Source organism: Limnohabitans sp. WS1, from assembly GCF_003063265.1.
GTDB lineage: Bacteria > Pseudomonadota > Gammaproteobacteria > Burkholderiales > Burkholderiaceae_C > Limnohabitans_A.
This window is the reverse complement of the sequence record NZ_NERU01000005.1, coordinates 1-55,846: the sequence shown is the minus strand read 5'-3', so window position 1 is coordinate 55,846 and position 55,846 is coordinate 1. Positions and strand designations below refer to the sequence as shown.

Genomic DNA, 55,846 nt, shown 5'->3' with positions numbered 1-55,846 from the left:
TGTTCAGATGGTGCACTCGAGGCCTGATCGAAGGCCTTGGCTTGCAGGACCAGGCCTTCAGGATCGCGGCTGATCCAGGCATTCAGAGAGGTCAGCCGTTCGGTTTGCGCAAGCAAGGCCTGGACGTACTCCAGGTGCCCGAGTTTTCGCGTGCGCAGCGCTGCGGCCGCTTCCAGCAGCGTGAGTTCGAGAGGGTCCATAAGGCGTCAAGCATCAAAAACGGCTGACTCTAGGGTGCCTTTGAAAACTTGAACACCCCCATCAATGACGGTGTGCAAAAAATCCATCGTGTGCAGGCCCATACCGTGCTCGTCGGTGCGGGTGGCCATGTGACACCTTGGCCACCTGTCTCTTTCTCACCGACCCTGGCACCCACATCGGTACTCCTGCAGATCCGGCCCATTGAAGCCTTGTGCTGCAGGCAAAGGATGTGTTTTTGTAGGAGCCCACCCTGTGGGCGATGGGCGTGGCACACGCCCTGCAAACCATCGCCCACAGGGGCGGGCTCCCACAAAACAAAAGCCATCGCCCACAGGGGTGGGCTCCCACAGCAACAAAAATAACCGCATGGCGCGCAAAATGAGGGGCTTTTAAAACTTCAAGGGGCCGGACAAAAACGTCGGCATTCCGAGTCTGTCGATCCCGGTAGCTGCTTTGCGGGTGCGAGCAAACGGCGCACCGCGCAGTGCCATACTTCAGCGATGCCCGTTTTGCTGCAGAACCCTGCACCTAGCGGTGAGGTGTGCGAGGACAAAAAATCCTCGTGCCTGGTGCAAGGCTTCTGTGAGAAAAAACCCATGTTGAAAAAATGGCTGCGCGATGTGTCGCTGTCCACGGTCGTTGCTGGCTTTGTGGCTGTGCTGGTGGGGTTCACCAGTTCAGCGGCCATTGTTTTTGCGGCGGCACAGGCCCTGGGTGCCAACGAGGCGCAAATGGCCTCCTGGATGTGGGCCCTGGGTTTGGGCATGGGCGGCACCAGTTTGGTCTTGAGCCTTTGGTATCGGCAACCGGTGTTGACGGCTTGGTCAACGCCCGGTGCGGCGGTGCTGGCGGTGACGCAGGGCGTGACCCTGCCGGAAGCCACAGGGGCCTTCATCGTGAGTGCGTTGCTCATCATGGGCGTGGGCTACAGCGGCCTGTTTGAGCGGTGGATGGCGCGGATTCCCTTGGCTTTGGCCAGTGCCTTGTTGGCCGGGGTTTTGGCCCGCTTTGCTTTGGATGCGGTGGGTGCTGTTGGCCAAGCGCCGGTCTTGGTGCTCAGCATGGCGGCTGCGTACCTGATGGGCCGTCGCTTTTTCCCCCGTTGGGCGGTGCCTTGTGTGCTGGCGGTCGGCATGGTGGTGGCGGCTTTGCAGGGTCAATTGAATGTGGCTCAGATCGCCTGGGCGTGGGCCACGCCGGTGTGGGTGTCACCCGAGTGGCGTCTGGGCGCCATGGTCAGTGTGGCCTTGCCGCTGTTCATCGTGACCATGGCATCACAAAATTTGCCCGGTGTGGCCGCGCAGCGCAGTGCGGGTTACAACACACCGATTTCGCCCGTGATCGGCGTCACTGGCGGGGTCACCTTGCTGTTGGCCCCCTTTGGCGGGTATGCGCTCAATTTGGCGGCCATCACGGCGGCCATTTGCATGGGCCGTGAGGCGCATGCCGATCCCGCACGACGGTACACGGCCTCGGCAGCAGCGGGCATTTTTTACATTCTCTTGGGCTTGGCGGGTGCCACCATTGTCAGCTTGCTGGCCGCATTTCCCAAGGCGATGGTGCTGGCCGTTGCCGGCTTGGCCTTGGTCTCGACCATCGCGTCGAGCCTGTCCACAGCCATGAAAGACGAGGGCCACCGCGATGCGGCTTTGCTGACTTTTCTGGTGACCCTTTCGGGTCTGAGCATCGCGGGGGGGGGCGCGGCTTTTTGGGGCCTGCTGGTGGGCATCGTGGCGCTGTGGGCCTTGTCTGCGCGCAAAGCCTGAAGCGGCTTTGCTTGCGCAAACCCCCTGGCCATCACATCGAGAAAATTTTTCCCGGATTCATGATGTTGTGCGGGTCCAGCGCCCGCTTGATGGTGCGCATCATGTCGACGGCACCTTCGCCGGTTTCGGTCCGCAAAAAGTCCATCTTGTGCAGGCCAATGCCGTGCTCGCCGGTGCAGGTGCCCCCTAAGCGCAGGGCGCGGTTGACCAGTTGCTGATTTAAAGCTTCGGCCGTGGCGCATTCCTCGGGGTTGTTGGGGTCGATCAAATAGCCGAAGTGGAAATTGCCGTCGCCCACATGGCCGACCAAAAAGTAGGGGATGCCGCTGGCATCGGTTTCGGTGATGGAGTCGAGCAGGCAATCGGCCAGGCGGCTGATGGGCACGCAGGTGTCGGTGCTGATGGCGCGGCAGCCAGGCCGGCTTTGCACTGCGGCAAAGTAGGCGTTGTGCCGAGCCGTCCACAGGCGCGTGCGCTCTTCGGGGGTGGTGGCCCATTCAAAGGCGTTGCCACCGAACTCGCTGGCGATTTCCTGCACCGTCTCGGCTTGTTCCTTCACGCCAGCGGGTGAGCCGTGAAACTCCATCAGCAACATGGGCTCTTCGCGCAGGCCCAGTTTGGCGTAGGCATTGACCATGCGTATGCTGTTGTGGTCCAGCAACTCCACCCGTGCAATCGGCACACCCAGCTGAATCGTTTGGATGACCGTGTGCACAGCGGCTTCGATGCTGGGGAAAGAGCAAATGGCCGCCGAGATGGCTTCGGGCAGGGGGTACAGGCGCACGGTGACTTCGGTGAGCACACCCAGCGTGCCTTCGCTGCCCACCATCAGGCGTGTGAGGTCGTAGCCGGCGCTCGACTTTTTGGCGCGGGTGCCGGTGCGGATGACTTCGCCAGACGAGGTGACCACTTCCAGGGCCAGCACGTTCTCGCGCATGGTGCCGTAGCGCACGGCGTTGGTGCCGCTGGCGCGGGTGGCGCTCATGCCGCCAATGGTCGCGTCGGCACCCGGGTCGATCGGGAAAAACAGCCCGGTGGATTTGATTTCTTCATTCAGCTGCTTGCGCGTCACGCCAGGCTGCACCGTCACCGTCAGGTCTTCGGCATTGACGGCCAGTACCTTGTTCATGCGCATCAGGTCGATGCTGATGCCGCCTTGCACCGCCAGCAAATGGCCTTCAAGTGACGAACCCACGCCAAAGGGAATGACGGGCACTTTGTGCTCGGCGCACAGCTTGACGGCATCGGCCACGTCTTGTGTGCACTCGGCAAACACCACCGCTGCCGGTGGTGGCACATGGGTGAAGGCCGACTCGTCGCGGCCGTGTTGCTCGCGCACCACCAAGGCGGTGGAGCAGTTGTCACCAAATCGGGCCTTCAGGGCGGCCAAAAACGCTTCGGGTACGGCGCGTTGCGAGATTTCGGGGGCCAGGTGGGCGGCGGGGGTGGGGGCGTTCATAGGGTGTCTCCGGTGGTGGCGGGGCAAGGCCGCCAGACATGCTGAACGGCAGTTTACGCCGCAAATACAGGCCTTGCTGTCCGCTGTCAGACAAGTTGCAGCCACTTGGTCGACAATCAACCCTCTTTGTAGGAGCCCACCCCTGTGGGCAATTTTTTGACCCTGCACGCTTGAGCGAACACAAAAAGAGAGCAATTCCATGGGCAACCGACTCACACAAATCGCCACCCGCACCGGCGACAACGGCACCACTGGCCTGGGCAACAACCAGCGCGTGTCCAAAAACAGCCTGCGCGTGCACGCCATGGGCGAGGTGGACGAGCTGAACTCTCACATCGGTGTGCTGCTGTGCGAAGACATGCCTGCCGACGTGCGCGAGGTATTGGTCGAGGTGCAGCACCAGCTCTTCAACCTGGGCGGCGAGCTGTCCATTCCCGGCTTTGAATTGCTCAAGGAAGAAGCGGTGGCGGCCCTGGACGAGGCCCTTGAAAAGTACAACGCGCAATTGCCCAAGCTCGAAGAATTCATCTTGCCCGCAGGCACCCGTGGCGCATCTCAAGCGCATGTGTGCCGCACTGTGGCCCGCCGCGCTGAGCGCGCTTGTGTGGCCTTGGGCAACGAAGAGGCCTTGAACGACACGCCGCGCCAATACCTCAACCGCCTGTCGGACCTGATGTTTGTGCTGGCCCGTGTGCTCAACCGCATGAACGGCGGCGACGACGTGTACTGGAAAAGCCAGCGCATGCAAAAAGAACCGGCGGCTTGATGCGCATGCTTGGCCACACCCTGAGTTTGGGGCTGTTGAGCTGGGCTGCGCTCAGCTCGGCCTTGGCGGCCCCCTCGTCGGTGGTCCTGACTTGCGCGGTGGCCTACATGCCGCAGCGCAGCACCTGGGTGCGTGAGGTGCGCATCGACTGGGACGCCAAAGCCGTGCGCCGTTTGCGCATCGACGGCGTGGAGCCTTATGGCTTTTCTCTCTTGCCCAGCGGTGTGATGACTGCGATCGACAACGAGCGCATCCAGATCGATCTGGCCGCGCTGCAATGGCAAAGTGATTTTCGGGGCCAAGCCACGGGTCAGGGCCGTTGCGAAAAGTCGCCGGCTTGAGTGGTGTGCGCACTGTCACTTAGGTGCATGTTTCGGTCTTGTGGCGCGTGACAGCGGTGCATGGCCGCTGATACGCTGGAGCCCATGAACACCGCGACACGACCCACCGCTACTGCCCCCTATCTGCCCCAGATCAGGCTCTACCAAAACTGGCTGCGCGATGAGCGCGGCCTGAGCTTTGCCACCTACAACGACCTCTGGCGTTGGTCGGTCACCGAGCTCGATGCGTTTTGGCAAAGCATCTGGGATTATTTCGATTTCCAGTCGCCGACGCCGCACACGGCGGTGCTGGCGGGCAACGTCATGCCGAGGGCCAAGTGGTTCCCGGGGGCCCAGACCAATTACGCGCAACAGGTGTTTCGGCATGTGCAGCCCGCCCACGAGGCGGGGTTTTTGGCCGTCATCAGCCACAACGAAAAAGGCCTGCGCCGCGAAATGACCTGGCCCGAACTGCGCCGCCAGGTGGCGGCCATGGCGCTGCACCTGCAGGCCCAGGGCGTGCAGCCGGGGGACAGGGTGGCAGCTTATTTGCCCAACATCCCCGAAGCCATGGTGGCGTTTTTGGCCACCGCCAGCGTGGGCGGTGTCTGGAGCATTTGTGCGCCCGACATGGGCACCCACGCCGTGCTCGACCGCTTCAAGCAGATCGAGCCGAAAGTATTGATTGCGGTGGACGGCGTGAGCTACGGCGGGCGCGACTTTGACCGCATGGGTGTGGTGCAGGAGCTGCGCGACGCGCTGCCCAGCGTGCAACACGTCATCGTGCACGACAACCTGGGCACGCTCGACCTGGCCCATTGCGCCGTGGGTGCCAGCGTGCAGATGTCCACCATCACGGCGCGTGACGATGCTGCCGTGCAGGCCTTTGAGCCGATGTGGTTGCCCTTTGACCACCCGCTGTGGATCGTCTATTCCAGCGGCACCACCGGACTGCCCAAGCCCATCGTGCATGGCCACGGCGGCACCGTGATCGTGGCGTTGGCCAACAAAATTTTGCACAACGACATCGGCTGCAGTTACCACCCCAACAGCTGGGGCGAGCGCTTTCATTGGTACAGCTCCACCGGTTGGGTCATGTGGAATGCGCAAGTCGCGGGCCTGCTCAACGGCGTGACCTGCGTGATTTACGACGGCAACCCCGGCGGCAGCAAAGACAACCCCGACTGGGGCATTTTGTGGCGCTTGGCCGCGCATGAGAAGGTGAGTTTCTTCGGCGCGGGTGCGGCCTTTTTTGCCAACTGCCAAAAGGCGGGCGTGGACATCTCGCGCTGCGGCGACTTGTCGGGGGTCCGCGCCTTGGGCACGACCGGATCGCCTTTGTCGCCCGAGACCCAAAGCTGGGGCACAACGCAATTCAAGAACATCGGCACCGACATTTGGTGGTGCAACATCTCGGGCGGCACCGACTTTGCCGGGGCTTTTTTGGGCGGCCACCGCGAGCTGCCGCAAGAACCAGGCGTCATGCAATGCCGCGAACTTGGCTGCGCGGTCGAGGCCTGGAACGAAGCGGGCGAGCCGGTCAAAGGCGAAGTGGGCGAGCTGGTCTGCACCCAGCCCATCCCGTCCATGCCGCTGTACTTTTGGGGTGACCAGAACAACGCCCGCTACTTGGCCAGCTACTTCGAGATGTACCCCGCAGGCCACGGTCGCATGCCCGGTGGCGGTGACGGCCCGGCCAGCATGGGCGGCGTCTGGCGGCACGGCGACTGGCTGCGCATTGGCAGCGGTGACCCAGAAACCAAGGGCCAAGGCGAAGGCTGCGTGATCTTTGGCCGCAGCGACGCCACCATCAACCGCTACGGCCTGCGCATGGGCACCAGCGAGCTGTACAGCGCCGTCGAGGCGCTGCCTGAAGTCATGGACTCGATGGTGGTGGACCTGGAATACCTGGGCAAAGAAAGCTACATGCCCCTGTTTGTGGTGCTGCGCCCCGGCACCACACTCGACGACGCGCTCCAAGCCAAGCTCAACAACGCCATCAAAGTGGCGCTCAGCCCGCGCTTCATCCCGAACGAGATCTTCCAGGTCGCCGAAATCCCACGCACCTTGTCCGGCAAAAAGCAGGAGCTGCCGATCAAGAAACTCATGCTCGGTCAGCCACTCGAAAAGGTGGTCAACAGGGACGCCATGGCCAACCCGGGGTGTCTGGATTGGTATGTGGCTTTGGCCAAAGCGCATTTGGCCAAGGCTTGATCCGCAGGCGCTTTTGATCTGGCCATTGAGCCGGTCCGATGGTGATTGCAATAACGCTTTTTTGTGGGAGCGGCGCCCTCGCCGCGATGGCGTTTTGCACATCACCCCACATCGCCCCGAATTCACAGGAGACCGCCTCATGCGTACATTTCTCGGAGCCCTCGTGGCTTTGTCTTTGGCAGGATGCGCCGCCGTCCCCGCTTCAAAAACCGTCGAAGTGCCTTCGGTCGTCTCGCCACAGATCGCCGCTGAACTGCTCAAAATCGGCCCGGTTGTCGCGCCGCCGCCCACCGAAAAACTCTATGCCCCGCTGGCCGAGCGCGAGCCTTATGCGGGCGTGCAGGTGCGTCGCGACGTGCGTTATGGCACCGACGCCCGAAACCTGCTGGACGTGTTCACCCCCGACAAACCGCAAGCGGGCCAGCCCGTGCTGGTGTTCGTGCATGGCGGTGCCTTCATGCGTGGCGAACGCCGCACCGGTGACAGCCCGTTTTACGACAACATCATGCTGTGGGCCGTGCGCCAGGGCATGGTCGGCGTCAACATGACCTACCGCCTGGCCCCAGCCCACCCCTGGCCAGCGGCGCAGCAAGACATCCAGTCCGCCCTGAAGTGGGTGCGCGAGAACATTGCGGCCAGCGGTGGCAACCCCCAGCGCATCATCCTCATGGGCCATTCGGCCGGTGCTGCCCATGTGGCGCAATACGTGGCGCACCCGCAGTTCCATGTCGTGCCCGGCTCGGGCCTGGCCGGTGCCGTTCTGCTCTCGGGCCTCTTTGACCCGTCAACGGCAGAGTCCAACCCGCCCCTGCAAGCCTACTTTGGCAAAGACGCCGCGCAATACCCTGCCCAATCGGCCGTGCCCGGCCTGGTGGCGGCCAAGGTGCCCTTGCTGTTGGCCTATGCCGAGCTGGACCCGCCCGATTTCCATCGCCAAAGCGAACAACTCAACACCGCCTTGTGCAAGGCTGGCAAATGCCCGGGCCTCTACAAACTCATAGGCCACAGCCACATGTCCGAGGTCTATTCGATCAACAGTGCGGACAAAACGGTGACCAACTTGATGAAGCAGTTGGTGGACCGGGTGCGCTGAGGGGGTGGCGCCGCTGAGGGGGGCTGGGCCTGTTTTGGCCCTGGTGCGACATGGGTACTGCCGCACCAGATTTACGACTTTTATGCAGTACTTTGAATAAAAGTCGCGACTATTTGTCAAAGTCCTGTAAAAAAGTCGAAAAATGGCGGCGTGAAACGCTACCTTGATGACCGTGTGCAGGCCGATCTGGCCCACAAAATGGTGTTCCTTACCGGTCCGCGCCAGGTCGGCAAAACCACGCCATTGAAATTCATGGTTGTTATCAAATTCTGAAAATATTCCTTTAAATACAAGAACTTGAATGCGTTGTATCATTGAAATATCTATTCATATATCCATTCAATGAACCCCGCAGACACCCTGATCGCGATCCTGCGACGCCACAACGGCCATGCCAGCAGCCCCGAGCTGCAGGTGCAGCTGGGCGTGAGCCAGCCCTCGGTTTCGCGCCTGTTGGCCCCATTGTTGGCATCGGGCCAAGTAGTCAAGGTCGGCGCTGCCAGGGCGCAGCGATATCTGTTGCCACGCGATGTGCCGGGTGTGGGGCGACAGGTGCTCATTCACCAAGTGCTGCCCAGTGGTGAGCTGCAAAACTTTGGCACCTTGTACCCGCTGCCCGGAGGCGGCTTCTGGATGGACGAAGCCGACAAGGCCCATGGCCGCAGTGAGTTTCACCCCAGCTTGCCTTGGTTTTTGATGGACACCCGTCCCCAGGGCTTTATGGGTCGGGCTTTTGCCCAAGCGCACCCCGAGTTGGTCTTGCCCCCGCATTTGGCGCACTGGAGCGATGACCACATCCTGCTGGCGCTGGTGCGTGCCGGTGAAGACTTGCCCGGCAACCTGCTGATCGGCAGCGCCTCGCTCGACCGTTACCTGGCCCTGCCACCCAGCCGCAGCGCCGCCCCGGTGGTGAGTGAACCTGTTCAAGACTACCCGCGTCTGGCCCTGCTAGCCCTGGGCAGCGCAGCACCGGGCTCCAGCGCAGGTGGTGAGCAACCCAAGTTTTGCGCCGTGACCCATGGCGTGCCTGTGCTGGTCAAGTTCTCGCCCGCAGGCAATGGCCCGGCCGACCAGCGCTGGCGCGACTTGCTGGTGTGCGAGGCACTGGCCTTGCAAACACTGCAAGCCGCAGGCATTGCCGCCGCACAGACCGACATCGTGCAGGCCGGTGGCCGCGTCTTTTTGCAAAGTCGACGCTTTGACCGCACCCGCCAGGGCCGCGTTGGCATGGTGTCTTTGGAGATGTACGACGCCCACTACATCGGCATCGGATCGCAATGGTCAGCAACCGCCATGCAGACTGGGCGGGCAGGCACCGAAAGCCTGAGTGCTGCCGACATTCAGACCCTGTGCCTGCTAGACGCCTTTGGCGCCCTGATCGCCAACACCGACCGCCACCACGGCAATGTGTCGCTGTTGCTGCACCAACACCGCTGGCAACTGGCCCCGGCTTACGACATGTTGCCCATGTATTACGCTCCGGTGGCAGGCGAAGTGGTGGCGCGAGACTGGTCCAGCCAGCTGCCGCGCCCCAATGCACACACCTTGAATGTCTGGCCAAAAGCGCGTGAGTTGGCCTTGCAGTTTTGGCAAAGCGCGGCTGTGCATGCAAGGATCGGTGACGAGTTTCGCGCGGTTGCGCGGGTCAATGCTGGGGTGGTGCAGGGGCTTTGAGTGAAGCGTGGTGCTCACCCTATTGATCCGGCCCGATGAAGTTTGCATGAACGCTTTCTTTGTGGGAGCGGCGCCCTCGCCGCGATAGAGCCACGTAGACCACCACCCATCGCCCCGAGGGCGGGGCTCCCACAAAGCCCCCATCGTTGATCACTGTCCCCAAGGCAAGCCTTCCACTTCAAACTTCTCAGGGCCGGATCAATAGTCATTGACTGTTAAATTATTGTCCGTACGATAAATTAAATGAGTATCCAGTTTGACCAAGCGAAGGACGCCAAAAACACCCAAAAGCATGGTGTGTCTCTGGCTGCGGCTTTTGAATGGATGGATGCAGTGACATGGCCTGATCAACGTCAAGACTATGGCGAGGAACGCTATGCCGAAACTTAAACCGACTCATATTTCTGTCACGGACACAGAAGATGCAGCGATCACCGCTGCTGCGATGACCGACCCCGACGCCTTGCCTTTCACGGATGAACAGTGGGCCTCGGTTAAGCCTCGCCTGCGCATGGGGCGTCCTAAAGCCGAGTTGACCAAAGAGCGCATCACCATCCGACTCTCCCGTGATGTGGTCACACAGTTTCGCGCCACAGGGCAGGGGTGGCAAACCCGAATGGATTCGGCGCTGCGCCAATACATTGCGGAGCACCCGATCACGCCTTGACCGCCGTAGGTCGTGATGGCGTCATAGAACTTGCCGTATTCGCCACATCAAAACGGCGTGCCCACTTTCGTGGGCACGCCGTTCGTTTTAAAAAAACCGGAAAAATCAGTTCTTGTGCAACTCAGCGTTCAACTCGCCCCAGCTCTTGTTGCGCGGAATGGCGTGCAGCGCGCCCGACTGTGAATCGCGGCGGAACAGGATGCCGTTTTTGCCGGACAGCTCTTTAGCCTTGACCACGCTGCCGTCGGGCAGCTGAACGCGGCTGCCGCCGGTGATGTAGCAACCGGCTTCCACGATGCAGTCGTCGCCCAGCGAGATGCCGATGCCGGCGTTGGCACCCAGCAGGCAGCGCTTGCCCACTTTGATGACTTCTTTGCCGCCACCCGACAGCGTGCCCATGATGGACGAGCCGCCGCCGATGTCGCTGGCGTCATCCACCACCACGCCCGCGCTGATGCGGCCTTCGACCATGCTGGAGCCCAGCGTGCCGGCGTTGAAGTTGCAAAAACCTTCGTGCATGACGGTGGTGCCGCTGGCCAGGTGCGCGCCCAGGCGCACGCGGTCGGCGTTGGCGATGCGCACGCCCGACGGGATCACGTAGTCGGTCATCTGCGGGAACTTGTCCAGGCCCTTGATCTCGAGCACGCGGCCGGTGCCACGGGCTTTCAGGCGGGCGGCGGGCACATCGGCCAGGGCGCAGGGGCCAAAGTTGGTCCAGGCCACGTTGGGCAGCAGGCCAAAAATGCCGGTCACGTTGGCACCGTGTGGCAACACCAGGCGGTGGCTCAGCAGGTGCAGGCGCAGGTAAGCGTCGTGGGTGTCGGCGGGCGCGTCGGCCAAGGACTTGATTTCGGTGCGCACGGCGACCACGGTGGCGTTGCGCACAGCGCAAGGGGCCAAGGCCTGGGCCACATCAGCGCCCAGGGCCGCCACGGCTTCTGCTTCGGTCAGGCGCGTGCTGCCGCTGGCGGCCACATCGGCGGCCAGTTCGGGGGCGGGGAACCAGGTGTCCAGCACGGTGCCGTCAGCGGCGATGGTGGCCAGGCCGGTGGCGCGTGCGCCGGTGGTTTGGAAAGTGCTCATGGTGTTGCTCCGAAAAAATGGCCCGCAGTGCGTGCGGGCCGGGGGAAATCTGAAGGCGTGATTATCGGGGATGGCGACTTAGGGTCTCGAATGGCTGGCCACATATTGGCGCAGCACGCTGTCCATGCGCGACTGCCAGCCTTCGCCTGTTGACTTGAAATAGGCCAGCACTTCGGGGCTGTAGCGCACCGAAACCAGCTGTTTTTTGTTCTCGGACTTGGGGCGACCGCGCAAACTTTTGAGCGGGACCATGGCCTGCAATTGCGTGGGCGTGAGCGGCTGAGCATGCGGATCGCTGCGGGCGGCGGCGGTGATGGCCTTGTCCTCTTGCACGCTGGGCATGCGGACAGTCGGGCGCTTAGAAATTTTCGACATAGTGCTTTACCTCCCGTCGATTGGCACGGCGAAGGCTGATGATTCTTCGCGTTGGTACCCGTCAACAAATGCCACGTAGTAAAGGGTTTCGGTCTAGGGCGCGAGAGCGATCATGCGCATCTCGTTGGACTCAAACCGATCATCAACCCATACCAGCGCGGATTCCCAGTCGAGTTCTTCGGCCATGCCCAAAGACAGACCATGTTTGATCTGATTCGAGGCGTCTTTGATCGGATCGAACTCAATACGCATTGTATTAATGTAGCTACTAAAAATCAATGTGTCAATGCTGTGAGTAAAGCTCATGGGGTAGAGCTTGTTGGGCCCCCAAAGGATGTTTGAGCTTGACGCCCTGTCACTTTCTGCCAACTCCTTTGAGCCTTGCAGCGATTGCGGCCGCCCCGCCTGCGCGGTGCAATCACCCCATGGCGACGGCCGAAATCAGGCCGTGCCGATGGAGACACAAGCATGTACCTCACCGCTGGTTTGCACCGCTCGATGCAAAGGCACCCCGACAAGATCGCCACCGTCACAGGTACGCGCCGCCAGACCTACCGGCAACTGGTGGACCGCGTGGCCCGCACCGCTTCGGCCCTGCGTGCGCTGGGCTTGCAACCGGGCGAGCGCTTGTCGGTGCTGGCGCTGAACAGCGACCGCATGATCGAATTGCTGCTGGCAGGTGCCTGGGCCGGGCTGGTGATCAACCCGATCAACACCCGCTGGACAGCGGCCGAAGTGGCCTACGCCCTGAACGACTGCGGGGCCAACGCGCTGGCGGTGGACGATGCCCTGATGGCCTCCGCGCAAGCCATGACCGACGCCCTGCCGACCCTGCGGCAGCGTTTTTACATCGGCGAAGCCCAAGCCCCGGCAGGCTATCTGCCGCTGGAGGCGCAACGGGCTGCAGCCGTGCCCATGGAAGATGTGCGCAGCGCCCCAGACACGCTGGCCGCCATCGTTTACACGGGGGGCACCACCGGCTTCCCCAAGGGCGTGATGCTCTCGCACGGCAACCTTTGGGCCTCGCTGGTGGGGCGCATGGCCGAGGTGCCCAACCCGCCGCATTACGTCACCTTGCTCACCTCGCCCATGTTCCATGTGGCGGGGCTGGGCCGCATGCTGGGACAGACCGTGGTGGGCGGCACCTGCGTGACGGTTCCAGCATTTCAGCCCCAGCCCGTGGTCGAGATCATGGCCCGCGAAGGCGTGAACGACCTGGTCATCGTGCCCAGCATGCTGCAAATGCTGCTCGACACCCCCGGCTTTGACCCGCAGGGCCTGCCCAAGCTGGAGCGCATTTTGTGGGGCGCGGCACCCATCACGTTGCCGCTGCTGCGGCGTGCGCTGCAGGCTTTCCCTGATGTGGACTTCATCCATGTGTACGGCATGACCGAAACCTCGGCCGCCGTCTCGACCTTGCCGATTTCCCGTGACCCGGCCTTTCTGGACAGCGAGCGCATCCGCTCGGCGGGGCAGGCCGGGGTGTCGGCAGAGATCCGCATCGCCGACGCCGAGGGCCAAGAGCTGCCCGCAGGCACGCACGGCGAGATCCTGGTGCGCGGCCCGGCGGTGATGCAAGGCTACTGGGGCCGAGAAGAAGACACCCGCAAGGCCTTGGCAGGCGGCTGGCTGCACACCGGTGACGGCGGCGTGATGGACGCCCACGGCTACCTGTACGTCATCGATCGCATCAAAGACATGGTCATCACCGGCGGCGAAAACGTCTACCCGGCCGAAGTGGAAAGCACCCTCACCAGCCACCCGGCGGTGTCGATGTGCGCCGTCATTGGTGTGCCCCACGAGAAATGGGGCGAGGCCGTGCACGCCGTTGTGGTGCTCAAACCCGGCGCGCAAGCCAGCGGCGAAGAACTCTCGGCGCACTGCCACGCGCTGATCAGTGGCTTCAAGTGCCCCAAGAGCTACGAATTTCGCGACAAGCTGCCGCTCACGGCTGCAGGCAAAGTCCAAAAAACCGAACTGCGCAAGACCGCAGCACGCGCATGAGCAGCACCGCCACCCATTCGCCCAACCGCCCGCCGCTGCAAGGCGTGCGCGTGCTCGACCTCACCCGCCTGCTGCCAGGCCCCATGTGCACCCTGCACCTGGCCGACTTGGGCGCCGACGTCATCAAGATCGAAGACCTGGGCGCGGGCGACTACGCCTCACCACCGGTGCGCGAAATGCTCAACCGCAACAAACGCGGCATGCGCCTGGACCTGAAGCACCCCGAAGGCATGCAGCTTTTGCTCAAGCTGTGCGAGACCGCCGACGTGCTGGTCGAAGGCTTTCGCCCGGGTGTGATGGCCCGGCTGGGCTTGGGTTACGACGTGGTGCACAGCCGCAACCCGCGCCTCGTGTACTGCAGCATCAGCGGCTACGGCCAGACCGGACCGCTGAGCCAAAAGGCCGGTCACGACCTGAACTACTGCGGCTATGCCGGCGTGGCCGACCAAGTGGGCACGCCGTCGGGCGAGCTGGCCCTGTCCAACTTGCCCATGGGCGACTTGCTGGGCGGCACCATGCCCGCCGTCATGGGCATCTTGGCCGCGCTGTTTGACGCGCAGCGTACCGGCCAAGGCCGCCATGTGGACGTGGCCATTGCCGATGGCGTGCTGGCCCACGCGGTGATCCCGCTCGCTGGCCTGCACAGCCGGGGCCGCGTGCCCGCGCCCGGTGGCGACAAGCTGACCGGCGCGCTGCCCTGCTACGGCCTGTACTCCACACAAGACGGCCGCTACCTGGCCGTGGGCGCTTTTGAGCACAAGTTCTGGGACACCTTTTGCACCTTGCTGGGCCGCCCTGATTTGGCCGAGCACCACATCCCCAAAACGCAGGCCTTGAACGACTGGGTGCGGCGCGAAGTCGCCCAAGCGGTGCAAGCCCACCCCCTGGCCCACTGGGCGCAGCTGCTCGATGGTGCCGACTGCTGCGTGACCCCTGTGCTCAAGCTCGACGAGGCGCAAAAGCTGCCCCACTTCCAAGACCGGGGCATGTGGGTGCAGGTGCAAACCGCGCAGGGCGAGACCATGACACAACTGGCCATGCCAGTGCAGATGAGCGGCTACCGCTTTGAAGTGCAACGCCCCGCGCCCCTGCAGGGCCAGCACACTCGCGAGCTGCTGACCGCTGCGGGACTCGATGACGCCGCGATTGATGTTTTGTGCCAACGCAAAGTCGTAGGATAGAGGCCTCGTATTCGAGGCCCTGAAGTCAGAATTGCCCCCGTAATCAACGCATCTTGTAGGTCGGTGGCTTCAGCCCCGACATGAGACCTGCGCCGAAGCGAGCCATGTCGGAGCTAAAGCTACCGACCTACGGAGGCGGTATTCGTAGGTCGGCGGCTTCAGCCCCGACATGAGACCTACGCCGAAGCGAACCATGTCGGAGCTAAAGCTACCGACCTACGGGGAGCCAGTGGTTTTTCGCAGGTCGGCGGCTTCAGCCCCGACATGAGACCTGCGCCGAAGCGAGCCATGTCGGAGCTAAAGCTACCGACCTACGGGGAGCCAGTGGTTTTTCGCAGGTCGGTGGCTTCAGCCCCGACATGAGACCTGCGCCGAAGCGAGCCATGTCGGAGCTGAAGCTACCGACCTACGGAGGCGGTATTCGTAGGTCGGCGGCTTCAGCCCCGACATGAGACCTGCGCCGAAGCGAGCCATGTCGGAGCTAAAGCTACCGACCTACGGGGAGCCAGTGGTTTTTCGCAGGTCGGCGGCTTCAGCCCCGACATGCAGCCAGCGGCAAAGCCAACCATGTTGATTTTGAGGCCAAACCCGCAAAACCATTGATGAACTTTCACCGTACCGAACCTCTGACAACTGCTTCATGACCCGCCCGCCCAACGCCCCGCCCATTCAGCACACCATCGCGGCCTACCAGGTGGTGCAGATGCTCATGGCCATCGAGGACGATAACGCCCGCGTTGCCGTGCTGCGCCGTGCAGGCATCCTGCCCGCGCTGCTCGAATCCAAACTGGCGCGGGTCACCCAAGCCCAGTTTGCCCGCCTGATGACCGCGCTGGTGCGCCACCACCGCGACGAGTTTTGGGGCCTGAGCACCACCGCGCTGCCCCTGGGCTCTTTTGCCATGGGCTGCCGCATGCTGGTGGGCCACCGCAAACTGGGTGAGGCCGTGCGCGCCGGGCTGCGTTACTACCACGCGCTCTTGCCCGATTTTGTGCCGCGCTTGGTGGTCAGCGGCGGCGTGGCTTATCTGCGCATGAGTCCGCGCCACACCCTGAATGATCGCCAGGCCTACGCCGTGCGGGTCTTCATGTTCCTCAGCTACGGCGTCATGTGCTGGCTGGCGGCGCGGCGTATCCCGGTGGATGAAGTCGTTTACCAAGACCGCGATGTGGCCCGGCGCAGCGATGCGTCCAAACTGTTCCAGGCCCCCATTCGCCTGATGGACGGTGAATGGGGCTACCGTTTCGACGCCAAATGGCTCGACCTGCCCGTGGTGCAAAACACCGAAAGCGTAGAAGAGTTTTTGCAACAGGCCCCGGCCTGCCTGCTTGTCAAATACCGCGACCAGGCCAGCCTGACCGAGCGCATCCGCCGCATGCTGCGCCGCTACCTGGCAGAAGAAATGCCCTCGCTCGAAGCCATCAGCGACATGCTGGCCACCACCCCCCAAACCCTGCGCCGCCGCCTGCAGCGCGAAGGCCAGGGCTACCAAATGATCAAAGACGCCCTGCGCCGCGACGTGGCCGTCGAGTACCTCACCCAGACCGACCTGCCGCTCTTGGAAGTAGCAGCCCGCGTGGGGTTTTCAGAAGCCAGCACTTTCCACCGCGCCTTCAAAGGCTGGACGGGGCTGACGCCAGGGGCGTACCGCCAGGCGCACAACGAACCGGCTGAAGGCGAAGTGCAGGCCTGAGCTGAGTGGGTTTCCTTGTGGGAGCGGCGCCCTCGCCGCGATCAACCCTCGCAGACCCACATCCATCGTCCTCATGCGCTTGGATTTCCTCACCGCTCAAACCTCATCATCTTGATAACCCGCTTCGCGCTGGTGCCAAATCCTGGCCACCATGACCCGGTCCAACACATCGACCCATGCGTAGCGCGCCAGACAAACGCTGCGCCTGCGGGAGATGATCAGTTCACGCAAACCACCTTCCACCGGGCGACCTATGCCGGGTTGATGCGTCAACACTTGCAAGCTTTCTTTACAGCAGCACAAAGCGCAGATGGAGAATGCGACTGAGACTGAGTTGTTGACGACGTTACAGGCTGGGTGTGGACTTGACGTGAACCAAATTTGGTCTATATTTGGTTTGAATTTATTTCTGAGGCTGCCATGTCACTCGCTCAACAAATCAAGCCTATTTCATATCTCAAGTCACACGCTGCCGACATCATTAAAAACTTCGCCACCAACCCTGATCCGTTGATCATCACACAAAACGGTGAAGCCAAGATGGTGGTGCTTGATATCCAAGCCTACGAGCAACAACAAGAAACCATGGCACTCTTAAAGCTGATTGCCATGGGTAACAAAGAGCTGGCTCAAGGCCAGTTTCAAGAGGCTGATGACTTCTTCAGCGAAATGGCGCGTGAAGAATGACAGGCCCCAGAAAAGTTGTGATTCTTCAGTCGGCAAAATCAGACTACCGAAGAATCAAAACCTACGTGACGCAGAAATTTGGGGCTGAAACTTGGCTTGAAATCAACCACGAATGGAAAGTCAAACTCCATAAATTGGCAACGAATCCGGAACTGGGCAGCAACATCTTTGAACTCGATGGCACGGGCTTGACTGGATTCAAAAGATATCAGCACAAAAATGCCTATGTGGTTTACCAGACCTCTGATGCGCTTTTGACCGTTTACATGTTCATACCGAGCATGCGCAATTTCAGGCGACATTTGATGGATCGCTTGCTCGCTGCTTGATCGCCAAGGCGCACACTCGGCGTGACCCCGTCCCGTCTTGAATCGGGTTTTGAGGCCTCAACGCTCAAACATCATCATCTTGATAACCCGCTTCGCGCTGGTGCCGAATCCGTGCCACCATGACCCGGTCCAACACATTGACCCATGCGTAGCGCGCCAGACAGACGCTGCGCCTGCGGGAGATGACCAGTTCACGCAATCTTGGTCTAAATCGATCCTAGCATTCGTTCTTTGCTGAAATGGCTAACCATGCGCTGCAAGATCTGTGCATAAGTTGACAGCGCAGTTTCTCTGACTGACATTGAACGAACGCCTCAATTCACTCAAGCAAGGCGAGGGTCGTAGATGAAGGGCCTGTGCACTTGGGCTTTGATCTTGTCTGCATCCTTGTGCTTGGGGTTGATCAGTACATTGAACTCTTCGTGAACAATGACCGAGGGCACCAGCAGCAGCAAGCTGTCGCAGCTTTTGAGCCATGTGTTACCCACATTGACCGTGTCCATGCCGGGTGGCTCGGCGACCCAGGTTTTGGGCAAGCTGTCTGGGGCAACCACCTGACGTGCCTCCCACAACTTGTGCGGGATTTCGATGCCCACCAGAAACCGGTTTCTGCAGGCGATGTCATCGCCGATGTGTGCCAGCGTCTCCAATGTGCACAGCGCAATCGATGTGCCCGCATACACCACAGGGTGTCCCACCGCGTTCCAACGGCCACCCACTGCTGCGGCCCCTCCTCCACTGAGGTCCTCCGCTCGGAAGTCTTTGGTGTGCTTGGCTATTCGCCAGACTGTGGTGGGGGCGGCGCTCTTGGCAGGCATCAAGCCACCACGCCGTGTTCGATCCGACCCAGCGTGTGCATCACCAGCTCGAAGCCACTGTCCGTGTCCATGAGCGACACCGGTGTCACGCCACCAAGAGATCTGATCTCCCGCTTCAGCCAGGACGATGCAGCATGGCTGTCTTCAAAGACCTCTTGTGCCCTGACCAAGGCCTTGGCTGAGCGAAGTACCGCATCCCCTTCGGTGGGGGTCAGCGGGGTATTATTTTTGATGCGTGCTTCAATTGTGCTTCTGGGCAGCTGGAGGTAATCCAGAAAACTGGCCCGAGGCATGGCCAATGCATCGCACATTTCGACAACGGTTTTGGACGATAAGCCTTGTCGGACGAAGACCGTTTGATCCCATAAATTGCAGCGCACCACGGTAAAAATCGATGGATTTTGACCACCGGTCGGCAATGCTTTATGGGGAGCGATGGTTGCGGTTTTTTTGCTCACGAATGTCGACACAAAAACGTCCGTTTTCTTGACTTTTCGGGCGATGGCCATTCGCCGGGGTTTTTTGCTCGAAGAGCCAGGCGCGTCGATTTTTGCTATTGAGTGCATGGCGTTGTCCAATTTGGTCATTTAATTGTCTGATTATAGACATTAATTCAGGCTGTGTGATCATCAAAAATGTCACTTCCTGCCAATCATCTTGACCTGATTGGCGATTGGTAAAGCCTCCTTGGCGCTCGATACTTTGTCCGTATCGACCTTTTCAAGGAGCAGGCATGGCCGTTAGCAAGCGCGCAGTTCACGTCGTCGGCGTGGGCATGATCCCCTTCACCAAACCCGGGGCCAGCGAGTCCTACCACCTCATGGGTGCGCGGGCGGCTCAGCTGGCGCTTGACGACGCGGGCGTGCCCTACGACGCCGTGCAGCAGGCTTATGTGGGCTATGTTTATGGCGATTCCACCGCCGGGCAGGCGGCCATTTACGGCGTGGGCCTGACCGGCATCCCGGTTTTTAATATCAACAACAACTGTTCCACCGGGTCGAGTGCGCTGTACCTGGCGCGCCAAGCTGTGGAGAGTGGCATGGTCGAATGCGCCATTGCGCTCGGTTTTGAGCAGATGGTGCCCGGCCCGCTGAAAGGGGCGTACCAAGACCGCCCCGCGCCCATGGTCCGCTTTGTCGAGGCCATGACCGCGCACCAAGGTTTTGATGAGTCTGCCCCGCGTGCCGCGCAGTTCTTTGGGGGCGCAGGCCTGGACTACATGAAGGAGCACGGCATCCGCGCCGACACCTTTGGCCGCATCTCGGTCAAGGCGCGCCAGCACGCGGCGCGCAACCCGCTGGCCGTGTTTCGCCAGACGCTCTCGCTCGAAGAGGTGATGGCTTCGCCCACCGTGTTTGGTCCGCTCACGCGCTACCAGTGCTGTCCGCCCACCTGCGGCGCGGCGGCCGCCATCGTCTGCTCGGCCGACTTTGCCAAAAAGCACAAGCTGGACGCCAGTGTGGTGATTGCCGCACAGGCCATGACCACCGACACCCCCAGCACCTTCGAGAGCGATGACATGCGCCGCGTGGTGGGCTACGACATGACGGCCAACGCGGCCAAACAGGTCTACGAAGCCGCTGGCATCGGCCCCGAAGACCTGGACGTGGTGGAGCTGCACGACTGCTTCACGGCCAATGAACTCATCACCTACGAAGGCCTGGGCCTCACGCCCGAAGGCACCGCCGAAAAGTTCATCGTGGACGGCGACAACACTTACGGCGGGCGCATCGTCACCAACCCCTCTGGCGGTCTGCTGTCCAAGGGCCACCCGCTGGGGGCCACCGGGCTGGCGCAGTGTTACGAGCTGGTCTCGCAGCTGCGCGGCACAGCCGACCAGCGCCAGGTCGAAGGCGCACGTTTGGCGCTGCAGCACAACCTGGGCTTGGGCGGTGCTTGTGTGGTCACGCTGTACCAAAAGGTGTGAATATGAAGCCCCCACGCTCCTCACTTCGTGTAGTCGCTGCCCCCCAAGGGGGTGAAAAATGATCGACCGCCAATACATCGGCCACACCATGCCCGCCTTCGAGGTGCTGGTGGAAAAGGGCCGCCTGAAATTCTTCGCCAAGGCCACGGGCCAGACCGACCCGGTCTACACCGACGAAGAAGCTGCCCGCGCTGCCGGGCACCCGGCCTTGCCCGTGCCGCCCACGTTTTTGTTTTGCCTGGAGATGGAGTCGCCCGACCCGGCCGCGATCCGCAACCTGCTGGGCATGGACTACCGCAAGCTGCTGCACGGCGAGCAGGGCTTCACTTTTCACCGCATGGCCTATGCGGGCGATGTGCTGCGTTTTGAACAGCGCATCGAAGACATCTACGACAAAAAGGGTGGCGCACTCGAATTCGTCGTGCGCAAAACCCGCGTCAGCAACCAGCGTGGCGAGCATGTGGCCGACCTGCGCGCCGTGACCGTTTTGCGCCACGGCGTCAGTGCATAAGGAAACCCCCATGACACTCCCCTCTTTTGATGCCCTGCAAGTGGGCGACGCCATTCCTGCGCTGGAGTTGCCACCCGTTTCGCGCCTAACGTTGGCGCTGTACTGTGGCGCTTCGGGCGACCACAACCCGATCCACGTCGACACCGATTTCGCGCACATCGCGGGCCTGCCCGATGTGATCGCCCACGGCATGTTGTCCATGGGCTGGCTGGCCCGCCTGCTCACCAACTGGGTGCCGCAAACGGCCATTCGCGACTACAGCGTGCGCTTTGCCGCGATGACGCAGGTGGGCGAAAAAATCACCTGCACAGGCCAGGTGACCGAAAAGTTTGAAGTCGATGGCGAGCGCCGTGTGCGCCTGTCGCTCACCACCGCCAACGCCGAAGGCCAGGTCAAGCTGGCAGGCGACGCCGTGGTGGCGCTGGCCTGAAACATCAGGATTGATTCGGCTCTGTGAAATTTTCAATGCTCAAAGATGTTGTAGGTCGGCGGTCGAAGACCCCGACATGGGCCTGTGCCGAAACCCATCATGTCGGACTCTGCGAGTACCGACCTACGAGATCGATGCACAAAGATGTTGTAGGTCGGCGGCTTCAGCCCCGACATGCAGCCTCCGCCAAAGTCAGCAATGTCGGGGCTGAAGCCACCGACCTACGAAATGACTTGCGCATACGTTTCAAACTTCAACATGCCATAGAAAAGGACTCCTCATGACCCGCAAACTCGAAGGCCAAGTGGCCCTGGTGTCAGGTTCTGGCCGAGGCATCGGCCGTGAAATCGCGCTCAAGCTCGCCAGCGAAGGCGCACGCGTCGTCATCAACGACCTCGACCAAGCCCCGGCTGAGCAGACGGTGGCCGACATCATCGCCAGCGGTGGCCAGGCCGTGGCCTGCATCGGCAGCGTGACCGACACCGACTTTGGCGACCGTTTCGTCAAGACCGCGCTCGACGCCTTTGGCGGCATCGACATCATCGTCAACAACGCCGGTTACACCTGGGACAACGTGCTGCAAAAGATGAGCGATGAGCAGTGGGATGCCATGCTGGCCGTGCACATGACGGCACCGTTTCGCATCTTGCGCGCTGCCTCGGGTTTCATCCGCGAAGCGGCCAAGAAAGAGGCCGAAGCGGGCACGCCCAAGCACCGCAAGGTGGTCAACATCTCGTCCACCTCGGGCGTGTACGGCAACGCAGGCCAAGCCAACTACGCCGCTGCCAAGGCCGGCATCAACGGTTTGACCAAAGCCATGGCCAAAGAGTGGGGCCGTTACAAGGTCAACGTCAACAGCGTGGCCTTCGGCCTGATCATGACGCGCCTGACGCAACCCCTGACGGCGGGTGACGCCAGCGTGGAGATTCAGGGCCGCACCATCGCCGTCGGCGTGCAACCCGATCGCCTGAAGGCCGCCGAATCCACCATCCCGCTGGGCCGGGGCGGCACACCCGAAGAGGCCGCGGGCGCGGTCTACATGTTCTGCATCCCTGAGTCCAACTACGTCAGCGGCCAGGTGTTGGTTTGCGGCGGCGGCCGTCCTTGAGGCGCGTATGGACAGCATCCTGACTTTCCCCCGCAGCGTGTTCCGTGAAGATCACGAAATGCTGCGCACCACCGTGCGCCGCTTTCTGGAGCGCGAATGCAAACCCCGCCAAGCCCAGTGGGACAAAGACGGCAAGGTGGACCGCGAAACCTGGCTCAAGGCCGGGCGCGAAGGTTTGCTCTGCGCCACCATGGACCCTGAATGGGGCGGTGGCGGCGGCGACTTCGGCCACGCGGCCGTGATCGTCGAAGAGATTGGCCGCTCGGGTGTGAGCGGCTTGGGCTTTGGGCTGCACTCGGACGTGGTGGCACCTTACATCGAGCGCTTGGGAACGCCAGAACAAAAAGCCCAGTGGCTCCCCCAATGTGCTATGGGCGAGGTGATCCTGGCCATTGCCATGAGCGAGCCCGGCGCGGGCAGCGACCTCAAAGCCATCCGCACCACGGCGCGCCGCGAGGGCGATGAGTACGTCATCAACGGCGCCAAGACCTTCATCTCGAACGGCCTGAACTGCGACCTGGTCGTGGTGGTGGCCAAGACCGAGCCCGAGCTGGGTGCCAAAGGCGTGTCGTTGATTTTGGTCGAGGCCGACCGCGCCGGTTTTCGCAAAGGCCGCAAGCTCGACAAAATGGGCCAGGAAGCGGCCGACACCGCCGAGCTGTTTTTTGAAGACGTGCGCGTGCCCGTGACCAACATCCTGGGCGAAGAGAACAAGGGCTTTGCCTACCTCATGCAAGAGCTGGCGCAAGAACGTTTTGTGATCGCGCTGGGTGCCGCCGCCAAGATGGAAGCGATGTTTGACGAGACCGTGCGCTACACCAAAGAGCGCGTGGTTTTTGGCAAGCCGCTGTTTGACTTTCAGAACACCCGCTTCAAACTGGCCGAAATCAAAGTCCGCACCACCGCCGTGCGCATGATGGTGGACCAGTACCTCGCCGAGCACCTGCGCCGCAAGCTCACCGTGCAAGAAGGCGCCATGGCCAAACTGTTTGCCACCGAAGAGCTGGGCAAGGCGCTCGACGAGTTGCTCCAGCTGTACGGCGGCTACGGCTACATGATGGAGTACCCCATCACCCGCGCCTTTGTGGACTCGCGTGTGACCCGCATCTATGGCGGCACCAGCGAGGTCATGAAAGAGTTGATCTCGCGCAGTTTGTGATCACCGTTTGTGACCCCCACACCGCACCTGCCTAAAGAGCCGCTCATGTCCACATCGTCGCTGCCTTATTGGCCCAAAGGCGTTCCGCGCACGCTGAACCTGCCGCAGGTACCGCTCACGCATTACGTTCAGGTCGCGGCCGAGCGCTTTCCGAACAAGCCCGCCGTGATCTTTTGCGGCAGCACGCTGAGCTACGCGACGCTGCTCACGCGTGTGGAGGCGCTGGCCGGTTACCTTGTGCAGCGCCTGGGTGTGCAGCGCGGCGATCGGGTCTTGTTGATGAGCCAGAACTCCCCGCAATACGTGGCGGCCTACTACGGCATCATGCGCGCCGGGGCCGTGGTGGTGCCGGTCAACGCCATGTGCACGCAGAGCGAAATCCGCTACTACCTGCAAGACAGCGGCGCACGCGTGGCCATGGTGGCGCAAGAGTTGTTGCCGCAGGTCATGCCGTTGCTGCAAGCTGGCAACCCGGATGCCTTGCAAGCCGTGTTGGTGCATGCCTATTCAGAAGGCTTGCCCGCGCAGCCCGTCAGTGACGAAGTGCCGGATGAGGTGCCTGAAGTTGTGTTGGCCCCGCGCCAGTGGCCCGAGGCCCCGGGCCTGCATGGGCTCGAAGACGCCATCGCACAGGCCTTGCCCGCGCCCGCAGAGCACCCACACAGCGACGACCTGTGTGTGCTGCCCTACACCTCGGGCACCACCGGTCACCCCAAGGGCTGCATGCACACGCACGCCACGGTGCTGGCGTCCAACATGGCTGCGCAGGTCTGGCGCAGCATGCACATGGACTCGGTGTTTCTGGCCGTGGCACCGCTGTTCCACATGCTGGGCATGCAAGGCGGCCTGAACGTGCCGATCACGCTGGGGGCCACCGTGGTCATGCTGCCGCGCTGGCATGCAGCGTCAGCGGCGCGCTTGATCGAGAAGCACCGCGTCACGACTTGGTCTGCACCTCCCGCCATGCTGATCGACTTTTTTGCCAACCCGGCCGCCGCGCAGCGCGACCTGAGCAGCTTGTCCACCCTGTCGGGCGGCGGTGCCGCCATGCCCGAGACGGTGGCGAATTTGCTGCAAACGCGTTTTGGCATCGCCTACAACGAAGCCTACGGCATGACCGAGACCGCTTCATTTTTGCTGGGCAACCCACCGGCACGCGGCAAGCGCCAGTGCCTGGGCGTCATCACGCCCGGCGTGGATGCGCGCATCGTGGACCCTGAGACCCTGCGCGAGTTACCCGTCGGCGAGGTGGGTGAATTGGTCACGCGTGGCGCGCAACTGATGCGCGGCTATTGGCAAAACGAGCAGGCCAACCAGTCTTCATTTTTTGAGCTGGATGGCCAAACGTTTTTCCGCACGGGCGACCTGGCCAGCGTGGACGAAGAGGGTTACTTCTTCATGCGCGACCGCCTCAAGCGCATGGTCAACGTCTCGGGCTTCAAGGTCTGGCCCGCTGAGGTAGAAAACACCTTGTACGAACACCCGGCCGTGCACGAGGCTTGCGTGATTGCTGTGCCCGACGACAAGCGCGGCGAAAACGTGATGGCCCTCTTGGTGCTCAAGCCTGCCTTCCAAGGCCAAGTCACCGAGCAAGACCTCATCGACTGGAGCCGTGAACACATGGCCGCCTACAAAACCCCCCGCATCGTGCGTTTTGTGGACGTGCTGCCCAAGTCGGGCACCGGCAAGATCCTCTGGCGGCAGTTGCAAGAGCAAGAACGCGCCCGCTTGGCCGCAACCCCTCCACAGGCGACCCCATGACCCACCCGCACCCCGCTTGTTGTGTAGGAGCCAGCCCTGCTGGCGATGGGGTGCCCGTGGCCCGCAAGCCATCGCTTGCAGTTGTAGGTCGGTACCTTCAGGTCCGACATGGCGGGCTTCGGCTCAGGCCGCATGTCGGGGCTAAAGCCACCGACCTGCGAGGGCCAGACGGCTTAGCTGCAGGAGCCCACGCCAAAGCATCCATTTGCAAATCGCACTTTTCCCAACAGGAGACCCCATGCGCATCCCCTTGAGTTTCAAAGGCCAGTCGGTGTTTGTGGCCGGTGGCAGCAGCGGCATCAACCTGGGCATCGCCACCGCGTTTGCCCAGGCCGGGGCAAACGTGGCGATTGCCAGCCGCAACGCCGAGCGCGTGGCCCAAGCGGTTGAACAATTGCGCCAACATGGCACGCAGGTCGAGGGCTACAGCGCCGATGTGCGCGACGCCACAGGCATTGCCGCTGCGCTGCAGCAGGCGCGTGACGCCATTGGCCCGTTTGACGTGCTGGTCTCGGGCGCTGCGGGCAACTTTCTGGCACCCGCTTTGGGCATGTCGGCCAACGGATTCAAGACGGTGGTCGACATTGACCTGAACGGCACCTTCCATGTGCTGCGTGCAGGCTACGAACACCTGCGCCGTCCAGGTGCCTGCGTCATCAACATCTCGGCACCACAGGCCTTCAACCCCACCAAGCTGCAAGCCCATGTGTGTGCGGCCAAGGCGGGCGTGGACATGCTCACGCGGGTGCTGGCCATGGAGTGGGGGCCCGAAGGCGTGCGCGTGAATTCCATCGTGCCCGGTCCGATTGGCGACACCGAAGGCATCCGCCGCCTCGCGCCCACACCCGAGACGCTGCAACGCATGACGCAGTCCGTGCCCCTGCAGCGCATGGGCCGGGTCGAAGAGATCGCCGACATGGCGCTGTTTTTGGCGTCGCCGCACGCCGCATTCGTCACCGGTGCCATCATGGTGGTGGACGGTGGCAGTTCCCTGGCCGGTGGCCGGGATTACTCAGGAGCCTTGACATGACCGCCAACACCCTTGCATCAACAGCACTTCAATTTGAGGTGAGTGACCAAGTCGCCACCCTCACTTTCAACAGTCCAGCCAAGCGCAATGCACTCGAGATGGCCATGCGCGATGGTCTGGTTGTGGCGCTGCGTCACATTCAGCAAAACAAAGACATTCGGGCCGTGGTGCTGACGGGCGCAGGTGGGCACTTTTGTGCGGGCGGTGATCTGAAAAACATGGCCGAGGTCCAGCATGAAAACGGCGCTTGGCTCAGCCGCATGCAGACCTTGCACGAATGGGTGCAAATTTTGCTCACGCTCGACCGTCCGGTGATTGCCGCCGTCGATGGCGCGGCCGCCGGTGCGGGATTCAGTCTGGCGCTGTCGGCCGACTTCGTGCTGGCCACGCCTCGTGCTTGGTTCAACATGTCCTTCCTCAAGGTCGGTTTGGTGCCCGATGTGGGTGCGCTCTACACCTTGCCCCGGGTGGTGGGTGTGCAGCGTGCCAAAGAAATCATGCTCTCGGCCCGCGACATCGACGCGCAAGAAGCCTTGCGGCTGGGCATTGTGATGGAGCTGCACGCGCCCGAACAACTGTTGGCCCGCGCACACGCCATGGCACGCAGCTTTGTGGGTGCATCGCCCACAGCGGTGTCGCTCATCAAGCGCAGCTTGGGCAGCGCTTTGGGTGGGGGTCTGCAAGACATGTTGACGGCCGAAGCCCAAGCGCAAGCGCTGGCCGCAGGCACCGCCGAACACCGTGAAGCCGTCAACCGGTTTCTGAGCAAACAACCGTTGGCCTTTGCCTGGCCAGCCCACAAGGATTGAGGCGTGGTGCAAGCGGAGTTTTGTAGGAGCGGCGCCCCCGCCGCGATCAAGCGCCTGCAGACCACGCCCCATCGCCCCGAGGGCGGGGCTCCTACAAAAAGCAGCGCCGAGACCGAGTGCTTGTGGCGTTTTGTGCAAGCGGAGTTTTGTAGGAGCGACGCCCCCGCCGCGATCAAGCGCCTGCAGACCACGACCCATCGCCCCGAGGGCGGGGCTCCTGCAAAAAGCAGTGACAAAACCGAGTGCTTACGGCGTTTTGTGCAAGCGGAGTTTTGTAGGAGCGGCGCCCCCGCCGCGATCAAGCGCCTGCAGACCACGACCATCGCCCTCGGGGCGGGGCTCCTGCAAAAAGCAGCGCCGAAACCGAATGCTTACGGCGTTTTGTGCAAGCGGAGTTTTGTAGGAGCGGCGCCCCCGCCGCGATCAAGCGCTCGCAAACCACGCCCCATCGCCCCGAGGGCGGGGCTCCTACAAAAAGCAGCGCCGAGACCGAGTGCTTACGGCGTTTTGTGCAAGCGGAGTTTTGTAGGAGCGGCGCCCCCGCCGCGATCAAGCGCCTGCAGACCACGACCATCGCCCTCGGGGCGGGGTTCCTGCAAAAAGCAGTGCCCAAACCAAGGGCAATCCCTGAGTTTTGCAATGCTGAACCCCCGCTTCAGCATTGGCAGATTGTTCAGAATCACTGAACGCATCAAGATACATCAACCCCCATGGGGTGTGCACGCCATGAATGGCCAGCACCCCGGCACCCACAGGAGAAAAAATGAGCAAAGCCCGATTGGTTGAAGACAAAGTCGTCGTGGTCACCGGCGCAGGTGGCGGCATTGGCCGCGACATCGCGCTGGCCATGGCGCGCGAAGGTGCCAAGGTGGTGGTCAACGACATCGGCGCGTCCGTCTCCGGCGAAGGCCAAGACGCAGGCCCCGCGCAAAAAGTGGTGGACGAAATCTTAGCCATGGGCGGTCAGGCAGCGGCGAACACCGACAGCGTGTCGGACGCCGCAGGCGCGGCGCGCATCATCCAAACGGCCATCGACAGCTTTGGCCGCATCGACGTGGTGGTCAACAACGCAGGCATCTTGCGCGACCGCTTCTTCCACAAGATGAGCATGGACGAGTGGGATGCCGTGCTCAAGGTGCACCTGTACGGCGCTTTCTACGTCAGCCGCGCCGCCGCTCCGCACTTCAAGGAGCAGGAAAGCGGCAATTACATCCACATGACGTCCACCTCGGGGCTGGTGGGCAACTTCGGTCAGGCCAACTACTCGGCGGCCAAGCTGGGTGTGACGGCGCTGTCCAAGTCGATCGCGCTCGACATGCAAAAGTTCAACGTGCGCTCCAACTGCATCTCACCCTTCGCCTGGAGTCGCATGATCGGCTCGATCCCGACCGAGACGCCCGAAGAGCAAGCCCGCGTCGAGCGCATCAAGCAGATGACGCCCGCCAAGATTGCGCCCATGGCTGTGGCCCTGGCCAGCGACGACTCGGCCTATGTGAACGGCCAGGTCTTTGCCGTGCGCAACAACGAAATCTTTTTGATGAGCCAGCCGCGCCCGATCCGCTCGGTGCACCGCAGCGAGGGCTGGACGCCGCAGAGCGTGCTCGACCAGGCCATGCCCGCGCTCAAGTCCAGTTTCTTCGATTTGGACCGCTCGGGCGACGTGTTCAGCTGGGACCCCATTTAAGGAGCTGCGATGAGCGACAACCCACAAGGCGTGCAAGCCCAACACCAAGCCGCCCTGGCCGAAGGCCGGTTTCTGATTCAGCAATGCGGTGGTTGCAGCCAGCACATTTACTTTCCGCGTGAGGTTTGCCCGCACTGCGGCAGCAACGACTTGGCGCTGGTGGCCCCCACGGGGCTGGGCACGGTGTATTCGGTCACCACGGTGCGCCGCAAGCCCGATGCGGGTGGCGACTACAACGTCTGCCTGATCGATCTGGACGAAGGCGTGCGCTTGATGAGCCGCGTGGACATGGACCCTGTCGACGCCGTGCAAGTGGGCCAGCGGGTGCAGGCCCGTGTGGAGGTCGACAAAGGCCAAGGCGTGGTGGTGTTTGACCCGGTCAGCACAGAGGCCACGTCGGCCAAGCCCGTGCCGCGTGGCCCGGCCGCATCGGCGGCGTTGCACTCGTCCACCGGCCTCAAGGCCTTGCGCGGCAGCGCTGCCATCGCGGGCGTGGCCACCTTTGGCTGTGGCGAAGCCACGGGTTTTACCGAGATGGAAGTACTGGCCCGCGCCGCACACGCCGCGGTGGCCGATGCCGGTTTGAAGATGAGCGACATCGATGGCCTGTGCACCGCCAGTGTGCTGTCTACCATGTGGCCCATGCCGGTGACCGAGTATTTGGGCATCAACCCCCGCTACATCAACGGCACCATGCTCGGCGGCTCCAGCTTTGTGGCGCACCTCTTGCCCGCCATGATGGCTTTGCAGTCAGGCCAGTGCAACGCGGTGCTGGTGTGCTACGGCAGCACGCAGCGCACGTCCACCTTTGGCCGCGCCGAGATCGCCCAGGCCCGCCGTGTGATGGACCCGCAGCCTTACGAAACCCCCTACGCCCCGATGCAGCCGCTGAGCGCCTACGCGCTGGCCACGCGCCGGCACATGCACGAGTACGGCACCACCCGCCGCCAGCTGGCCGAAGTGGCCGTGGCTGCCCGCGCCTGGGCGCAGCGCAATCCCGAAGCCTTCATGCGCGATCCGCTGTCGATCGACGAGGTGCTCAAGGCCCGCATGGTGTCCGACCCCTTGTCCGTGCGCGACTGCTGCCTGGTCACCGACGGCGGCGGAGCCTTTGTGATGGTGCGTGCCGACCGTGCGCGTGACCTGCCGAAGAAACCTGTTTACGTGCTGGGCAACGCCACCGCCAACTGGAACCGCCAGGTCTCGTCCATGCACGACCTCACCGTCACATCGGCCAGCCAGTCGGGGCGCGAAGCCTTTGCCATGGCGGGCCTCACGCCCGCCGACATGAACGTGGTGCAGCTGTACGACGCCTTCACCATCAACACCTTGCTCTTCCTGGAAGACTTGGGCTTTTGCAAAAAAGGCGAAGGCGGCGCATTTGTCGAAGGTGGCGCGATCGCGCCCGGTGGCCGCCTGGCGGTCAACACCAACGGCGGCGGTCTGTCGTGCACGCACCCCGGCATGTACGGCATCTTCACCCTGATCGAAGCCGTGCGCCAGTTGCGCGGCGAAGGCGGCGAGCGTCAAGTGGCGGGTGCGCAAACCGCGCTGGCCCACGGCAATGGCGGCACGCTGTCGAGCCAGTCCACGGCCATCCTCGGCACTTTTGAGACTTTGTAAATTCATCACCCACAAGCCATGATCCGAGACCCCGAAACCTTTGAAGCCTTGCTCGACTCCGTGCGCCGTTTTGTGCGCGAGCGTTTGGTGCCTGCCGAGAACGAAGTGGCCGAGACCGACGAGATCCCGCCAGCCATCGTGCAAGAGATGCGCGAGATGGGCCTGTTTGGCCTGACCATCCCCGAGTCCTATGGCGGCCTGGAGCTGACCATGGAAGAAGAGGCGCGCCTCTTGTTTGAGCTGTGCAAGACCTCGCCTGCATTCCGCTCGGTGATCGGCACCACGGTGGGCATTGGCTCGCAGGGCATCCTGATGGACGGCACCGAAGCACAAAAAGCCTATTACCTGCCCAAGCTGGCCACGGGCGAGTTGTCGTCCTCGTTTGCGCTGACCGAACCCGACGCGGGCTCAGATGCGGCATCGCTGCGCACCACGGCCATCCGAGGCACGGACAGTGAGGGCGACCACTACATCGTCAACGGCACCAAGCGCTACATCACCAACGCGCCGCATTCCAAAATCTTCACGCTCATGGCGCGCACCAACCCGGCCGACAAAGGCGCGGGCGGCGTGTCGGCTTTCATCGTCGACGCGCAATCGCCCGGCATCAGCCTGGGCAAGAACGACAAGAAGATGGGCCAAAAAGGCGCACACACCTGCGACGTGATGTTTGACAACGTGCGTGTCCCGGCCGCCAACCTGATTGGTGGCCAAGAAGGCCAGGGTTTCAAGACTGCGATGAAGGTGCTCGAAAAAGGCCGCATCCATTTGGCCGCCGTGTGTGTGGGCGTGGCCCAGCGCATCTTGGATGACGCGCTGCGCTACGCCATCGACCGCAAGCAGTTTGGCCAGCCCATTGCCGAGTTCCAGCTGGTGCAGGCCATGCTGGCCGACAGCAAGGCCGAGCTGTATGCCGCCGAGTGCATGGTGATCGACGCCGCCCGCAAGCGCGACGAAGGCCGCAGCGTGTCGACCGAGGCCTCGTGCTGCAAGATGTTCGCGTCTGAGATGTGTGGCCGCGTGGCCGACCGGGCGGTGCAAATTTTGGGCGGCGCGGGCTACTTGTCCGAGTACGGCATCGAGCGCTTCTACCGCGATGTGCGCCTTTTTCGCCTGTATGAGGGTACGACCCAGATACAACAAATCATCATTGGCCGCAACATGGTGCGTGAAGCACGCGGCTGAGCCAAGGGTGGGTTCGTTTTGCGGCGAAAGCCGCTCCAAAGCACCCGCCCCGTCAGCGTGAACCCTTTCGACAACAACACAAGGAGACAAGACATGACAAAGACATTCACCCGCCGCATGGCCCTGGCCACGCTCAGCAGTTTGGCCGTGATGGGCGCAGGCAGCGCCCTGGCTCAGGCCCAGACGGCTTACCCGAGCCAGCCGATCAAGTTCATCGTGCCCTACCCCGCAGGCGGGGCCACCGATGTGCTGGCCCGCATGGTCGCGCAAAAAATGCAGGACAGCTGGCAGCAAACCGTGGTGGTCGAGAACAAGCCTGGCGCAGGCGGCACCATTGGCAACAACCTGGTGGCCAAAGCCCCGGCCGATGGCCACACGGTCTTGTTTGGCATCGTGGCCCTGGTGCAGCAAATGACCTTGATGAAGCTGCCCTATGACCCGATCAAGGACTTCGCGCCCATCAGCCGTGTGGCCATCAGCCCCAGCGTGCTGGCCGCATCGCCCACACTGCCCATCAACAACCTCGCCGAGTTCACCAGCCTGGTCAAGGCCAACCCCGGCAAGCACAGCATTGGCTCTTATGGCCCGGGCACCTCGGCCCACCTGCAAGGCGCTTTGCTCAATCTGCAGTCGGGTCTGGACCTGACGCATGTGCCCTACCAGGGTGGTGCGCCACTGGTCACGGCCATGATGGGCGGTCAGCTGTCTTCGGCCTTCATGGATGCGGGCTCTTCCAAGCAGCATTTGCCCAAGTTCAAGCTGCTGGGCGTGACGGGCACCGAGCGCCTGTCCTGGCTGCCCAATGTGCCCACGCTCAAAGAGCAAGGCCTCAACTCTTACGAGCCCATGGGCTGGTTCGGTCTGTTTTTGCCAGGGGCCACGCCCAAGCCGGTGGTGGACAAGTTCTCGGCCGAGACCCAGCGCATCCTCAAGCTGCCCGATGTGCGCGAGAAGATCGAAGCCATGGGCTTGATCCCCGGCGGTGAAACCACCGACAGCTTTGCCAAGGTCGTCAAGTCCGATGCTGACGTGTACGCCCGCATCATCCGCGACGCCAAGATCACGCTGAACTGAGTAGAAACAAACAACAGGAGAACGACATGAGTATTCAAGCTTCATCTTTGAAGAGGCCTTCTCGCCGAGGCGTTTTGGGCTTGCTGGGCCTGGCATTGACCCTGGGGGGCGGCACGGCCTGGGCCCAGTCCACAGGCAGCAACACCGTCAAGCTCATCGTGGGCTATGCCGCAGGCGGGCCCGTGGATTCGTCGGCGCGGGTCTTCGCGCCGGTGCTCAGCCGCGAACTGGGCCAGCCCGTGATCGTGGAAAACCGCCCCGGTGCGGGCGGTGCGGTGGCCGGCAACAGCGTGGTCAAGTCCGCGCCCAATGGCTTGGAAATTTTCTATGCCGCCAGCCCCACCATGACCATCAGCCCCCATGTGCTCAAAGCAATGGCCTTTGATCCACTCAAGGACATGACCCCGCTGGCCACCATCCTGAGCTATGCCAACGTGCTGGTCATCAACCAGAACCAGCCCTTCAAAACCTTGCCCGAGTTGGTGGCCTTTGGCAAAGCCAATCCGGGCAAACTGGCTTATGGCTCAGCAGGCATGGGCGCCTCCAACCACCTGAGCGGCGAGCTGTTTGCGCGCCGTGCGGGCATCAACATGACCCATGTGCCCTACAAGGGCAATGCCCCGGCCATGACCGATGTGATGGGCGGGCAGATCCAGATGATGTTTGACATCGTGGGCGGGGCCAAGGCCCACATCGACGGCGGCAAGGTCAAGCCTTTGGCGGTGACCTCCAAAGAGCGCAACCCGGCCCTGCCGCAGCTGCCCAGCATGACCGAGTTGGGCATTCGTGATTACGACGTGGGCGGCTGGTATGGCCTGTATGGCCCGCTGGGCATGAGCGCAGAAGTGAGCCAAAAAATCACCGCCGCCACGGCCCGCGCCCTGCAAGACCCCGAGCTGAACAAGCGCTGGGTGGACCAAGGCTATGTGATCTGGAACGCCAAACCCGCCGACCTGGCCGAGCGCATGCGCCGCGAACACGCGCTGTGGGCCGAAGTGACCAAAGGCATGACCTTCGAATAAAACATGGCTGTGCAATTGACCTCACCCCACACGCGCATTCACCACCTGTTTGACGAGCGCGTCGCGCAGGCACCCGATCACCCTTTCTTGTTCATGCCCGACCGGGTGATGACGCTGGGCCAGCTGGCGCAGCAGGTCAATGCGCTGGAAACCGAGTTGCGCGAAGCGGGTGTGCGTGTGGGCGACCGTGTGCTGGTGGCCGCCGAAAACTGCCCCGAGCATGTGGCGCTGGTGCTGGCCTGCAGCCGTGTGGGGGCTTGGGCCTGTGGGGTCAATGCGCGCATGACCGCGTCCGAACTCGCGGGCTTTGCCGCCAAGGCCGATGCCCGCGTGCTGTATTTCACGGTGGGCGTGTCTGCTGCGGCGCGCCAGCACGCGCAGCAATACGACACGCGTGCCAGCGTGCAACCGGCGTTGCAACGCACCTTGGCCGCGCCTGAAGCTACAGCGCAAACGGGCGAACTGGCCGAGCGCGTGGCGGCCATCATTTTCACTTCGGGCACCACGGGCCAGCCCAAAGGCGTGATGCTCACGCATGCGGGGCTGCTGCAGTTTGCCAAGGTCTCGGCGCAGTCCCGCCAGCTGACCCCTAAAGACCGCTCGTACGCCTATCTGCCCATGACGCACATCTTCGGTCTGGGCACGGTGCTCATGGCCTCGCTGCACGTTGGGGCCGGTTTGCTCATGCGCAGCCAGTTTGACCCAGCCGATGTGTTCGATGCACTGGCCCACCAAGGCATGACACAGCTGCAAGGCCCGCCGGCCATGTTCACCCGCCTGCTGGCCTGGCTCGATGCGCAGGGCATCGATCACCCCGCAGCGCCCGAGCTGCGTTACGTTTACACCGGTGCGGCGCCGCTGGACATGAGCGTCAAAAAAGCCATTGAGGCACGCTTTGGCAAACCCCTGCACCACGGTTATGGCCTGTCGGAATACGCAGGCGCATTGACCCTGTGCCGACGGGGCGAGTGGCGCGACGACACCAGCGCCGGTTACCTGGTGGAAGGTGCTGAGCTGCGCATCATGGGCCCCGATGGGCGCGACCTGCCCCCAGGCGAGACGGGCGAGATCTGGATGCGTGGCGTGGGCTTGATGCCGGGTTACTTCCGCGACCCCGAAATCACCGCGCAGGTCATCAAGTCCGGCGGCTGGTACGCCAGCGGCGACTTGGGCCGACAAGACGCCGATGGTGCTTTGCAGGTGGTGGGACGCCTGAAAGAAATGATCATCCGCTCGGGCTTCAATGTGTACCCCGGCGAGGTCGAGGCGGTGTTCCTCGCCTGGCCCGGCGTGCAGCGTGCCGCCGTGGCAGGTCGCAAAGCGGCCGACGGCAACGAAGACATCCTGGCCTTCATCGAAGCCAAGCCCGGTGTGCAGCTGGACCTGCAGGCCCTCAAGGCCCACGCCCACGAACACCTGTCGCCCTACAAACGGCCCTCCATGGTGGTGCAAGTGCCCGAGATGCCCATGACCCTGAGCGGCAAAGTGCTCAAGCGTGAGCTGGTGGAGCAGTACAGCCAGGCGTGAAACCCTGAGCCATGGTCGCGCCCCTTCATCCCCTTGTAGGAGCGGCGCCCCCGCCGCGATGTGCACGCGCAAACCACCAAGAATCGCCCCGAGGGCGGGGCTCCCACAACGAAACATCCCCCTGTAGGAGCGGCGCCCCCGCCGCGATGTGCACGCGCAAACCACCAAGAATCGCCCCGAGGGCGGGGCTCCCACAACGAAACATCCCCTTGTAGGAGCGGCGCCCCCGCCGCGATGTGCACGCGCAAACCACCAAGAATCGCCCCGAGGGCGCGTCTCCCACAACGAAACATCCCCCTGTAGGAGCGGCACCCCCGCCGCGATGCGCCCCCGCAAACCACCAAGAATCGCCCCGAGGGCGCGTCTCCCACAACGAAACATCCCCTTGTAGGAGCGGCGCCCCCGCCGCGATGGGCCCGCGCAAACCACCAAGAATCGCCCCGAGGGCAGGGCTCCCACAACGAAATGCCCCCTTCACGTTCGCTAAAGATGGTCTTTCATAAAGACAGACCAGCGCACCATTGAACTCGGCGAAGATACGGCCATGAACTCCCCCACCACCCTTGACGCCACCCAAGTCGCCCACCTGCGCAGCTGGGAAGGCCGCAGCGAAACGCTGACCGACGAGATCGTGGCCGCCCCCTTGCGTGGCCAAAGCGCCTTGCTCGACCGAGATGACGCCCGCCAAGCCGCAGGCAGCGACGTACCGCCGCTGTGGCACTGGCTGTACTTTTTGCCGCAGGCCCCACAAAGCCAGATCGGCCCCGACGGCCACCCTTTGCGCGGTGGCTTTTTGCCGCCCGTGCCGCTGCCGCGCCGCATGTGGGCCGGAGGCCGCCTGCAGTGGCACACCAACAACCCGCTGCGTGTGGGCGACGCCGCACAAAAGCATTCGCGCATCGCTTCGGTCAAACACAAGGCAGGCCGCACGGGCGACCTGCTGTTTGTCGAGGTCGAACACGCTTTCAGCAACGCCCAAGGTCTGTGCCTGACCGAAACACACGACATCGTGTACCGCGCAGCAGCAGTGCCCGGCGCACCTGAAGTGCCGCCCACCGCAGCCGAGACCGACGCGCCCTGGCAACGCGATTTTGTCCCCGACCCGGTGTCGCTGTTTCGCTATTCGGCGCTCACCTTCAACGGCCACCGCATCCACTACGACCGCAGTTACGTCACGCAAGAAGAAGGCTACCCCGGCCTCATCGTGCACGGCCCGCTGATCGCCACTTTGTTGGTGGACCTGGTGCGCCGCCAAGTGCCTGAGGCGCGAGTAGCCTCGTTCCAGTTTCGCGCCGTGCGCCCCACGTTTGACTTGCACCCTTTCCGGCTGAATGGCCGGCCGTCTGCCGATGGCAAGACCATTGAGCTGTGGGCCTGCGACCACGAAGGCTGGCTCACCATGCAAGCGCAAGCCACGCTGGCCTGACGTTTTTTGAACTGAATATTTTTACCGACACCACCACCATGCAAACCTCACCCGACCAATACCAAGACATCCGTGACGCCGTGCGCGCCCTGTGCGCCCAGTTCCCTGACGAATACCACCGCAAGGTCGACGAAAAACGCGGCTACCCCGAAGAGTTTGTCGACGCCCTGACCAAGGCGGGCTGGATGGCCGCGCTGATTCCGCAGGAATACGGCGGCTCGGGCCTGTCCATGGCCGAAGCCTCGGTCATCATGGAAGAGATCAACCGCTCGGGTGGCAACTCGGGCGCGTGCCACGGCCAGATGTACGTGATGAACTCCATTGTGCGCAGCGGCTCGGACGCGCAGAAAAACACGCTCTTGCCCAAGATCGCCACCGGCGAGTTGCGCATCCAGTCCATGGGCGTGACCGAACCCACCACGGGCAGCGACACCACCAAGCTCAAAACCACCGCCGTCAAGAAAGACGGCCGCTGGGTGATCAACGGCCAAAAGGTCTGGATCTCGCGCATCCAGCACAGCGACCTGATGATTCTGCTGGCCCGCACCACGCCCGCCGACCAGGTCACCAAGCGCTCCGAAGGTTTGTCCTGCTTCCTCATCGATTTGAAGCAGGCCATTGGCAATGGCCTCACGGTGCGCCCCATCCTCAACATGGTCAACCACGAGACCAACGAGCTGTTTTTTGACAACCTCGAAATCCCCGAAGACGCGCTCTTGGGCGAAGAAGGCAAAGGATTCAAGACCTTGCTCGACGGCCTGAACGCCGAGCGCACCCTGATCGCGGCCGAGTGCATTGGCGATGGCTACTGGTTCATCGATCGCGCCACCAAATACGCCAAAGACCGCGTGGTCTTTGGCCGCCCCATTGGCCAAAACCAGGGCGTGCAGTTCCCAATCGCCGACGCCTTCATCGAGCTGGAAGCGGCCAACCTCATGCGCTGGAAAGCCTGCGAAAAAATCGACGCCATGCAAAACGCCGGGGCAGAAGCCAACATGGCCAAGTACCTCGCGGCCAAGGCCAGCTGGGAAGCGGCCAACGTCTGCCTGCAAACGCACGGCGGCTTTGGTTTTGCGTGTGAATACGACATCGAGCGCAAGTTCCGCGAGACGCGCTTGTACCAAGTCGCCCCCGTGTCGACCAACATGATCTTCAGCTACGTGGCCGAGCACATCCTTGGGCTGCCACGTTCGTTCTGATGCGCATGCTGATTTCGCTGTTCACCACCCATCGCCCCGAGGGCGGGGCTCCCACAAAGAGCGTACAGCCCTCCTTTTGGGGTAGAACTCCCACAAAGCACATGCAGCCCTCCTTTTGGGGTAGAACTCCCACAAAGCACATGCAGCCCTCCTTTTGGGGTGGAACTCCCACAAAGCACATGCAGTCCCCCTGTTGGGGTAGGACTCCCACAAAGCACAAGCAGTTCCCTTGTGGGGGTGAGGCTCCCACAAAGAGCATGCAGTTCCCCTGTGGGAGCGGCGCCCCCGCCGCGATGAGCGTCTTGCACACCACCCCCATCGCTCCATCTCCATAAGGTGCACACGATGACCAGACCCCTCGACGGCATCACCGTCATCTCTCTCGAACACGCGATTGCCGCGCCGTTCTGCACACGCCAACTGGCCGACCTGGGCGCGCGCGTCATCAAGATCGAACGCCCCGGCGCGGGCGACTTTGCCCGCGCCTACGACACGCGGGTGCGCGGCCAGTCTTCGCACTTTGTGTGGACCAACCGCTCTAAAGAAAGCCTGACGCTGGACCTCAAAAATCCCGACGCCATGGCTGTGCTCAGCAGCCTGCTGCAAAGCGCCGACGTGCTGGTGCAAAACCTCGCGCCCGGCGCGGCTGCGCGCATGGGTTTGTCGTTTGAGGCGCTCAGCCCCAAACACCCGAAGTTGATCGTGTGCGACATCTCGGGCTACGGCGAAGACGGCCCCTACCGCGACAAGAAAGCCTATGACCTCTTGATTCAGAGCGAGGCGGGCATGTTGTCCATCACGGGCACGCCCGAAGACCCGTCCAAAACCGGCAACTCGATCGCCGACATCGCGGCCGGCATGTACGCCTACACCAACATCCTGTCGGCTCTGCTGCTGCGCGGCAAAACCGGCCAGGGCAGTCACATCGACGTGTCCATGCTCGAAGCGTTAGCCGAGTGGATGGGTTACCCGCTGTACTACGCCTACGACGGCGCCACTCCCCCGACACGCAGCGCCGCCTCACACGCCAGCATCTATCCCTATGGCCCGTTTGCGGCGGGCGACGGTGGCACCGTGATGCTGGGCCTGCAAAACGAACGCGAGTGGAAAGTGTTTTGCGAGGTGGTGCTGGGCGATGCCGCCCTGGCCAGCGATGCGCGCTTTTGCACCAACGCCTTGCGCAACGTCAACCGAGCGCAGCTCAAGCAACTCATCTTGGGCGTGTTTGCCCCCATGACCACGTCCGAGGTCGAGGCGCGGCTGGACGAGGCGCAAATTGCCAACGCCCGCATGAACGACATGGCCGGTGTCTGGGCGCACCCGCAGCTCAAGGCGCGCGAGCGCTGGCACAAGGTGGGCTCACCTGCGGGCGACATCCCCGCCCTGCTGCCGCCCGGGCGCAACAACCGCTACGACTACCGCATGGACGCCGTGCCCGCCGTGGGTGAGCACACCGAGGCCATCTTGCGCGAGCTGGGGCTGGACGACGCGGCGGTGCAAGCGCTGCGTCATCAGCAGGCCATTTGAGTCAGGCGATCCATGGATGTTTGCCTGAGCGGACACATGTCGGGGCTAAAGCCACCGACCTACAAGGCGAGGCCTGCGGTTTCCCGTAGGTCGGTGGCTTTAGCCCCGACATGGACCTGCGCAGAACCGGCGCTGTCGGAGCCGAAGCAGCCCACCCACAAGGCGAGGCCTGCGGTTTCCCGTAGGTCGGCGGCTTCAGCCCCGACATGGACCTGCGCAGAACCGGCGCTGTCGGAGCCGAAGCAGCCCACCCACAAGGCGAGGCCTGCGGTTTCCCGTAGGTCGGCGGCTTTAGCCCCGACAGGGATCAGCCAAGCCATTTGAGACAAAACACAAGGAGACAGTCATGACAAACAACACGACATCCAAAACCGCCCAACTCGCCGCCTTCGCATCCGCGCTGCGTTTCGAAGACATCCCCGAGCCGGTGGTCCGCAAGATCGAAGACCTGTTGGTCGACTGGTTTGGTTCGGCCGTGGCCGGGCACGGCTCGCGCCCGGTGGAGTCCATCACCCGTTTCGCGCAGGCCATGGGCGCGGGCGAAGGTCCGAGTGAAGTGATCATCAACCGCGCACGCACCACGCCCTATTTGGCGGCCATGGCCAACGCCGCGGCCTCGCATGTAGCCGAGCAGGACGATGTGCACAACGGCTCGGTGTTCCACCCGGCCACGGTGGTGTTTCCGCCCGCCGTGGCGGTGGCTCAAGCCTTGGGCGCAAGCGGCCAGCAACTGCTGGCCGCATCGGTGGTCGGCTACGAAGTCGGCATCCGTGTGGGTGAATTTTTGGGGCGCTCGCACTACCGCGTGTTCCACACCACCGGCACCGCAGGCACGCTGGCAGCGGCCGCTGCTGTGGGCCACCTGCTGGGCCTGAACGCGCAGCAAATGCAGCACGCGTTGGGCTCGGCCGGCACACAGTCGGCAGGCCTGTGGGAGTTCTTGCGCACCGCCGCCGACAGCAAGCAGTTGCACACCGCGCACGCCGCCGCAGCGGGCCTCATGTCAGCCTACTTGGCCAAAGACGGCTTCACGGGCGCTGCAGAAATTCTGGAAGGCCCACAAGGCATGGCCGTGGGCATGTCGAGCGACGCCGACCCGAGCCGATTGGTGGACGGCCTGGGCACACGCTGGGCCACGGCCGAGACCTCGTTCAAGTACCACGCCAGCTGCCGCCACACGCACCCGGCGGCCGATGCGCTGCTGCACGTCATGCAAACCAACGGCCTCAAGCTCGATGACCTGGCCCAAGTGGTGACCCATGTGCACCAAGGTGCCATCGACGTCCTCGGCCCGGTGGTGCAACCCACCACGGTGCACCAGAGCAAGTTTTCGATGGGCACGGTGCTGGCGCTGGTGGCGCAGCACGGCCACGCGGGCTTGACCGAATTCGACCGTGACTTCTTGAGCCAGCAGACGCAGGCCCTGCGCGACAAGGTCAGCATGGTGCTCGACGCCGAAGTGGACGGCGCTTACCCCAAGCGCTGGATCGGCAAAGTCACCGTCACCACCACCGACGGCCGCGTGTTGCACGGCCGCGTGGACGAGCCCAAGGGCGATCCGGGCAACACCCTCTCGCGTCAAGAGATCACCGACAAAGCCCTGCGCCTGGCCGCCTTCAGCGGCGGTGCTACGCCTGAGGCCATGCGCCAAAGCGTGGACGCGCTCTGGCAAGTGGCCACTTGGCCCAAGGTGGGGGCTTTGCTGTCATGAGCGGGCCAGGGTCATCGCCACTGTCGCTGGCGCGCAGCTTTTTGTTTGTGCCCGGCAATCGTCCCGAGCGCTTCGCCAAGGCTTTGGCCAGCGGTGCCGATGCGGTCATCATCGATCTGGAAGACGCCGTGCCGCTGGATGCCAAAGCCACGGCGCGTGATGCGCTGTTGGCCGCTTGGTCTGGCTTGGACGCAGCCGAGCGCGCGCGCCTGCTGGTGCGTGTGAACCCGGCGGGCACACCCTGGCACGCAGCCGATCTGGCCGCAGTGGCCAGCCTGATGGGTCTGGGCGCGCTCATGCTGCCCAAGGCCGAAAACGCACAACAGGTCGAGCAGGCTTTTCGCACCAGCAGCATGCTGGTTTTGCCTTTGATCGAAAGCGCCGAAGGTGTGGGGCAGATGGACGCCATAGCCCGGGCAGCAGGCACCTTGCGCTTGGGTCTGGGCCACATCGACCTGCAGGCCGATTTGGGCATGCGCTGCGGCCCCGATGAAGCAGAACTCGCCCCCATCCGGCTGGCCATGGTGGTGGCCTCGCGCCGCGCGGTCCTGCCCGCCCCGGTGGACGGCGTGACCACCGCCACCACCGACGCGCAGGTGTTGTCGCAAGACGCGCAGCGCAGCCGCCGATTTGGCTTTGGTGCCAAGCTGTGCATCCACCCTGCACAAGTGGCGGGCGTGCACCAAGCCCTGGCCCCCACCGAAGCCGAGTGCGACTGGGCCCGCCGCGTGCTGGCCGCCGAAGTGGCAGCGGGCGGCGGCGCGTTCAGTGTGGACGGCAAGATGGTCGACCCACCGGTGCTGCTGCTGGCGCGTCAGATTTTGCTGATCCTGTAGGAGCCCACCCCGTGGGCGATGGGCGTGGCACACGCCCTTTTAAAAACAATCGCGCACGGGGTGCGCTACTACCCAAACCTCCGACCGCGTCGCCGCTCAACCCCACCCCACTGGCACAATCCCCCCATGTCTGTTCATTTCGATCTGGTGGATTTGCGCCTCATGGTGCGGGTGGCCGAAGCCAACAGCCTCACCAAAGGGGCCGAGGCCTCGCACATCTCGCTGCCTGCGGCCAGCACGCGCATCAAAAACCTTGAAGAAAGCATCGGTGCCAAGCTGCTCAACCGCCACAGCCAGGGCGTGACCCTCACGCCACCGGGGCAAGCCTTTGTGCACCGGGCGCGGCTGGTGCTGGGCCAGATCGAACACCTGCGCGGCGACCTGCAGGAATACGCCAGTGGCATCAAAGGCCACCTGCGCGTGTACGCCAACACCACGGCCCTGGGCGAGTTCTTGCCCGAGGTGCTCAAGCGCTACCTGGCCACGCACCCCGATGTGAACATCGATCTGCAAGAAAAACTTTCCAACGAAATCGTGCGCGCCGTGATGGACGGCAAGACTGACATCGGCATCGTGGCCGGATCAGTCCGCACCGAAAACCTGCAAACCCTGCCCTACCGCTCCGACAGCCTGGTGCTGGTGGTGCCGCATCTGCACCCCGTGGCCGACTTGCCCAGCATGCCGCTGATCGACGCGCTGGAGTTTGACCATGTGGGCCTGCACGAAGCGAGCGCGCTGCATGGGTTCTTGAACCGCGAATGTGAGCAGCTGAACAAGCCGCTCAAGGTGCGCATCCAGGTCAGCAGCTTCGAGTCGGCCTGCCGCATGATCGAAGCCGGTGTGGGCGTGGGCGTGCTGCCCGAATCGGCCGCCCGCCGCCACGCCCGCAGCATGGCCATCCGCCTGGTGCCCCTGTCCGACGCATGGGCGATTCGTTCCATGCAGATTTGCGTGCGCAACTTCGACGAGTTGCCCAACTTTGCGCGGGACTTGATTGATTTGTTGTCAGAGGATGCAAGGCTGGCGATGGCTTGAGGACATGCCTCAAGCGGCCAACAATTCATCCCGCAAAAGATAAGGCTGGATCAAAACCTCCGCAGGCAACTGAAGCTGGGTGACCAAGCGACGGATCATCTCCAGTGTCAGCGGGCGCCTTCTGTTCAAGATGTCGGCAACACGGCCACGAGGCCCAATCATGGGTTCCAGGTCTTTGCGGGTCAGAGCACGACTTTCCATGACATGCTCAATGAATTCAATGGGGTCAGGATCGGCAATGGGATAGTGAGTTCTCTCGTAATGCTCGACCAGCAGCGTGAGCACATCCAGTCGCTCGGCTTGCGGGGATTTGGCGGGGGCAGACCAAAGCTGCTCGATTTCATCCAGTGCGGCTTTGTATTCTTTTTTGTTATGAATGGTGCGGATTTCCATGCTCAATCTTCTTGAGTCGACCAATACCTCAACTCATCAGTTTCAAAGGGCTGCGGCCCAGGACCTTTCTGGGTGCTTTCGGGTCGGCTACCTTGGCCAGTGCCTCATCTTCTAACAGGTGATCCAAGTTCGGCAGGCTCCAGGCTTTTTGCAGACGAAGGCTGTTCATGCCTTCGTTCCAGGCTCTCAGCATGCGCACGCCTACCTCGGTGAAGTGCTTGTTGTCGCGCGTGGCGCGCAACACTTCTGGTGATACCTCCACGATGGCCTCACACACGCGCTCCACTTTGGCCTGGACCGCAGCCAAACCGATGCCACAGTAGTGCTGCAAAAACAGGGGCAGTGCCTTACCCGGGTGCCATGTCTGGCGGCCTTGGATGGACATGCCTGGTGGATTGTTGCAATAGTCATCGTAGACGGTGATGCTGAGCATGTCGTAGACAGGCGCCAGTCGCACATCCTGTCTGCTCGAGTAGAGCAGGGCAATGTTCTTGGTGTGGCAGTCCGCGTTGCGCAGCGCATAGGTCAGCAGCAAAAGGTTGCCCAAGTCCGAGAGTGCGGCGGCCTGTTGTCCAACTGGTGTCACGTCCTTGATGCGATTGGCCACGCGCTCCCAGGTGGCGTCGTATTTCTGTTCTGGGCGCAATGAAAGCAGGCTGCAAAGATCTTCCATGCCCAAACGTGTCTGGCCGTCTTCTTCGTAGTCAAAGCGGTGCACGACCAAGGCCTGTGCGTCGTCGGAGACCTCGGTTTTTGCGGCATTGCCAAAGGCGCGCTGCGCCACTTGCATGCAGAAATGCTCGTTCAGGGCCACCTTGGGCAGGGAAGCGGGCGTGCCCTTGACGATGAATTTTTCGGTGGCCAGTGTGGTCTTGCCGGGCAGCTTGTTGGCATCCTGGCCCGCAGCTGCCGGCGCAAGGAACTTGGGCACCACGCCGCTGACCCCGCTGACGGCGAACTCCCGCACCAAGCTCATGAAGGCCTGCTCCGAGTTGTCACCGCGCAAGATGTGTCGGACCTCGAAGGCCACCGGTGGCGACTTGGGGTCTGCGCCTTCAGGAGCGACCTTCACGCGCCCGATGGCATTGCGTCCGACCACGCTCAGCAGGTTCAGGGGCGAAGCGCCGACATGGGGACCCAGGCGCTCCTGCAGCACCGAGAGCAGGAAGCCCTCTGGCAGGTTCATCCGAAAGAGCGGGTGCAGCTCCGGGTAGTTGTAGGACTGGGTGCGCACGGGCATGAGCAAGGAGGTGAATTGCTCGGGCTTGGCCGTAGGGTAGTAGGAGAGCACATGCCCAAAACCATCGGGTGAGTCCAGCGTGGCCACTGGGGTGTCATGGACAAAGACGGTCAGTCTCATGGTTATCCCCTGGCCCGTTGAGTCATCGGGTGTTGGGCTTCAAATTCAACCTGTGCTCGGCGCTCGGCCAGCGCGTCATCCAGGGTAAAGCTGGCCCCTGACCCACGCAATGGGCTGACGCTCAGGCCCGCCCCCAGCACCTCCAGCAGACGCAGGAGTTTTCGGGAGCCAAATTCGCTGAGTTGGCCCGTCTCCAGCCGAGCCAGCGTGGACTGGGCCAGGCCAGAAAGCTTGCCCAGCTCACGTTGGGAGAGGCCCTGATCACGTCGCAGGCGAGCTATTTCCAATCCCAGCTCGGGCAAGTTTGACAGGTGCATAGACATGGGTGCTCCTCCAGGGCGGTTCAGCAGACGGAAAATTGTGCTTTATTTATCATCAATTGAGGTGATTCATCGAAGGGTTTAGCCCCCTCAGTTCAACCAATCAGATGGCAAATATATCATCATTTAAAAGATCACTGTTTTCACCGGTAGCTTGGCATTTACCTTGAAATCCACTGAATAAAATGATGATGGAGCACTGGGCTGTCAATTTTTTTGATCGTTCCATTTGATCAATTGATGTTGAATACAGCATCACGTATTGGATCGTTCCGTCACTTCTTTGATGATAAATAAAGCATCAAAATAACCATAAGCTGTTGAACACCCCATCTCCCCCCTCAAACCACCCCCCGCGCCACCAGCCCCGCCACTTGCGCATCACTCAGCCCCAGCTCGTCGCGCAGGGCTTGCAGGCTGTGTTCACCCAGCCGTGGCGGCGCTTTGTGTGTCACGGGCGATGCCGACCAGTTCAGTGGGCTGCGCACCAGGCGCACGGTCTGGCCTGAGCTGTGGGGCAGTTCCACCACCATTTGGCGGTGTTGGGTTTGTGGGTTTGTAAAAACTTGGGCCATGTCGTTGAGTGGTCCGGCCGGGACGTTGGCCGCGCTGAGTTGTTCCAGCAACCGTGCGCGGGGTTGGCCGTGCACCAGCGTTTGCAGGGCGTCCTGCAGTTCGCGGCGGTGGGCGATGCGTTGCATGTTGGTGGCAAAGCGCGGGTCGGTGGGCATGTCGGGTGCACCCAACACGGTGCACATCCGCTGAAACTGCTGGTTGTTGCCTGCCGAAATGATGATGCGACCTTCAGCACACTCAAACACTTCAGAGGGCGATGCAATCGGATTGGTGTTGCCCACGCGTTGTGGCACCTTGCCGTTCATCAGGTAGCCCACGGCCAGGTGCCCATTGAAGGCGACGGTGGCGTCCAGCATCGCGGCGTCGATGACTTGGCCTTCGCCGGTTTTTTGCCGGTGCATGAGCGCGCCCAAAATGCCGATGGTGGCGTACAGGCCCGTCACCATGTCGGTCATCGGGATGGCCGTGCGCATGGGGCCGCCACCGGGCTCATCGTCAGGCAGGCCGCAGGTGCTCATCGGCCCGGCCATGCCTTGCAAGATGAAGTCGTAAGCGGGCTTGGGCGCATCAGGGCCGGTTTGCCCAAAGCCGGTGACCGAGCAGTAAATCAGCTCGGGTTTCAGGCCCCGCAGGCTGGCTGCGTCGAGGCCATATTTGGCCAGCGAGCCGACTTTGTAGTTCTCGACCACCACGTCGCAGCGCAGCGCCAAATCGCGCACCAATTGCGCGCCTTCAGGGGTGGCCATGTCCACCGTGACCGAGTGCTTGCCCCGGTTATAGGCCAGGTACAGCGCCGAGTCGTTGCTGGGCTGGCCCGTAGCGGGGTCTTGCAAAAAAGGCCCCATGCGCCGCGTGTCGTCGCCATCGCCGGGCTTTTCGATTTTGTAGACCGTGGCTCCCATGTCGGCCAGGATCTGTGTGCACATGGGGCCCGCGACCACACGGGTCAGGTCGAGGATCTTGATGCCTTCGAGGATGGCGCTCATGGGGGGTCTCCAGAAGTGGGTGCCGTCAGCACCGAGGCGGGCACGCGCAGCGGCATGTCCAGCAGCATCTGCGCAAAGGATTTGCCCAAGGGGTCTGAGCGCAGGCTGCACACGCCGCCACCACCCAGTGCTTGGTGCAAGACAAAGTTGAGCGCCTGCAAGCCGGGCACTTCGTAACGCAGCACCGGCCCTTGCACCAGGTGGCTGAAATAGGCCTGCACCTGATGGGCTTGCAGCTGTGTGCGCAGCCAGTCCCAGGCGCGGGCGTGGCGTGCGATGACACCGATGTTTTCATCGTCGCCCTTGTCGCCACTGCGCGCCCAGGCCAGGTCGATTAAACGGCAATCGTGCAGAGGCTCATCGCTTGCAATGGTCGTCTCGGGCATCGCTGGCGCAGTGCTGGACACGGCAATAGCGTTGGCAACTGGTGACACGGTCAGGTCGCTCGCGTCCTGCACATCGTCACCCAACTGCATCTGCAAGTGCACCTGGCTTTTGAGCACCATGAACGAACACAGCTTGATGACAGGCTGGATATCAGCCCGCCCAGAAAACGAAGAGCGGGTGCCCGGCGCCATGGAAGTGCCGCTGCTGGCGCATTCGCGTTGCAACACCGCCAGCGCCTTGGCCTGGGCGTGCCGCACCGCGATGCGCAGCACCACTTCGCGGGCGGTGTGCGCCTGTGCGTGGGGGCCGTAATGCGACTCGCCGCCCAGCAGCTCCACACAGGTCTCGCTGTCATCGCCAAAGCCCTGCGTAGCCATGAGGGTGCGCGAGCGGGTCAGCAGGGCTTGCGCGGTGCGCTCGGCCTTGAGCGGCGCGTCGATGCCGCGAATCGCCAACATCAATTGCAGCTGATAGCCGTCTTGCCAGGTGGCGTTGGCTTTGTAGTGGGTGGGGGCGGGCAGGCCGCGTGCGCCGCTGACTTGTACGGTGTCCATGCCGGTGCGCTCCACCTGCACATGCCGCCAGTCGCAGCACACATCGGGCATGAGGTAGTTCGCCGGATCGCCCACTTCGTAAAGGATTTGTTCGGCCACCGCGCCGGGGTGGATCAGGCCGCCCGTGCCTTCGGGCTTGCTCAGCACCAGGCTGCCATCGGGGGCCACGTCGATCACCGGGTAGCCGATGTTGGCCCAGTCGGGCACGTCTTGCCAGTCGGTGAACAGCCCGCCCGTGGCTTGTGCACCGCATTCGATCAGGTGGCCTGCCAGCGTGCCCGCCGACAGGCGGTCCCAGTCTTGCCAGGACCAGCCGAATTCGTGCACCAACGCGCCCAGCACCACCGCGCTGTCCACGCAGCGGCCGGTGATGACCACATCGGCCCCAGCGCCCAGGGCTTGGGCAATGCCGCGTGCGCCCACATAGGCGTTGGCCGACAGGGGGCGCTCGGGAAGGGGTGTGTCGGTGGTGGTGCGCAGGCCCTGCGCGTGCAGCGCAGGCATTTGTGGCATCAGGTCATCACCCGTGAGCACCGCCACACGCAGGGCGATGCCTTGCTGCTCAGCCACCTGCAGCAGCGCATCGCGGCAGCCTTCGGGGTTCAGACCGCCCGCGTTGGCAATCACCTTGATGCCCCGCTCGTGGATGGCCTGCAGGTGCGGCGTCATGACGGCCTGCACAAAGTCGGTGGCGTAACCCAGCGCCGGGTCTTTGGCACGGGCCTTGGCCAGGATCGCCATGGTGGTTTCGGCCAGGTAGTCGTACACCAGATATTGCAGGCCCGGCACCTGCAAGAGCTGCGGCGTGGCCATGGCCGAGTCGCCCCAAAAGCCGCAGGCCCCGCCGATGCGCACGCGCTGCGCTGCGGCGCTCATGCCGCCTCCGCTTCGATCAGCAGCAGCAGCGCACCTTTGAGGGCCTGCCCACCCGACTGCACGCGCAGATCGCGCACCACGCCGGTGAACGGCGCGGTCAGCGTGTGTTCCATTTTCATGGCTTCGAGCACCAGCAGGCGTTCGCCCGCCTGCACCGCCTGGCCCGGCGACACCATCACCTGCAGCACGCGGGCGGTGAGTGGGGCCAGCACAGCGCCGCTGCCAGCGGCCTGCTCGGTTTGGCCGTGGGCGGCGGGGCAATCAAAAGCCCAGGCGCGGCCTGCATGAAAAATGTGCACGCCTCTGTCGGTGGGGGCGCTGCAAATCTGCTCGCGCAGACCTTGGCACTCCAGCGCCAGTTCGGTGTGTGCAGCGTCTTGCCACTGCACATGCGTCAGCGTTGTGGTGTGGGTGTCGGGCGTCAGGGCATTGTGGTCAGGAATTGCGGCAGATGTTGAAGCAGAGATTGCGGCAGGTGCAACACCCCCCAACGCTGTGCACTGCACCTCCCAAGCTGTGCTAGGGCCCGCGCCCGCATCGGATGCTTGCGGGCAGCTTGTCGGGCGGATGCGGTAACGCCAGCGCTGCTCGCCCCATTGCAGCAGGCCTTGCGCTTGGCCTTGCCCCAGCGCACCCGCGTGCACATGCCCATGGTCGCTGGTGGGCAAGTTGTTCACTTGCGCGGCCAGGGCCGCCAGCGCCACGGTCTGCGAAATGGGCGCGGGCGCCGCCGGGGGCAAGCCCATGCGCTCGGCTACAAAACCGGTGTGCACGCCCACGCCCTGCACAAACACCGCATCGGCCAGGCAGTCCGCCAAAAAACCCTGGTTGCTGGGCAGCCCCAGCAGCACGCACTGGCGCACAGCCGCCAGCAGCTTGCGCCGTGCTTCTTCGCGGTCGCTTCCATGCGCCACGATCTTGGCCACCATCGAGTCGTAGTGCGGGCTGACCTGTCCGCCTTCGCGCAGTGCACTGTCAATGCGCACATCGTGGTCCACCGGAGGCCGCCAGCGCAGCACCGGGCCGGTCTGCGGCAAAAAGCCTGCAGGCACGTCTTCGGCCGTCAGCCGCACCTCCATCGCGTGACCCTGCAAGCAGATGTCGGCCTGCTGCCAGGGCAGAGCCTGACCGCTGGCCACACGCAGCTGCCACTCCACCAAATCCATCCCGGTGATGGCTTCGGTCACCGCGTGTTCGACCTGCAGCCGGGTGTTCATCTCCATGAAATAAAACTGCCCCTCGGCGTCGAGCAAAAATTCCATGGTGCCCGCGCCGACATAGCCCATGGCGCGGGCGCTGTCCACCGCCAACTGGCCCATGCGTGCCCGCAGCTCGGCGTTCACGGCGGGTGAGGGGGCTTCTTCGATCAGCTTTTGGTGACGTCGCTGCACCGAACAATCCCGTTCACCCAGATGCACCACCTGCCCGTGGCTGTCGGCCAGCAACTGGATTTCGACATGGCGCGGGTCGATGAGGGCGCGCTCCAAAATCAGCTCGTCCGACCCAAAAGCCGTGCGCGCTTCCGAGCGGGCCGAGGACAGCGCCGCAGGCAGTGCATCGGGCGTGTCCACCCGCCGCATGCCGCGCCCGCCGCCACCGGCAGCGGCCTTGCACATGATCGGAAAACCGATGCGTGCGGCTTCGCGCACAAACACTTCGTCGCTTTGATCCTGACCTTCGTAGCCGGGAATGCAGGGCATGCCCCAGCCTTGCATCAGCCGCTTGGCCCCGGCCTTGTTGCCCATGGCGCGGATGCTGTCGCCAGACGGGCCGATGAACACCAGGCCCGCTGCATCCACCGCGTCGGCAAAGGCGTCGTTCTCAGACAAAAAACCATAACCCGGGTGCACCGCGTCGGCCCCGGCCAGCCGGGCCGCTTGCAGGATGGCCTCGATGTTCAGGTAGGACTGTGCAGGCGCTGCCGGGCCGATGCACACCGCGCGCTCAGCTGCCTGCACATGCGGGCTGTCACGGTCGGCTTCGGAATACACGGCCACCGTGCCATAGCCCAGGCGGAGCACGGTGCGCAGCACGCGCAGCGCAATCTCGCCGCGGTTGGCCACCAGCACGGTGTGGAAGGGGCGGATGTTTTTGCTCACGGTCATTGGCAACTCAGGCTGGGGCAGATGAAGAAGAGGCCGTGTCGCGGCCATGCAGGCGCGCCACGTCGGCCGCTTGCAGCGTGGCGGACCAGCTTGGGGCGCGGCGTTCGCGGAAAGCGGCAATGCCTTCAGCGCCTTCGCCGCGCATGCATTGCGCAAAACGCAGCGCCGCGTCGTCGAGCCATTCACCGAGGCCATGGTCAACGGATGCGCCACCGGCCACGTCACGCGACAGCAAAGCTTTGAGCAAGCGGTTGGCCTGCGGCCCGCACGCCAAAATGCGGTTCAACCACTGAGCTTGCAACGCTTCGAGTGCAGTGCTGTCAGCGGCCAGTGCGTCCACCAAGCCCAGCTGCTGGGCCAGCGCACCGCTCACGCGTTCGCCGCTCAGGCCCAGGCGCAGCGCCACCCGGCGGCCCACGCGGGCTTGCACAAAGGGCGCGATCTGCGCTGGGATCAGGCCCAAACCGGTTTCGCTCAGGGCAAAGCGGGCGTCCTCAGTGGCCAGCACCATGTCGGCACAGCAGGCCAGGCCCATGCCGCCGCCCATGGCCGCACCTTCGACCACTGCCAGCACCGGCATGGGCAGGGTGGTGAGGGCCTGCAGCACATACCCAAAGGCCCGGTTGCGGCTGACCACGGGGTCTTCGCCATCATCCGCGTTGGCCTGCAAGCGCGACTGAAAGTTGCCCACATTGCCGCCCGCGCTGAAAAAGCCTGCACTGCCGCGCAGCACAAAAGCTCGCACGCTGCTGTCTTGGGCGGCGTGCGCAATGGTTTGCGACAGCTCGGCCACCATGTCGGGCGACAGCGCGTTGCGGGTCGCAGGGTGGTGCAGCGTGATCCACAAAATGCCGTGTTCTCGTTGAACGAGAAGGTTGTCAAACGTCATGGTCTGCCCTTTCAACTGGCCGGGTCCATCAGCCCCATCTTGCGGGCAATCACCATCAGCATCACTTCGTCGGCACCGCCACCAATCGAGCCGAGCCGGTAATCGCGGTAAGCACGCGAGACGCGGTTGTCCCAGGTGTAGCCCATGCCGCCCTGGAACTGCATGCACCAGTCGGCCACGTCGCGGCCCAGGCGTCCGGCCTTGAGCTTGGCCATCGAGGCCAGCTCGGTCACGTCCTGCCCTTGCACATAGGCGTGGGTGGCCATGTAGATCAGGCCGCGAAGGGCTTCGATCTCGGTCTTGAGTTCGGCCAGCTTGTACTGGATGAACTGGTTGTCGAGCAGCGGCTTGCCAAAGGCCACGCGCTGGCGCAGGTAGTCGGCGGTTTCCTCGATCAACTCGATGCTGGCCAGACGCCGCGCCGCGCCGTCCAGGCGCTCTTCCTGAAATTGCTTCATCTGGTAAATAAAGCCCATGCCTTCTTCGCCAATGCGGTGGCGCACCGGCACGCGCACCTCGTCAAAAAAGATCTGCGCGGTGTCCGAGCTCCACATGCCGAACTTCTTGATCTTTTGCACTTCAATGCCCTTGGCGCGGCGGCCTGCCGAATCTTTGAGCGGCACGATGATGAGCGACTTGTTCTTGTGCGAAGGGCCGTCCGAGGTGTTGCACAGCAGGCAGATCCAGTCGGCCTGGGTGCCGTTGGTGATCCACATCTTGGAGCCGCTGATGACGTAGTCGTCGCCATCGCGCCGTGCGCGGGTCTTGAGCGAAGACACGTCCGAGCCCGCGCCTTGCTCGCTCACGCCGATGCTGCACACCACTTCGCCCGCAATGGCTGGGGCCAAAAATTCGCGTTTGAGTTCATCCGAGCCAAAACTGGCCAGCGCCGGTGTGGCCATGTTGGCCTGCACACCAATGCCCATGCCCACGCCCTGGGCCTTGACGTGGCCAATGGCCTCGGCGGCAGCCAGCGCGTAGCTGAAGTCCAGGCCCATGCCGCCATAGGCCTCGGGTTTGGTGATGCCCAAAAAGCCGAGCTGCCCCATCTTGCGAAACACCTCGTGCGCCGGAAAGATTTCGGCGGCTTCCCATTCGTCGACAAAGGGGTCGATTTCGGCGCTGATGAAACGGCGGATGCTGGCCATCAGTTCGTGGTGTTCGGGTGTGTAGATCATGTGCGGGGACTTTCAAAAACGGGGGACAGCAAACTGCATCGCGTGCGGGGTGCGAGCAGCGGCTTCGCGCACGGTGGCCAGCAAGAGTGAGAGCACCTCGCGGGTTTGGCGTGGGTCGATGATGCCGTCGTCCAGCAAATGCCCGCTGGTGTAGAAGGCACTGGCTTGGCTCTCGAACAGGGCCACGATTTCAGACTTTTGCGCTTGCAGCCGCGCCTCGTCGACCGGCTTGCCACTGCGCTCGGCCTGTTGACGCGCCACGATGTCGAGTGTGGTGGCCGCCTGCTCGCCGCCCATCACGGCCGAGCGCGCGTTGGGCCACGAGAAACAAAAACGCGGGTGAAACGCACGCCCGCACATACCGTAATTGCCCGCGCCAAAAGACGCGCCGCAGTGCAGCGTGATGTGCGGCACCTGCGAGTTGCTCAGCGCCTGGATCATCTTGGCCCCGTGCTTGATCATGCCGGCCTCTTCGGAGGCGCGTCCCACGATGAAGCCAGTGGTGTTTTGCAAAAACACAATCGGCGTGCCCGACTGGTTGCACAGGTGAATGAACTGCGCCGCCTTGGTCGCGCCCGCCGGGTCGATGGGGCCGTTGTTGCTGATGAAGGCCACCGCATACCCGTCGATGCGGGCGTGGCCACACACGGTGGCGCTGCCGTAGTCGGGCTTGAAGTCGAGCCAGGCCGAGTCGTCCACCAGCCGGGCAATGACTTCGCGCATGTCGATGGGCTGGCGGTGTTCCAGCACCATCACGCCCGCCAGTTCGTCGGGCGACAGCCGGGGAGGGCGCGGCGCTTGCTTGGGCGGGGGCACGGCAGCACGCGGCCAGTCGATGGCGGCCAGCACCTCGCGGGCCAGGGCAATCGCGTGGGCGTCGTCTTGCGCCACGTATTCGGCCAGGCCGCTGACGGTGGCGTGCATGTCGGTGCCGCCCAGGGCCTCGTCGGTGGCGATCTCGCCCGTGGCGGCTTTCAGCAAAGGCGGCCCCGCCAAAAAGGCCTTGGCCTGGCCACGCACCATGATCACGTAATCCGACAGGCCGGGCATGTAGGCCCCGCCTGCGGTGGACGAGCCGTGCACCACCGTGAGCACCGGCAAGCCAGCGGCAGACAGGCGCGCCAGGTTGTAGAACATGCCGCCGCCCCGGATGAATTTCTCAACCCGGTACTTGCGCAAGTTCGATCCTGCCGACTCGACCAGGTGCACAAAAGGCAGCTTGTTTTGCAGCGCAATCTCTTGGCAGCGCATGAGCTTTTGGTTGCCCGCTTCGGTCAGGGCCCCGGCATCGATGCCCGAGTCGGTCACCACCACCATGCAGCGCACGCCACTGACCTGGCCAATGCCTGCCAGCTGCGAGCCGCCGGGCACGCAGCGTGACAAGTCCGGGTTGTCCATGCCGTAACCGGCCAGCGTGGCCAAAGGCAAAAACGGTGCGCCAGGGTCCAGCAACTGCGCCAGGCGCTCACGCGGCAGCAAAGCCCCGCGTTTGGCAAAACGCTCGGCCGATTTGGCCGAGGCGTCACTGGCGCGTTGCTCCAGCGCATGCCAGTCGGCAATCAGTTCGAGCATGCCTTGTCGTTGCGCGGCAAAGGCGTCCGACGTGGTCTGTATTTGGGTCTGAAAAGGGGTCATGTCCCGATTGCAGCGCAGCCGGGGCTCCGTGACCATGCGCAGGAAACCCGGTGTGCATAATGTGCACATGGTGCTTTCCCTATGGATCCTGCCCGATGATGTTTGTCTGCGAAAGCCGCGCCCCCGCCGCGACAGTCCCCAACAGTTTTTTGTAGGAGCCGCGCCCCCGCCGCGACAGTCCCCAACAATTTTTTTGTAGGAGCCGCGCCCCCGCCGCGACAGTCCCCAACAGTTTTTGTAGGAGCGACGCCCCCGCCGCGACAGTCCCCAGCAGTTTTTTGTAGGAGCGACGCCCCCGCCGCGACAGTCCCCAACAGTTTTTTTGTAGGAGCCGCGCCCCCGCCGCGACAGTCCCCAACAGTTTTTTGTAGGAGCGGCGCCCCCGCCGCGATAGTCCCCAGCAGTTTTTTGTAGGAGCGGCGCCCCCGCCGCGATAGTCCCCAACAGCCCTGAGCCACTTAGACAAGGTCAATTCATGAGCAGACACGCCAAGCCTTCCAACGAGTTGCTCGGCCAAGATTCCTCCGCCAAGACCGTGACGCCTTCCCGCACCGGCGCACAGAGCATCGAACGCGCCATGGGCCTGGTTAACCTCGTGGCCCGCCACCACGATCAGGGCATCAGTTTGCAGGCCTTGGTGAAACTCAGTGGCCTGGACCGAACCACTGCCTGGCGCATGCTGGGCAGCCTGCAAGGCACGGGTTTGGTTGAACGCGATGAAAGCTCCGGCCTCTACACCTTGGGGACGCAAGCCACAGCTTGGGGGGCGGCCAGCTTGGGACAGGCGGCCTGGGTCCGCCAATGCCAAAGTGCCATGAAAACCTTGGCCCGGCTGACCGGCGATAACGTATTTTTGGTACTGCGCATGGGCGACTACAGCCACTGCCTGCACCTGGAGCAGGGCCAACACGCGGTGCCCTCGTTCCGCCAGACTGTTGGAGAAACGCGTCTGCTCGGCCTGGGCGTGGCCAGCATTGCCATGTTGGCGTTGCTGGACGATGCCGCCATTCAAGCCCACCATGCCCGCCACGCAGCGCAGTACGCACTCGAAGGTGTCGCTCAGGCTCAACTGCAGCGCTGGGTGCAATCCACGCGCCAACGCGGCCACGCCTACCGCAGCACCGCAGGCATTGCCGCAGTGGGCCTGCACTGGCATGTGGGCCAGACGGCGATGGCAGCCTTGTCGATCGGCGCTTCACGCAGCCGCTTGCCTCTGGGCCGAGCCGCTGAACTGGCCGTTCTGATGCGCAGCCATTTTCCCCTGCTGCCTCTCCCCCTGTAGGAGCGGCGCCCCCGCCGCGATCAAGCCCCGCAAACCACCATCGCCCTCATCGCACCGAGGGCGGTGCTCCCACAAGGGACAGCGATAGCGCCCCTCAGACCACCGCCACCGCCCAGGCCGCGTTGCTCTCCCCCCTGTAGGAGCGGCGCCCCCGCCGCGATCAAGCCTCGCACACCCCCCTCATCGCATCGAGGGCGGTGCTCCCACAGGGGACAGGGGACGGCCCCCACCTCTCAAATCCCCAAATTCATTAAACCCAATCCGATTCATCACGCGCCCAGCTGCGCCTCTTTCAAATTCTCAAATTCATCACAATCCCTGCCGGTTTGCCTTGAATCGAAAATTGTGAGTTCTTAAATGTGCTGTATTTTACAAATAAATACACCAAAAC

Annotated in this window: 53 protein-coding genes and 1 pseudogene (1 of these 54 cut by a window edge); 36 read left to right on the top strand and 18 right to left on the bottom strand. The window is 63.1% G+C overall.

The annotated features are described in order from the left end of the window. On the bottom strand, window positions 1-200 hold the 5' portion of the coding sequence (iaaH, locus tag B9Z48_RS08705; protein WP_089962045.1) for an indoleacetamide hydrolase. The gene continues 1,210 nt to the left of window position 1, outside the view; the window shows 200 of its 1,410 coding nt (coding positions 1-200); it begins with the start codon at window positions 198-200; the stop codon falls past the left edge of the window. 6 nt (window positions 201-206) lie between these two features. Continuing rightward, complete coding sequence (locus B9Z48_RS22005) at window positions 207-329, bottom strand: hypothetical protein (protein WP_255419481.1); 123 nt, start codon at window positions 327-329, stop codon at window positions 207-209. Between the two features lie 468 nt (window positions 330-797). Here B9Z48_RS22005 and B9Z48_RS08700 point away from each other — a divergent pair, with 468 nt between their 5' ends. Continuing rightward, complete coding sequence (locus B9Z48_RS08700; RefSeq protein WP_108377946.1) at window positions 798-1,967, top strand: benzoate/H(+) symporter BenE family transporter; 1,170 nt, start codon at window positions 798-800, stop codon at window positions 1,965-1,967. A gap of 31 nt (window positions 1,968-1,998) precedes the next feature. On the opposite strand, the gene B9Z48_RS08695 is transcribed toward B9Z48_RS08700, so the two are convergent. Further along, window positions 1,999-3,426 carry an FAD-binding oxidoreductase gene (locus tag B9Z48_RS08695; RefSeq protein ID WP_108377849.1) on the bottom strand — a complete coding sequence of 476 codons (1,428 nt, stop codon included), beginning with the start codon at window positions 3,424-3,426 and terminating at the stop codon, window positions 1,999-2,001. A gap of 199 nt (window positions 3,427-3,625) precedes the next feature. Here B9Z48_RS08695 and B9Z48_RS08690 point away from each other — a divergent pair, with 199 nt between their 5' ends. The 8 genes from B9Z48_RS08690 to B9Z48_RS08660 all read left to right on the top strand — a co-directional run bounded on the left by B9Z48_RS08690 (window position 3,626) and on the right by B9Z48_RS08660 (window position 10,160). Then, a complete protein-coding gene (locus tag B9Z48_RS08690) occupies window positions 3,626-4,192 on the top strand; it encodes a cob(I)yrinic acid a,c-diamide adenosyltransferase (RefSeq protein WP_108377848.1) in 567 nt (188 codons plus the stop codon). 5 nt (window positions 4,193-4,197) lie between these two features. Continuing rightward, a complete protein-coding gene (locus B9Z48_RS08685) occupies window positions 4,198-4,533 on the top strand; it encodes a hypothetical protein (RefSeq protein WP_108377847.1) in 336 nt (111 codons plus the stop codon). A 60-nt stretch (window positions 4,534-4,593) separates the two neighbouring features. Further along, a complete protein-coding gene (locus tag B9Z48_RS08680) occupies window positions 4,594-6,726 on the top strand; it encodes an acetoacetate--CoA ligase (protein ID WP_199233483.1) in 2,133 nt (710 codons plus the stop codon). Window positions 6,727-6,865: 139 nt separating this feature from the next. Next, window positions 6,866-7,819, top strand: a complete 954-nt coding sequence (locus tag B9Z48_RS08675) for an alpha/beta hydrolase (protein WP_108377942.1) — start codon at window positions 6,866-6,868, stop codon at window positions 7,817-7,819. A 150-nt stretch (window positions 7,820-7,969) separates the two neighbouring features. Continuing rightward, entirely contained in the window at window positions 7,970-8,092 is a 123-nt protein-coding gene (locus tag B9Z48_RS22000; RefSeq protein WP_255419480.1) for a hypothetical protein, read from the top strand. Between the two features lie 69 nt (window positions 8,093-8,161). Beyond that, window positions 8,162-9,493 carry a type II toxin-antitoxin system HipA family toxin YjjJ gene (gene yjjJ / locus B9Z48_RS08670; RefSeq protein WP_108377846.1) on the top strand — a complete coding sequence of 444 codons (1,332 nt, stop codon included), beginning with the start codon at window positions 8,162-8,164 and terminating at the stop codon, window positions 9,491-9,493. 243 nt (window positions 9,494-9,736) lie between these two features. Then, entirely contained in the window at window positions 9,737-9,883 is a 147-nt protein-coding gene (locus B9Z48_RS08665; RefSeq protein ID WP_108377845.1) for a BrnT family toxin, read from the top strand. Continuing rightward, window positions 9,870-10,160 (top strand): BrnA antitoxin family protein, encoded by a 291-nt coding sequence (locus tag B9Z48_RS08660; protein ID WP_089962023.1) that lies wholly within the window; start codon window positions 9,870-9,872, stop codon window positions 10,158-10,160. The genes B9Z48_RS08665 and B9Z48_RS08660 overlap by 14 nt, the downstream gene beginning before the upstream one ends. Window positions 10,161-10,265: 105 nt before the next feature. Here B9Z48_RS08660 and dapD read toward each other — a convergent pair whose 3' ends face one another. The 3 genes from dapD to B9Z48_RS22100 form a co-directional block, all read right to left on the bottom strand. After that, window positions 10,266-11,243 carry a 2,3,4,5-tetrahydropyridine-2,6-dicarboxylate N-succinyltransferase gene (dapD, locus tag B9Z48_RS08655; protein WP_089962020.1) on the bottom strand — a complete coding sequence of 326 codons (978 nt, stop codon included), beginning with the start codon at window positions 11,241-11,243 and terminating at the stop codon, window positions 10,266-10,268. Between the two features lie 78 nt (window positions 11,244-11,321). Next, complete coding sequence (locus B9Z48_RS08650; protein WP_089962016.1) at window positions 11,322-11,618, bottom strand: BrnA antitoxin family protein; 297 nt, start codon at window positions 11,616-11,618, stop codon at window positions 11,322-11,324. A gap of 93 nt (window positions 11,619-11,711) precedes the next feature. Next, window positions 11,712-11,870: a hypothetical protein gene (locus tag B9Z48_RS22100; protein ID WP_368664975.1), complete on the bottom strand. Its 159-nt coding sequence runs from the start codon at window positions 11,868-11,870 to the stop codon at window positions 11,712-11,714. A 216-nt stretch (window positions 11,871-12,086) separates the two neighbouring features. Between B9Z48_RS22100 and B9Z48_RS08640 the strand changes: the two genes are divergently transcribed. The 3 genes from B9Z48_RS08640 to B9Z48_RS08630 all read left to right on the top strand — a co-directional run bounded on the left by B9Z48_RS08640 (window position 12,087) and on the right by B9Z48_RS08630 (window position 16,496). Next, a complete protein-coding gene (locus B9Z48_RS08640) occupies window positions 12,087-13,622 on the top strand; it encodes a class I adenylate-forming enzyme family protein (RefSeq protein WP_089962012.1) in 1,536 nt (511 codons plus the stop codon). Beyond that, window positions 13,619-14,803 carry a CaiB/BaiF CoA-transferase family protein gene (locus B9Z48_RS08635; RefSeq protein ID WP_089962008.1) on the top strand — a complete coding sequence of 395 codons (1,185 nt, stop codon included), beginning with the start codon at window positions 13,619-13,621 and terminating at the stop codon, window positions 14,801-14,803. Before B9Z48_RS08640 ends, B9Z48_RS08635 begins: the two co-directional genes overlap by 4 nt. A 640-nt stretch (window positions 14,804-15,443) precedes the next feature. Continuing rightward, on the top strand, window positions 15,444-16,496 hold the full coding sequence (locus tag B9Z48_RS08630) for an AraC family transcriptional regulator (protein WP_089962005.1): 1,053 nt from the start codon (window positions 15,444-15,446) through the stop codon (window positions 16,494-16,496). A gap of 96 nt (window positions 16,497-16,592) precedes the next feature. Here B9Z48_RS08630 and B9Z48_RS08625 read toward each other — a convergent pair whose 3' ends face one another. Then, on the bottom strand, window positions 16,593-16,772 hold the full coding sequence (locus B9Z48_RS08625) for a hypothetical protein (protein ID WP_228769333.1): 180 nt from the start codon (window positions 16,770-16,772) through the stop codon (window positions 16,593-16,595). A 144-nt stretch (window positions 16,773-16,916) separates the two neighbouring features. Between B9Z48_RS08625 and B9Z48_RS08620 the strand changes: the two genes are divergently transcribed. Then, entirely contained in the window at window positions 16,917-17,183 is a 267-nt protein-coding gene (locus B9Z48_RS08620) for a type II toxin-antitoxin system Phd/YefM family antitoxin (RefSeq protein ID WP_053173107.1), read from the top strand. Beyond that, window positions 17,180-17,512: a type II toxin-antitoxin system RelE/ParE family toxin gene (locus B9Z48_RS08615; RefSeq protein ID WP_108377843.1), complete on the top strand. Its 333-nt coding sequence runs from the start codon at window positions 17,180-17,182 to the stop codon at window positions 17,510-17,512. Before B9Z48_RS08620 ends, B9Z48_RS08615 begins: the two co-directional genes overlap by 4 nt. Window positions 17,513-17,835: 323 nt before the next feature. Here the strand turns inward: B9Z48_RS08615 and B9Z48_RS08610 are convergent, their stop codons facing one another. Together B9Z48_RS08610 and B9Z48_RS08605 are read right to left on the bottom strand one after the other, a co-directional pair. After that, window positions 17,836-18,330: an RES family NAD+ phosphorylase gene (locus B9Z48_RS08610; protein WP_108377842.1), complete on the bottom strand. Its 495-nt coding sequence runs from the start codon at window positions 18,328-18,330 to the stop codon at window positions 17,836-17,838. Beyond that, the gene (locus B9Z48_RS08605) at window positions 18,330-18,917 is read right to left on the bottom strand and encodes an antitoxin Xre/MbcA/ParS toxin-binding domain-containing protein (protein ID WP_108377841.1); all 588 of its coding nucleotides are present in this window, start codon (window positions 18,915-18,917) and stop codon (window positions 18,330-18,332) included. Before B9Z48_RS08605 ends, B9Z48_RS08610 begins: the two co-directional genes overlap by 1 nt. Before the next feature lie 146 nt (window positions 18,918-19,063). On the opposite strand from B9Z48_RS08605, the gene B9Z48_RS08600 reads away from it, so the two are divergent. The 21 genes and pseudogenes from B9Z48_RS08600 (at window position 19,064) to B9Z48_RS08500 (ending at window position 42,914) form a co-directional block, all read left to right on the top strand. Beyond that, a complete protein-coding gene (locus B9Z48_RS08600; protein ID WP_108377840.1) occupies window positions 19,064-20,257 on the top strand; it encodes a lipid-transfer protein in 1,194 nt (397 codons plus the stop codon). Between the two features lie 58 nt (window positions 20,258-20,315). Continuing rightward, the gene (locus B9Z48_RS08595; RefSeq protein WP_108377839.1) at window positions 20,316-20,768 is read left to right on the top strand and encodes a MaoC family dehydratase N-terminal domain-containing protein; all 453 of its coding nucleotides are present in this window, start codon (window positions 20,316-20,318) and stop codon (window positions 20,766-20,768) included. Between the two features lie 10 nt (window positions 20,769-20,778). Next, window positions 20,779-21,198, top strand: a complete 420-nt coding sequence (locus B9Z48_RS08590; protein WP_108377838.1) for a MaoC family dehydratase — start codon at window positions 20,779-20,781, stop codon at window positions 21,196-21,198. A 280-nt stretch (window positions 21,199-21,478) separates the two neighbouring features. Then, entirely contained in the window at window positions 21,479-22,306 is an 828-nt protein-coding gene (locus B9Z48_RS08585) for an SDR family NAD(P)-dependent oxidoreductase (protein ID WP_108377837.1), read from the top strand. Between the two features lie 19 nt (window positions 22,307-22,325). After that, complete coding sequence (locus B9Z48_RS08580; RefSeq protein WP_108377940.1) at window positions 22,326-23,465, top strand: acyl-CoA dehydrogenase family protein; 1,140 nt, start codon at window positions 22,326-22,328, stop codon at window positions 23,463-23,465. A 45-nt stretch (window positions 23,466-23,510) separates the two neighbouring features. Further along, a complete protein-coding gene (locus B9Z48_RS08575) occupies window positions 23,511-25,226 on the top strand; it encodes a long-chain-fatty-acid--CoA ligase (protein WP_108377836.1) in 1,716 nt (571 codons plus the stop codon). 238 nt (window positions 25,227-25,464) lie between these two features. Beyond that, window positions 25,465-26,256: an SDR family oxidoreductase gene (locus B9Z48_RS08570; protein WP_108377835.1), complete on the top strand. Its 792-nt coding sequence runs from the start codon at window positions 25,465-25,467 to the stop codon at window positions 26,254-26,256. Next, the gene (locus B9Z48_RS08565; RefSeq protein ID WP_108377834.1) at window positions 26,253-27,065 is read left to right on the top strand and encodes an enoyl-CoA hydratase/isomerase family protein; all 813 of its coding nucleotides are present in this window, start codon (window positions 26,253-26,255) and stop codon (window positions 27,063-27,065) included. Before B9Z48_RS08570 ends, B9Z48_RS08565 begins: the two co-directional genes overlap by 4 nt. A gap of 763 nt (window positions 27,066-27,828) precedes the next feature. Continuing rightward, on the top strand, window positions 27,829-28,749 hold the full coding sequence (locus B9Z48_RS08560) for an SDR family NAD(P)-dependent oxidoreductase (protein WP_108377938.1): 921 nt from the start codon (window positions 27,829-27,831) through the stop codon (window positions 28,747-28,749). A gap of 9 nt (window positions 28,750-28,758) precedes the next feature. Continuing rightward, a pseudogene (locus B9Z48_RS21800) lies at window positions 28,759-29,076 on the top strand (Zn-ribbon domain-containing OB-fold protein); the annotation flags it as partial. Between the two features lie 81 nt (window positions 29,077-29,157). Next, complete coding sequence (locus B9Z48_RS08555) at window positions 29,158-30,372, top strand: thiolase (RefSeq protein ID WP_233261069.1); 1,215 nt, start codon at window positions 29,158-29,160, stop codon at window positions 30,370-30,372. An 18-nt stretch (window positions 30,373-30,390) separates the two neighbouring features. Further along, a complete protein-coding gene (locus B9Z48_RS08550; protein WP_108377832.1) occupies window positions 30,391-31,557 on the top strand; it encodes an acyl-CoA dehydrogenase family protein in 1,167 nt (388 codons plus the stop codon). Window positions 31,558-31,650: 93 nt separating this feature from the next. After that, complete coding sequence (locus tag B9Z48_RS08545) at window positions 31,651-32,631, top strand: tripartite tricarboxylate transporter substrate binding protein (protein ID WP_108377831.1); 981 nt, start codon at window positions 31,651-31,653, stop codon at window positions 32,629-32,631. 26 nt (window positions 32,632-32,657) lie between these two features. Further along, a complete protein-coding gene (locus B9Z48_RS08540) occupies window positions 32,658-33,653 on the top strand; it encodes a tripartite tricarboxylate transporter substrate binding protein (protein ID WP_233261063.1) in 996 nt (331 codons plus the stop codon). 3 nt (window positions 33,654-33,656) lie between these two features. Next, window positions 33,657-35,180: a class I adenylate-forming enzyme family protein gene (locus tag B9Z48_RS08535; RefSeq protein WP_108377829.1), complete on the top strand. Its 1,524-nt coding sequence runs from the start codon at window positions 33,657-33,659 to the stop codon at window positions 35,178-35,180. A 544-nt stretch (window positions 35,181-35,724) separates the two neighbouring features. Then, on the top strand, window positions 35,725-36,606 hold the full coding sequence (locus tag B9Z48_RS08530) for a MaoC family dehydratase N-terminal domain-containing protein (protein WP_108377828.1): 882 nt from the start codon (window positions 35,725-35,727) through the stop codon (window positions 36,604-36,606). Between the two features lie 38 nt (window positions 36,607-36,644). Then, window positions 36,645-37,805 carry an acyl-CoA dehydrogenase family protein gene (locus B9Z48_RS08525; RefSeq protein WP_089961926.1) on the top strand — a complete coding sequence of 387 codons (1,161 nt, stop codon included), beginning with the start codon at window positions 36,645-36,647 and terminating at the stop codon, window positions 37,803-37,805. Between the two features lie 345 nt (window positions 37,806-38,150). After that, on the top strand, window positions 38,151-39,332 hold the full coding sequence (locus B9Z48_RS08520) for a CaiB/BaiF CoA-transferase family protein (RefSeq protein WP_108377827.1): 1,182 nt from the start codon (window positions 38,151-38,153) through the stop codon (window positions 39,330-39,332). A 346-nt stretch (window positions 39,333-39,678) separates the two neighbouring features. After that, on the top strand, window positions 39,679-41,043 hold the full coding sequence (locus B9Z48_RS08510; protein WP_108377825.1) for an MmgE/PrpD family protein: 1,365 nt from the start codon (window positions 39,679-39,681) through the stop codon (window positions 41,041-41,043). Beyond that, a complete protein-coding gene (locus B9Z48_RS08505; protein WP_108377824.1) occupies window positions 41,040-41,879 on the top strand; it encodes a CoA ester lyase in 840 nt (279 codons plus the stop codon). Before B9Z48_RS08510 ends, B9Z48_RS08505 begins: the two co-directional genes overlap by 4 nt. Before the next feature lie 126 nt (window positions 41,880-42,005). Then, window positions 42,006-42,914: a LysR substrate-binding domain-containing protein gene (locus tag B9Z48_RS08500; protein ID WP_108377823.1), complete on the top strand. Its 909-nt coding sequence runs from the start codon at window positions 42,006-42,008 to the stop codon at window positions 42,912-42,914. Window positions 42,915-42,923: 9 nt separating this feature from the next. Here B9Z48_RS08500 and B9Z48_RS08495 read toward each other — a convergent pair whose 3' ends face one another. From B9Z48_RS08495 to B9Z48_RS08455, 9 genes are all read right to left on the bottom strand, one after another. Then, complete coding sequence (locus B9Z48_RS08495) at window positions 42,924-43,307, bottom strand: type II toxin-antitoxin system HigA family antitoxin (protein WP_108377822.1); 384 nt, start codon at window positions 43,305-43,307, stop codon at window positions 42,924-42,926. Window positions 43,308-43,335: 28 nt separating this feature from the next. Next, the gene (locus B9Z48_RS08490; protein WP_108377821.1) at window positions 43,336-44,667 is read right to left on the bottom strand and encodes a type II toxin-antitoxin system HipA family toxin; all 1,332 of its coding nucleotides are present in this window, start codon (window positions 44,665-44,667) and stop codon (window positions 43,336-43,338) included. A gap of 2 nt (window positions 44,668-44,669) precedes the next feature. Continuing rightward, the gene (locus B9Z48_RS08485) at window positions 44,670-44,990 is read right to left on the bottom strand and encodes a helix-turn-helix domain-containing protein (RefSeq protein WP_108377820.1); all 321 of its coding nucleotides are present in this window, start codon (window positions 44,988-44,990) and stop codon (window positions 44,670-44,672) included. A gap of 338 nt (window positions 44,991-45,328) precedes the next feature. After that, window positions 45,329-46,549: a CaiB/BaiF CoA-transferase family protein gene (locus B9Z48_RS08480; RefSeq protein WP_108377819.1), complete on the bottom strand. Its 1,221-nt coding sequence runs from the start codon at window positions 46,547-46,549 to the stop codon at window positions 45,329-45,331. Continuing rightward, window positions 46,546-48,366 carry an acyclic terpene utilization AtuA family protein gene (locus tag B9Z48_RS08475; protein WP_108377818.1) on the bottom strand — a complete coding sequence of 607 codons (1,821 nt, stop codon included), beginning with the start codon at window positions 48,364-48,366 and terminating at the stop codon, window positions 46,546-46,548. The genes B9Z48_RS08480 and B9Z48_RS08475 overlap by 4 nt, the downstream gene beginning before the upstream one ends. Further along, window positions 48,363-50,471 carry a biotin carboxylase N-terminal domain-containing protein gene (locus B9Z48_RS08470; protein WP_108377817.1) on the bottom strand — a complete coding sequence of 703 codons (2,109 nt, stop codon included), beginning with the start codon at window positions 50,469-50,471 and terminating at the stop codon, window positions 48,363-48,365. The genes B9Z48_RS08475 and B9Z48_RS08470 overlap by 4 nt, the downstream gene beginning before the upstream one ends. Window positions 50,472-50,478: 7 nt before the next feature. Beyond that, window positions 50,479-51,360, bottom strand: coding sequence for an enoyl-CoA hydratase/isomerase family protein (locus B9Z48_RS08465; protein ID WP_108377816.1), 882 nt, complete (start codon window positions 51,358-51,360; stop codon window positions 50,479-50,481). Window positions 51,361-51,371: 11 nt separating this feature from the next. Next, the gene (locus B9Z48_RS08460) at window positions 51,372-52,538 is read right to left on the bottom strand and encodes an acyl-CoA dehydrogenase family protein (protein ID WP_108377815.1); all 1,167 of its coding nucleotides are present in this window, start codon (window positions 52,536-52,538) and stop codon (window positions 51,372-51,374) included. Between the two features lie 12 nt (window positions 52,539-52,550). Then, window positions 52,551-54,173: an acyl-CoA carboxylase subunit beta gene (locus B9Z48_RS08455; RefSeq protein ID WP_108377936.1), complete on the bottom strand. Its 1,623-nt coding sequence runs from the start codon at window positions 54,171-54,173 to the stop codon at window positions 52,551-52,553. Between the two features lie 475 nt (window positions 54,174-54,648). Between B9Z48_RS08455 and B9Z48_RS08450 the strand changes: the two genes are divergently transcribed. Then, on the top strand, window positions 54,649-55,455 hold the full coding sequence (locus B9Z48_RS08450; RefSeq protein WP_108377814.1) for an IclR family transcriptional regulator: 807 nt from the start codon (window positions 54,649-54,651) through the stop codon (window positions 55,453-55,455). Window positions 55,456-55,846 lie beyond the last annotated feature (391 nt).

Excerpts from the sequence above, each read along its gene's own strand:
- B9Z48_RS08505 (WP_108377824.1), top strand. The coding sequence starts at position 41,040 with ATGAGCGGGCCAGGGTCATCGCCACTGTCGCTGGCGCGCAGCTTTTTG.
- B9Z48_RS22005 (WP_255419481.1), bottom strand. The coding sequence starts at position 329 with ATGGCCACCCGCACCGACGAGCACGGTATGGGCCTGCACACGATGGAT.
- B9Z48_RS08565 (WP_108377834.1), top strand. The coding sequence starts at position 26,253 with ATGACCGCCAACACCCTTGCATCAACAGCACTTCAATTTGAGGTGAGT.
- B9Z48_RS08595 (WP_108377839.1), top strand. The coding sequence starts at position 20,316 with ATGATCGACCGCCAATACATCGGCCACACCATGCCCGCCTTCGAGGTG.
- B9Z48_RS08575 (WP_108377836.1), top strand. The coding sequence starts at position 23,511 with ATGTCCACATCGTCGCTGCCTTATTGGCCCAAAGGCGTTCCGCGCACG.
- dapD (WP_089962020.1), bottom strand. The coding sequence starts at position 11,243 with ATGAGCACTTTCCAAACCACCGGCGCACGCGCCACCGGCCTGGCCACC.
- B9Z48_RS08675 (WP_108377942.1), top strand. The coding sequence starts at position 6,866 with ATGCGTACATTTCTCGGAGCCCTCGTGGCTTTGTCTTTGGCAGGATGC.
- B9Z48_RS08495 (WP_108377822.1), bottom strand. The coding sequence starts at position 43,307 with ATGGAAATCCGCACCATTCATAACAAAAAAGAATACAAAGCCGCACTG.
- B9Z48_RS08690 (WP_108377848.1), top strand. The coding sequence starts at position 3,626 with ATGGGCAACCGACTCACACAAATCGCCACCCGCACCGGCGACAACGGC.
- B9Z48_RS08630 (WP_089962005.1), top strand. The coding sequence starts at position 15,444 with ATGACCCGCCCGCCCAACGCCCCGCCCATTCAGCACACCATCGCGGCC.
- B9Z48_RS08550 (WP_108377832.1), top strand. The coding sequence starts at position 30,391 with ATGATCCGAGACCCCGAAACCTTTGAAGCCTTGCTCGACTCCGTGCGC.
- B9Z48_RS08545 (WP_108377831.1), top strand. The coding sequence starts at position 31,651 with ATGACAAAGACATTCACCCGCCGCATGGCCCTGGCCACGCTCAGCAGT.
- B9Z48_RS08480 (WP_108377819.1), bottom strand. The coding sequence starts at position 46,549 with ATGAGCGCCATCCTCGAAGGCATCAAGATCCTCGACCTGACCCGTGTG.
- B9Z48_RS08560 (WP_108377938.1), top strand. The coding sequence starts at position 27,829 with ATGAGCAAAGCCCGATTGGTTGAAGACAAAGTCGTCGTGGTCACCGGC.
- B9Z48_RS08685 (WP_108377847.1), top strand. The coding sequence starts at position 4,198 with ATGCTTGGCCACACCCTGAGTTTGGGGCTGTTGAGCTGGGCTGCGCTC.
- B9Z48_RS08615 (WP_108377843.1), top strand. The coding sequence starts at position 17,180 with ATGACAGGCCCCAGAAAAGTTGTGATTCTTCAGTCGGCAAAATCAGAC.
- B9Z48_RS08525 (WP_089961926.1), top strand. The coding sequence starts at position 36,645 with ATGCAAACCTCACCCGACCAATACCAAGACATCCGTGACGCCGTGCGC.
- B9Z48_RS08465 (WP_108377816.1), bottom strand. The coding sequence starts at position 51,360 with ATGACGTTTGACAACCTTCTCGTTCAACGAGAACACGGCATTTTGTGG.
- B9Z48_RS08620 (WP_053173107.1), top strand. The coding sequence starts at position 16,917 with ATGTCACTCGCTCAACAAATCAAGCCTATTTCATATCTCAAGTCACAC.
- B9Z48_RS08660 (WP_089962023.1), top strand. The coding sequence starts at position 9,870 with ATGCCGAAACTTAAACCGACTCATATTTCTGTCACGGACACAGAAGAT.
- B9Z48_RS08700 (WP_108377946.1), top strand. The coding sequence starts at position 798 with ATGTTGAAAAAATGGCTGCGCGATGTGTCGCTGTCCACGGTCGTTGCT.
- B9Z48_RS08540 (WP_233261063.1), top strand. The coding sequence starts at position 32,658 with ATGAGTATTCAAGCTTCATCTTTGAAGAGGCCTTCTCGCCGAGGCGTT.
- B9Z48_RS08490 (WP_108377821.1), bottom strand. The coding sequence starts at position 44,667 with ATGAGACTGACCGTCTTTGTCCATGACACCCCAGTGGCCACGCTGGAC.
- B9Z48_RS08520 (WP_108377827.1), top strand. The coding sequence starts at position 38,151 with ATGACCAGACCCCTCGACGGCATCACCGTCATCTCTCTCGAACACGCG.
- B9Z48_RS08665 (WP_108377845.1), top strand. The coding sequence starts at position 9,737 with ATGAGTATCCAGTTTGACCAAGCGAAGGACGCCAAAAACACCCAAAAG.
- B9Z48_RS08530 (WP_108377828.1), top strand. The coding sequence starts at position 35,725 with ATGAACTCCCCCACCACCCTTGACGCCACCCAAGTCGCCCACCTGCGC.
- B9Z48_RS08590 (WP_108377838.1), top strand. The coding sequence starts at position 20,779 with ATGACACTCCCCTCTTTTGATGCCCTGCAAGTGGGCGACGCCATTCCT.
- yjjJ (WP_108377846.1), top strand. The coding sequence starts at position 8,162 with ATGAACCCCGCAGACACCCTGATCGCGATCCTGCGACGCCACAACGGC.
- B9Z48_RS08640 (WP_089962012.1), top strand. The coding sequence starts at position 12,087 with ATGTACCTCACCGCTGGTTTGCACCGCTCGATGCAAAGGCACCCCGAC.
- B9Z48_RS08475 (WP_108377818.1), bottom strand. The coding sequence starts at position 48,366 with ATGAGCGCCGCAGCGCAGCGCGTGCGCATCGGCGGGGCCTGCGGCTTT.
- B9Z48_RS08460 (WP_108377815.1), bottom strand. The coding sequence starts at position 52,538 with ATGATCTACACACCCGAACACCACGAACTGATGGCCAGCATCCGCCGT.
- B9Z48_RS08500 (WP_108377823.1), top strand. The coding sequence starts at position 42,006 with ATGTCTGTTCATTTCGATCTGGTGGATTTGCGCCTCATGGTGCGGGTG.
- B9Z48_RS08695 (WP_108377849.1), bottom strand. The coding sequence starts at position 3,426 with ATGAACGCCCCCACCCCCGCCGCCCACCTGGCCCCCGAAATCTCGCAA.
- B9Z48_RS08535 (WP_108377829.1), top strand. The coding sequence starts at position 33,657 with ATGGCTGTGCAATTGACCTCACCCCACACGCGCATTCACCACCTGTTT.
- B9Z48_RS08455 (WP_108377936.1), bottom strand. The coding sequence starts at position 54,173 with ATGACCCCTTTTCAGACCCAAATACAGACCACGTCGGACGCCTTTGCC.
- B9Z48_RS08610 (WP_108377842.1), bottom strand. The coding sequence starts at position 18,330 with ATGCCTGCCAAGAGCGCCGCCCCCACCACAGTCTGGCGAATAGCCAAG.
- B9Z48_RS08470 (WP_108377817.1), bottom strand. The coding sequence starts at position 50,471 with ATGACCGTGAGCAAAAACATCCGCCCCTTCCACACCGTGCTGGTGGCC.
- B9Z48_RS08680 (WP_199233483.1), top strand. The coding sequence starts at position 4,594 with ATGGCCGCTGATACGCTGGAGCCCATGAACACCGCGACACGACCCACC.
- B9Z48_RS08485 (WP_108377820.1), bottom strand. The coding sequence starts at position 44,990 with ATGTCTATGCACCTGTCAAACTTGCCCGAGCTGGGATTGGAAATAGCT.
- B9Z48_RS08650 (WP_089962016.1), bottom strand. The coding sequence starts at position 11,618 with ATGTCGAAAATTTCTAAGCGCCCGACTGTCCGCATGCCCAGCGTGCAA.
- B9Z48_RS22100 (WP_368664975.1), bottom strand. The coding sequence starts at position 11,870 with ATGCGTATTGAGTTCGATCCGATCAAAGACGCCTCGAATCAGATCAAA.
- B9Z48_RS08605 (WP_108377841.1), bottom strand. The coding sequence starts at position 18,917 with ATGACCAAATTGGACAACGCCATGCACTCAATAGCAAAAATCGACGCG.
- B9Z48_RS08450 (WP_108377814.1), top strand. The coding sequence starts at position 54,649 with ATGAGCAGACACGCCAAGCCTTCCAACGAGTTGCTCGGCCAAGATTCC.
- B9Z48_RS08635 (WP_089962008.1), top strand. The coding sequence starts at position 13,619 with ATGAGCAGCACCGCCACCCATTCGCCCAACCGCCCGCCGCTGCAAGGC.
- B9Z48_RS08510 (WP_108377825.1), top strand. The coding sequence starts at position 39,679 with ATGACAAACAACACGACATCCAAAACCGCCCAACTCGCCGCCTTCGCA.
- B9Z48_RS08585 (WP_108377837.1), top strand. The coding sequence starts at position 21,479 with ATGACCCGCAAACTCGAAGGCCAAGTGGCCCTGGTGTCAGGTTCTGGC.
- B9Z48_RS08600 (WP_108377840.1), top strand. The coding sequence starts at position 19,064 with ATGGCCGTTAGCAAGCGCGCAGTTCACGTCGTCGGCGTGGGCATGATC.
- B9Z48_RS08570 (WP_108377835.1), top strand. The coding sequence starts at position 25,465 with ATGCGCATCCCCTTGAGTTTCAAAGGCCAGTCGGTGTTTGTGGCCGGT.